The sequence below is a fragment of the Haloferax massiliensis genome, assembly GCF_001368915.1.
Classification (GTDB): Archaea; Halobacteriota; Halobacteria; order Halobacteriales; family Haloferacaceae; genus Haloferax; species Haloferax massiliensis.
The window spans coordinates 1-54,773 of record NZ_CSTE01000005.1 but is presented as its reverse complement, the minus strand read 5'-3'; the positions used below and the strand labels follow the sequence as shown (position 1 = coordinate 54,773).

Below are 54,773 nucleotides of genomic sequence, written 5' to 3'. Positions count from 1 at the left end.
ACCGCGGTGAGCGCGTTGGCCGTGGCGACGCCGAGGTCGTCGTGGAAGTGGACGCCGAGGCGAGTCGGGTCGGCGTCGAGGTCGTGGAGGAACGACGACACCTCGAACGGCGTCTTCGAGCCCACGGTGTCCGCGATAGTGAGGTACGTCGCGTCTATCGAGTCGAACAGGCCAGCGAGGAACGCGGGGTCGGTCCGGAAGCCGTCCATCGCGGTGAAGTGGACTTCCAGCCCGGTCTCGGCCGCGGAATCGACTGTCTCGCCGACGAGCGAGCGCAGTTCGTCCTCGCTCTTGCCGAGCAGTTCGGTCCGCTGTCGCTCGCTGGTCGGCGCGAACACGTCGATGACGTCGACGCCGGCGTCGACCGCGGCCTCGACGTCCTTCGGGACGGCGCGGGCGATACCCGTCAGTTTCGTCTCCACGTCGACGGCGTCGCAGACCGCTCCGGTCTGTGCGCCCGCAATCGGGAAGCCGACCTGCACGTAGTCGACGCCGAGGTCGTCGAGGGCGCGGACGGCCGCGACTTTCTGCTCCGTCGTGTAGGACGCGCCGGGTCGCTGTTCGCCCTCGCGGCAGGTCACGTCGAGGAGGACCGGCTCCGCGGCGGCCATTCAGACACCTCCCGCGCGCCGGAGCGCGTCGATGTCGGCGTCGTCGTAGCCGAGCGACGAGAGGATGGCCTCGGTGTGCTCGCCGAGCTTCGGCGGGTCGGTCGATTCGGGGCGGTCGAAGCCGCTTGCGACGACGGGGAACCGCGGGACGCTGACCGACCGCGACGTTCCCTCGGCAGTCTCGACCTCGGTGAAGAAGTCGGTCGCCCGCAGGTGTGGGTCGGCGGCGACCTCGTCCATCGAGTTCACCTTGGCGACGGGGACGCCGACCTCCCGCAGGCCGGCGACGAGGTCGGCCGCGGGGAGCGTCTCGCACTCGGCGCGGAGCAGGTCCATGAGTTCGTCGAGGTTCTCCCGGCGGTCCGGGAGCGTGTCGAACCGGTCGTCCTCGTGGAGGTCGAGCCCGAGCGCCTCACAGAGCGCCGCCCACTGGCGCTCGCCGGAGGGACCGATGAACACCCACTCGTCGTCGGCCGTCTCGAACACGTCGTAGGGTGCCCAGTTGGGGTGCGACGCGCCCATCGGCCCCGGCACATCGTCGTAGGCCTCGGTGTACGCGAGCCAGTAGCCCATCATCGAGACGGTGGACTCGAACAGCGGCGCGGTCACCTTCGACCCCTCGCCGGTCCGGTCGCGGCGGTAGAGCGCCCCGAGGACCGCTATCGCGCCGTAGAACGACGCGGCCATGTCGGCGATGCTCGTGCCCGACCGGACCGGGGGCATCCCCTCGTGGCCGGTGACGCTCATCAGCCCGGACAGCGCCTCGGCGATGGGGTCGAGCGCGGGGTACGACTCGTAGGGGCCGGGGTTGAACCCCTTGATGGAGCAGTAGACGAGCCCCGGATGCGTCTCTCGCAACTGCTCGTAGCCGATGCCGAGTCGCTCGGCGGTTCCCGGCGCGTAGTTCTCGACGACCACGTCGGTCTCGTCGAGCAGGTCGAAGAACGCGTCGAGCGCCGCGTCGGACTTGAGGTCGAGCGTAAGGCTCCGCTTGTCCCGGTTGACGTAGTTGAACGAGCTGTTTCCGACCGGCGACGACCCGCGGATGAGGTCGCCGCCCTTCGGGTGTTCGACCTTGATGACGTCCGCGCCGAGGTCGGCGAGGAGCATCGAGCAGAACGGCCCGGCGATGATGTGGCCGAGTTCGAGGACGCGCACGCCGTCGAGCGGAAGCCCGGACGTCGCCGACGCGGTCGCAGAGCCGGTCGCGTCCGCGGCAGTCTCGGCGCTGGCGCTCTTGGCGCGCTCGGCGCTGTCGCCGCTCATGGAGTGACGCCCCCCGTCCCCGCCGGCGACGACGAGCGCTCGCCGGCGCGCTCGGAGCCGAAGAGTATCGTCTCGCCGTCCTCGCCGAAGACGAACGCGTCGGCGAGGTCGAACGACACGTCGAGTCGGTCGCCCGCGACCGCGTCGTCGACGGCGTCGCTCACCACGTCGAAGGAGGTGCCGTCTTCGAGGCGGCCGTGGACCACGGACTCGGTCCCGAGCGTCTCGACGACCTCCACGTCGACCGAGAGCCGACACGCCCCCTCGGAGCCCACGTCGAGGTACTGCGGCCTGATTCCGAGTCTGACGCGACCAGCGGTCGGGGCGTCGACGCCGGCCGGAAGCGAAAGCTCGAATCCGGGGCCGACGAGCGCGGTCCCGCCGTCGTTCGCCTCGACCGCGCAGTCGACGACGTTGGTCGAGGGCATGCCGATGAACTGCGCGACGTACTCCGAGTTCGGGTAATCGAACAGCCGTTTCGGCGGGTCGACCTGCGCGAGTTCGCCGTCGCGCAGGAGGACCACTTGGTCGCTCATCGTCATCGCCTCGGTCTGGTCGTGGGTGACGTAGACGACGGTCGTGTCGAGTTCCTGGTGGAGCCGCTGAATCTCGACGCGGAGGTCGGATTTGAGCTTCGCGTCGAGGTCGGACATCGGCTCGTCCAGAAGCAGCACGTCGGGGTCCTGTACGAACGCGCCGCCGAGGGCGACGCGCTGTTGTTGGCCGCCGGAGAGTTCGGCGGGCATCTTCTCCAACTGCGCCTCGATTTGGAGGACTTCGGCGGCCTCGTCGATGCGCTCGTCGCGTTCCGCCTTCGGAACGCCGTGAATCTTCAGCCCGTAGCCGATGTTCTCGCGGACCGACATGTGCGGGTAGAGCGCGATGGACTGGAACACCATCGAGACGTTGCGCTCCTGCGGCGGGAGGTCGGTCACGTCCTCGTCGCCGAACGAGACGGTGCCCGAGGTGGGCGTCTCCAACCCGGCCAACATGCGCAGGGTCGTCGTCTTCCCGCAGCCGGAGGGGCCGACGAAGGTCGTAAACGAGCCTTCGGGGATGTCGAGGCTGAGGTCGTCGACAGCGACGTGCGTGTTTCCGAGGGTGCGAAACTCCTTTCTGACGGTGTCGAGGTGGATGCTGGTTGCCATTATTCGAGGCCTCCAACGCTGAAGCCCTGGAGGAGGTATCGTTGCAGGAACAGTGCGATGAGGAACGGCGGAATCGAGATGAGAAGCGAGACGGCCATCGTCTCGCCCCAGCCGATGCTGACGCGGTCCAAGAACAGCGACGCGCCGACGGTGATGGTGTACATCTCGTCGCGGCTCATCACGACGCGCGCCATGGTGAAGTCGTTCCACGCGACGGCGAACGCGAAGATGGCCGCGGAGATGTAGCCGGGCCGGGCGACCGGCAGGACCACGTCTCTGACGGTGCGCCAGCGACTCGCGCCGCGGACCCACGCGGACTCTTCGAGCGCGATGGGAACGGTCTGGAAGTACTGCCACATCAGCCAGATGCAGAACGGCGCGGAGATGGCCGTCAGCGCGAGGGTGAGCGCGAAGTGGCTGTTGAGCAGGCCGAGCGTCGAGAAGACGACGTACAGCGGGATGGCGAGGACGATGGGGCTGAACATGTACGAGAACAGCACCGCCCGCGCCGCCAGCGACTTCCCGGTGAACTCGAAGCGCGTCAGGCCGTAGCCCGCCGCGACCGCGATGGTCGTCGAGAGCACGGTCGAACCGAGGGTGACCACGAGGCTGTTGACGAAGTACCGGACCGTGTCGGTCGACCCGAGGAGCACGAGGAAGTTCCGGAGCGACGGCTCGGTGGGAAGCAGGTTCACCCGCCCGCCGGCGAACGTCGTCGCCGGCGACTGGATGGCGATGACCACCATCACGTACACCGGGATGACGGTGAACACCGAGATGAGAAGCGCCGTCAGGTAGACGGCGATTCGCTGGAGGCGCTTCTGGGTGTCGTGGGAGACGAGGCCCCGACCGGTGGAGGTCGCCATCTCACGCCACCTCCTGTTCGGGGGCGAACGCCCGGAAGTAGACCACCGCGACGCCGGCGAGGAGGAAGAACATGACGCCGGCGAGCGCCGTCGCCATGCCGAAGTTCACCTCGCTGAACGCGAGTTGGTAGACGCGAATCGGGAGCGTCGTCGTCTGCTGGAGCGGGCCGCCCCGGGTCGAGAGGTAGATGATGTCGAACTTGTTGAACATCCAGATGCCCCTGACGAGGAGGATGATGAGAATCGCGCCGCGGAGGTGCGGGAAGGTGATGTCGCGGAACGCCTGCCACGTCGTCGCGCCCTCGACCCGCGCCCGCTCGTAGAGGTCGGGGTCGATGGCCTGCAGGCGGGCGAGCAGGATGAAGAAGGCGAAACTGGCGAACTTCCAGACGCTCGTGACGACGACCGCCGGCATGGCGAACTCCAGCGTCGAGAAGAAGGCTATCGGCTTGTCGATGAGCCCGGCATCGACGAGGAACTGGTTCAGAATCCCGATGTTGGGGTCGAGGATGAACTTCCACATGAAGATGACAACGAGCGTCGGCAGGAGGTACGGGAAAATCATCAGCGTCCGCAGGGCGTCGCCGCCGCGGATGCGCTGGTTGATGACGAGCGCGAGCCCCAGCCCGATGACGAGGCTCAGCCCCGTCGTCGCCACCGCGTAGACGACGCTGTTCCAGAGGAAGCCCCAGAACGCGCCGTTGCCCAGCAGTTCGGCGTAGTTGCCGAGGCCGACGAACTCGGGGTTCCGCACGGGCGACGCGAACAGGCTCATCCCGAGCGCGTAGACGATGGGGATGACCCAGACCACGACGAAGAACGCGAGCATCGGCACGAAACACGCCGCCAACAGGAGCGTCGTGCCGTCCACGTCGCGCTCCCGGAGGGCCGACCCGGCGGCCGCCAACCGCGATTTGAGGGCCGTACTCATTGCAATCCGCGGAGCTGGTCGGCCAGCCAGTCGGCCGTCTCGTCGGGCGTGAGCCCGCCGACGAGGAGCTGGTCAGCCGCCTGTCCGAAGAGCTGTTCGCTGTAGGCGTCGGCCGCGACGATGTTCGGCGCGCCGTCGTCGCCCGTCGCGAGGACGCTCGTGAAGGCGTCCCAGTTGTCGCGGACGAGGTTCATCACGTCGGGGTGCTGTTGGATGACCTCGTTTTCGGTCACCTCGGGCGCGTCGAGTTGCTCCCGCGTCGGCGGGAACTGGAACAGCGGCGCGGAGAGCACGAAGTCGAAGAAGCGCGACGAACTCGTGAAGAAGTCGACGAACGCCTGCGCGCCCTCGGTGTTCTGGCCGTCGTTGCGGACGAGGTGGCCCTCCATGTACGACCACCACTTGTCCTGTGCCGCCCCGCTCGGCACGGGGAAGGGCATCGGACTGAGGTTCTCGACGAGGTCGGGGCGGTTGGCCTGAATCGTGAGGATGGGGAGGCCGCCGACGCTGGCGATGGCCGCGGCGTTCTCCTGTTGGAGCGCGCCGATGGCGTCGCCCCACGCCCACCCCGAGCCGTTCGGCGAGTGCTCGGCCATCGACTGGACCCACTCGAACGTCTCGACGGCCGCCTGGCGGTTGTCACCGTCGTCGAGTCTGACCTCGATACCGTCGGAGGGGCCGCCGTAAATCTCCACGTCGTTCTGCCAGAGATACTGCGTCATCTGGGTGTCGGCGTTGTTCGTCTGGCCCGACTGGATGACGTAGCCCTCCATCGACTCGTTTGCCGACACCTCGCCGGCGGCCTCGATCCACTCGCTCCACGACGCGGGCATCTCCGAGTACACGTCGTTTCGGTACCAGCCCATGAGCGGTTCGACCATCGCGGCCGCGAAGTACGACTCGCCGCCGACGTTGACCGGGTCGGGCAGGTCGTTATCTTGGACGGCCCCCGTGACCGGCGCGAGGACGCCGTCTCGCTGGAGCCGATACGCGTCCGTCGAGGTGTCGAAAAGCAGGTCCGGCGGGTTGCCCGCGGCGACCATCTTCTGCATCTCGGCGTCCGAGGAGGTCCCCTTCGCCGTGTAAATCATCTCGACCGTGTGGTCTGTCTCTTCTTCGAACTCGGCGATAATCTCGTCCATCACGTCCTTCGAGTCGCCGCGGTCCGAGAGGTATCGAATCGGCTCGTTGGAGCCGCCGCCACCGCCGCCGCCCAGACAGCCAGCCGTCGTCACCGCCGCCGCGCTCCCGACCGCCGCGAGGAACGTCCGGCGCGACGACCCGCGCGTTTTCCGCCCGTCGCCACCGCGTGAGTGATTCCCATTTATCATGGTAATTGCAAACAATACGTACACCGGAAGAGGGCACGGGAGTAGTGCCTACCCCTGTTGGCTCTTTATAATGGTTTTCGGAGGTATGATGACGTGTTTCAGGTGTACTAGGCGCTTAAAATCCGACTCGCGGCGCGCTGGGGGCCGAACCGGTGGGAGTCGGGGAGGAACCGGAAGGAGTCCAGAGGAACCGGGAGGAGTCCAGAGGAACCGGGAGGAGTCGGGGGTCAGGTGCTGTCGGGGTTCGCGGGCGTCGTCGCGTCGGCGAGCGCGTCGCTGAGGAGTTTCTTTTCGGCCCGGCGGAGGTGTTCCAACACGGTCGGTCTGCTCACCTCGAACGCCGCCGCGATTTCCTCGACCGTGACGCCCCGCGGCCAGTCGTAGTAGCCGCGTTCGAGCGCGTAGCCGACGACCTCGGCCTGCCGCTTCGAGAGCCGCGTGGAGGGGCCGACGAAGGGTTTCAGCCGCCGGAGTTCGACGGTCCCGAGCGACCGGAGTCCCGAGATGATTGCCTTGAGGTCGGCCCGCCGGAACACGACCACGTCGAAGACGCGCGAGCGCCCGTAGAACTGGCTCATCCGCTGGAGCATCCCGTGGTTCTCGCGGATGATCGGGAGCGCGCCGGACGACCGCTTGGTGATGAGCAGTTGGTCGTCGCCGACGAGTTCGAGGTCGCTGACGACCTCGCTGGCGGCGAGTCGCTCGGCCATCTCGTCGCGGTGCTCCCCGGCGTCGACGACGAAGCGGATGTCCGTCTCGCCGAGCACCTCGCAGTTCGTCACGACGACCGGTCCGTCGACGAGGTCGCTCACGTGCGACAGCACGTAGTCCTCGTTCAGTTCGAGGAGGATGGTCGCGCGGAGCACCGCTATCGAGACCTCCGGCTGTCGGGGATAGACGGGCGTCCGAGACGGTCCTGTTCGACCACGGTTACTGCGCCGATACGTCGCCCGCGGGTAATAGCTGTATCCCGAGTCGGACGACCCGCCGTCAGCGACCCGGTGGGGTTACTCCTCCGCCGGCGACACCGTGATGACGGGAACCGGAACGCTCCGGACCGTCTCCTCGGCGACGCTCCCGAGGAGGATGCGGTCGACGCCGCTCCGCCCGGTCGTCCCCATGACGACGGCGTGGATGTCGTTGTCCGCGACGTACTCCCGAATCGCCTCGCTCGGCGAGCCGTGTTCGATGGTCTCGGCGAGCTTCGTGACGCCGTGTTCGTTCGCCTCCTCGACGACCTGCGAAATCGCCTCGTTCGCGCCGCGTTCGCTCTCCTCGCCGGAGAGCATCGACCGCACGTCGAACCCGAGCGCGGAGTCGTCGACCACCGAGAGGACGTGGACCGTCGCGTCGAGTTCGGCGGCGAGCGCGAGGCCGTGGCTCGTCGCCCGCTTCGCGGAGCGACTGCCGTCGGTCGGGATGAGGATGCGCTCGTAGGGGAACGTCAGCTCCTCGTCGGGCTTCATGCGGGCGGTGAGGACCGGTCGGTCCGACAGGCGGACGACCTTCTCCGTGACGCTCCCGCGGAGCTGTCGGGAGATGCCCTCCCGTCCGTGGGTCGGCATCACGATGAGGTCGTAGTCGTACTCATCGGCGTACTCGACGATGGTGGGCGCGGGGTTGCCCTGCACCACGTCCGTCGAGTAGTCGACGCCGAGGTTCTGGAGCGTCTGCGACGCCTCCTCGACGACGCTCTCGCCCTCGCGTTCGAGCGCGTCGACCACGTCGTTCCCGACCACGGTGACGCTGTCGCGGGTCGTGTCGGCGACGAAGAGCAGTCGAATCTCCGCGTCGTCCCAGTGGGCGAGTTCGCTGGCGTGGTGGAGGACCGCGCTCGACGACGTGCTCTCGTCGACCGGCAGGAGGATGCGCTCGTACATGGCTTGTCATACACCCGGTCGCCGGTAAGTCCTTTCGCCGGACGGCGTCCGCGGACCCCCGTCTCCGGCGGCACGACCCCCGGCGCGCCACACAGTTATCAGACAGCAGTCACAACGGGACGACCATGGCACCGAGAAACGAGTCGTCCCGCGGCGGCGAAACGCGGCCGCGACGCCGCCGCCGGAACCGACGCCGACAGCGCGGCGACGACGGCGAGGGTGGCATTGACGCGTGGCTCGACGCGACGGTGTACTTCGGGCTCGGACAGCACCTGCTCCTCGCGCTGCCGATGCTCTGGGTCGCCTTCATGACCGTCTCGACGCCCGTGGCGGTCACGACCGCGGCCGTCGTCTCGCTGGCGGTCGCCTGCCTCGCCATCGGCGCGCTCCGCATGAACGCCGTCTCCGTCGGCGCGCCGTGGCACCGCATCGAGGACAGCGAACTCGGTCTCGGGCCCGACGCAGGCTACGGCTTTCTCCTCCGCCGAGCGGCCTACCTGAACGCGACGCTCGGCCTCGGGACGTTCCTCGGCGCGCGCGCCGACCTCGCCGGCGCGGGACTCGTCGGCTCTGTCGTCGTCGCCGGCGGCGTCGCGCTCTGTGCGATGCTCGCGCTCCCACGACTGCGCGCCGCGCCGGCCCGCACGTCGGCCGCGGCCGCCGGAGCTTACTACGCCGTTTCGCTCCTCGTCGTCGCCGCGTTCCCGGGCACGGTCGACCTGTTTTCCCTCGCGCCGTCGGTCGCGCTCTGCGTGCTCGCGGTCGCGGTTGCCGCCGCGTTCGACGTGATGAGCGGGCGAGACCGTCGCTGACGGCCTCTCAGCTCCGCGGCCGTCCCGCCGCCGTCCGCGGGCATCAAGTTTTCAACCCTCGCGCACCGACTCGTCGGGCATGACACCGATTCCGCGACCGGGACGCCCGCCCGAGGTGCCGCGGCGTGGCTGACGCCGCGCTCGCCGACGACCCCGTGACGGCGCTCCGCACGGCGGCCGACACCCTCCGCGACCGGCGCGAGGCGGTCGACGACGTCGGCCGCGAGGAGCTTCGAACGCTCGCGTCGGCCGTCCGCGACGTGACGGGGATTCTCGACCGACACGAGGAGCAGGCGACCGACGACCTCGAAGGCTACGTCGCGTTCCGCGAGGCGCTGTCGAACCGGCTGGAGGAGGTCCCCGCCGACGTGCGCCACAGCGACGCCTTCATCGACGCCAACGAGTCGCTCACGACCGGCATCACCTCGTCGCTGTCGGCGTCCGACTTCGAGCAGGCCAGACGCGAGTTGGCCCCCGCCCGCGAGGAGGCGGCGCTCCTCGACGAACTGGACGAGGCGAGAGAGGACTACCGGAGCGCCCGCCGGCGGCTGCGGGAGCGCGCGGACGAACTCGACGCGCGAATCGACCGCCTCGAACGCGTGCGGGAACTCGGCGAGGCCGACATCGACGCGCCGGTAGACGAACTCCGCGACCCCATCGAGCGATACGACGACGCCGTCACCGAGGCGTTCGAGCGGTTCCGCGCCGAGTCGTCGGCCGGCGACGTGCTCTCGTGGCTGGCGGCCGCCGAGTCGTACCCGCTGGTCGGGACGCCCAGTCCGCCCGAGCGACTGCGCGAGTACCTCGAAACCGCCGCCATCGGCGACGAGCCGATTCCCACGCTCGTCGAGTACGCCGGCTACTCGCGGTCGAAACTCGACCACTACGTCGACGACCCGAAGCGGTTCTCCGCGGCCGTCGGGACGAACAAACGGTTTCTGGAGACGCTCGACGCCGACCCGCTGACCGTGTCGTGGCCCCCGGAACCCGCCTCGGAACTCCGCTGGCGGACGAAGGAACTCGTCGCCGTCGTGAGTCGGTTCGCCGACGACGAGACGGTCGCCCGCGCCCGAGAGGTCCACGAACTGACGTACGGGGAGTCGTACGACCGCCTCCGCGACGCCGCGGTCGCCCGCGCCGAACTCACCGAAGACCAGCGTGAGCGGCTCCAGCGGGGCGTCGTCGAAGAGGAGTTGGCCGACGCCCGCGAGGAGCGCGAGCGGGTCGAAGACTGCCTCGACGCGAACCCGCCGCTGGACGACTGAGCGTCGCCCGGCGACCGCGGCGGCGAGACCGGGCAGCCGGACGGCGACAAAAAGCACTTACCCGACTCGGCGGAACTCCCGGTAATGCGTCTCCGGAAACTCGCCCTCCTTCTCGCGGTGGTCGGTCTCGTCTGCCTCCCCGCGCCGGTGTACCTGCCCGCGCTGGCGGACGCGACGTCGCCGCCGCCGCAAACCTCGCAGTCGTACCGAGCCGAGACCGTGTCGCTCGCGAACGAATCCGACGTCGAGACTATCGTGAGTCGCCACGGGCGGACGGTCTCGATTTCGGTGCACCAGGTCAGCCACCGGTACTCGGCCGGCGAGTACCGCGCGCCGAACGAGACCCGCGAGACGCTGGCGGCGGCGATGCGGAGCGGCACCGCCCGGACCGCGGCGGCGGGCGCGAGAGCCGACCTCCAAGCCATAGCGCGGAACAACACGTACGTCCACGACGCCTACGGCGAGCGCGACCAGTACTACCGGTTCAGCGTGGAAGAAAACGGCTCGCTCGTCACCGCGCGAAACGCCACGCTCCAGCGCGTCGCAAACGCCACCGTCGAGCGAGGGGCGTATCGCTACGAGAACCTCTCGCCGGGGGCGAGAGAGACGGTCGATAGAATCCTTCGGAACTCCTCAGATGAGGACTTCGGCTACCGACCGCGGGTGAACGACGCCTTCGTGGACCGCCTCCCGGCGCTCGTCGAGAAGGATGGAACGCTCCACAGCATCACCGTCTACGGCCACGTCGACGACTTCGGCTTCGGAATCGAGCTCGTCGTCGGCCTCGGGGTCGCCGGGGTCGGCGCGGTCCTGATTCTCGTCGGGGGCGCGCTGTACGCCGTCGCGTGGTGGCGCGAGTAGCGAGAGAAAAAACGCACCGAGCCGCGAGATTGCGGCTCAGTTCGGTTCAGCAGTTCAGTTGGCGTCGAGGATTTCGACGTCGAAGACGAGCGTCTCGCCCGCGAGTTCGTGGTTGAAGTCGATGCGGACCACGTCGTCGTCGGCGTGGACGATTTCGCCGAGGCCGCCCTGCTGGGTCTGGACGTACAGGCCCTCCTCGGGCTCGTCGCCGAGCACCTCGCGGAGCTGTTCGGTCTCGTGCTCGCGGACGAGGTCCTCGTCGTACTCGCCGTAGGCCTTCTCCGGCGGGATTTCGATGCTCTCCTCGTCGCCGACGGACATGCCGACGAGCGCCTCGTCGAGCCCCTCGATGACGGTTCCCGCGCCGACCTCGACCGCGAGCGGTTCGTAGTCGCGGTCGGGCTGGGCCTCCGCGAGACCCTCGGCCTCGGCCACGTCCTGACGCGACGTATCGAAAATCGTGCCGTCCGGGAGCTGTCCGACGTATTCGAGCGAAACGGAGTCGCCGGTTTCAATCGTCATACCGCGTACTCTCTGCCGGAGACGGATAAGTGGCCGTACTATCGCCGAGAGTGTGAGTGAACTGTCACATCGAGGCGCGCGCTCATGCTCTCGGCGCGCCACTAGGTCGCGTGGCGTTCGCCCGAACGAACGGTATCGACACCTACTACGAGCGGCGAGGCGAGGGGACGCCGGTGGTCTTCGTCCACGGGGCGGTTCTCGACCACGGTCAGTGGGACCGCCAGACTGAGGTGCTGTGCGACGGCTACACCACCGTCTCGTACGACGTTCGAGGACACGGCCGAACCGGCGGGTCCGACTTGGCGACGTACTCGATGGAGCTGTTCGCCGACGACCTCGCCGCGCTCGTCTCGGAGTTGGGTCTCGACAGACCCGTGGTCTGCGGGCTCTCGACCGGCGGCTGTATCGCGCAAGCGTACGCGATGCGGTACCCCGACGGGCTCTCGGGGCTCGTCCTCGCGGACACGTTCTCCCCGGTCGTCTTCGACCGCCTCGAACGGTTCCAGCGACTCGTCGTCCCCCGGTTGGCGATTCCGTTCGTTCGACTCGTCGGCTACGAGCGCGTCGAGAGAATCATGGTCTGGTTCCAAGAGCGGCTGTCGGGAACGACCGCGGGCGGCGACTACGGAAACGTCGAGCGTCTTCGGGAGGACGGCCCGCCGATGGCGACCGACGAGTTCGCGAAAGTGATTCGGGCGGTCAGTCGGTTCACCGACTCGTCGGTCGTCCTCGGCGACATCGACGTGCCGACGCTGGTCCTGTACGGCGAGAACGAACTCCCGTTCGTGCGCAGGCACGCCGCGACGTTCGGCGATGGGATTCCGACCGTCACGGTCCGCGCGGTTCCCGACGCGGGCCACGCGTCGAACCTCGACAACCCCGCGTTCTTCGAGGACGCCCTCCGGGAGTTCCTCGACGGCCTCAGAACAGTCGCCAGATGAGTGACCGGAGTCTGTAGCCAAGCGACCCGCGCTGGTAGCCGTTCCACCCGCTCATGCCGCCCGCGAGCGTCGCCGCGTCGTACCCCTCCTCGCGGAGGAGCCCCGTCGCCCGCTTTGCGACGATACCCATCTTACAGACGACGACCACGTCGCGGTCCCGCGGTATCTCGTCCAGTTGACTCCGAAGCGAGGCGTCGTCGCCCGACCGGAGGTCGTCGTAGACGGGGACGTTTCGGCTCCCGTCGATTGCGCCGCGTCGGTAGTTCGACTCCGGACGGACGTCGAGGACGAACGGGCCGTTCCCGTCGGCGAGGCGGGCGTCGAGCTCGTCGGGGCGAATCGAGGGCACGGATACCACCACGTCGCTGCCGCGGAAAGCGCTGGCGCTTCCGCGTCCCGCCCGCCGGGAGCGACGCCGTAGCTTGAACACGGCGGTCCGCGTAGCGCCCGTATGGAGTGGGACGAACGCTACCGGACCGGAACGTACCCGACCGACCCGGAGCCGTCGCCGGTGCTCCGGGCGTACCTCGACGAACTGCCCGACGGCCGCGCGCTCGACGTGGCGGCCGGCAACGGCCGCAACGCGCTGTTTCTCGCCGCGAACGGCTACCGGGTGGACGCGCTCGACCAGTCGAGCGAGGGGCTGAGCATCGTCGACGAGCGCGCGCAGTCCCGCGGGTTCGCCGACCGCGTGGAGACGATTCGGGCCGACGCGACGACCCACGACTTCCCCGAGTCGACGTACGACCTCGTCACAATCAGCTACTTCCGGACGCTGGACCGCCTCGCCGACATCAAGGCGGCGCTGAAGCCCGGCGGCGTCCTGTTCTACCAACACCACCTGCGGGCCGACCCGCCGGCGACGGTGGGGCCGAGCACCGACAGATACCGCTTCGACTCGAACGAACTGCTCCGCGCCTGTCTCGACCTCACGGTGCTCTACTACGACGAATCGACCGAATCGCGCGACGACCGACAGTCCGCGACGGCGACGATTATCGCGCGGAACACGCGGGGCGGGGCGCAGTCGTATCCGCGGAGAGAGGAATAGAAAAATAACAAAACCGACACACCAAATCGGGAGTGGCATAGGATTCCTGATGCGCGTTATAACGACCGAAGTAAAATAAATCATAGAGAGTTTCTGAAACACTCGTCTTTTTATTCCGAGTTGAATTGCGCTCACACCCGATATTAGACCGCTTTTTCAGGGCACCGACGGTAGAGTTAGAAACGTAATATGGATTTGAAAGGTAGTTTATCTAAATATCCGTTGCGAGACTGCCCGGCGACGCGCTGTCTTCTTTTGAGAAAGTGTTCGAATAATATTGTTTTTCAACGCTCCCCCCGGACCGGTCGGTCGGCGAGAGCAGATAGGGTCCGAACGATGTCCCGGACACGAAGTCGGACTACCGGCCCGCCCGGATTCGGTTCTCTAATCTGAGAAACACATATGTTCTTTCGGGTTCGAACCGATGGTATGTCAACGGACTGGTTCGCTGAATCGGGTTCGACGGGAGAGGTGACCATCGAAGAGCGCGACGGTGCGTGGTTTCTACAATCAGCCGAGTCCGAATCTGACGTGAAATGTATCTTTGAGGACGACAGCTCGCTCTCGGCTTCGTCGGGCCCCCAACGAGTCAGTATCATCGTCTCGAATTACATGAGAGGGCGCGGCAACGAGGTGAACTACCTTTTCGCCTCAATCGGAGACGACCCATCGAGCTCGAGTTCCAAGGCCACGGAACCGTCGGCGAATCGGGACGGAGTTGCGGCCTCGAACACAGATTCAGGCGACACCGGGACTCGGAATCCGACCCGAACGCTCTCGGAACTCACCGGGAGCGGGGCGTACGTGACGGTGGAGGCGACCGTCGACGAGGTCGCGTGGGTCAACAAGAACGACCCCGAGACGCCGGACATCCTCGGCTACCTCACCGACGAGAGCGCACCCGAAGGCGTCGTGTTCGTCGTCCCCGAGGGCGTGAGCCACCCGTACCTCGGCGAGGGCGCGCGGTTCGAGTTCGCCGGTGCGAAGGACCACCACTACCGCGCGAAAGACCAAGTACAGCTGCTGATAACGGACGCGACGCAGTTCACTCAGCTCGCGTCGTCGGATGAAGGCGTCCACGGGTCGGGACGCGGCGGCGGGCGGGCCCGGGGTCGGTCACCGGGCGACCGCGAGAAACTCGGAAGTCTTCGAGACATCGCAGAGAGCGCCATCGGCGACGAGACGTTCGTCGAGACGCAATCGGGCGACGACTCGCTCGTCGGGGCAGCGAAGCGTCGCGCTCGAAAGCAGCAGCGCGACCCCGCCATCGACCCGCGAACGCGCGCCCTCGACGAGGACGAAGGAGAAAGTTCGAACCGAGACGACGACTGACCGGCGACCCTAACGGGATTGGCCAATGACTGATTGGGTTGCGCGTCGAATCACCTCCCGTGGCGGTACGCCAACGCCGCCGCGCCATCATTCGGTTGGCTCCGTCCGTTCGATTTTTATCGCTCCGCGACGGTCATACACGAATGACCGTGTTAGATTGGCCCGACGAGCCGCGCATCATCGACACGCACGCCCACCAGCCGACCGCGGAGTTCCTCGAAGACGCCGGCGGCGAGATGATGCGGGACGCGGCGAACAGGTTCGGCGCGGAGATGGAGACGTGGAGCTACGAGGAGATGATAGCCGAGTACCGCGAGCACAACATCGGGCGGGCGGTGCTCCTCGGGTGGGACGCCGAGACGAACACCGGAAATCCGCCGGTTCCGAACGACTACGTGGCCGAAGTCAGAGACGCGCACCCCGATTTCTTCGTCGGGTTCGGGAGCGTGGACCCCCTGAAAGACGACTGCGTCGAGGAGGCGGTCCGATGCGTCGAAGACCTCGACCTCTCGGGGTTCAAGTTCCAGCAAATCGCACAGGGGTTCGACCCGAGCGACGACGAACACAGGGCGCTGTTCGACACCATCGAGGACCTCGGCGTGCCGGTCGTCTTCCACGGCGGGAACTCCACGCTCGGGGCGTGCTCGCCCGGCGGCCGCGGTCTGAAAATCAAGTACGGCAACCCGATGCTCATCGACGACGTGGCCGCGGAACACCCGGACCTCCAGATTCTCATCGCTCACCCGGCGTACCCGTGGGAAAGAGAGCAACTCGCCATCTGCCAGCAGAAGGGCAACGTCTACATGGACCTCTCGGGGTGGCTGCCGAAGTACATCGATGAGCAGGTGCTTCACTACGCCAAGACCGTCTTGCAGGACAAGGTGATGTTCGGCACCGACTACCCGATGATTCGACCGGGGCGGTGGTTCGAGTCGTTCGAGGAGCACTTCGACGCCTCCGAGGAGGTGAAGCGAAAGCTCCTCTGGGAGAACGCGGAGCGGTTCCTCGATGTATAGATATATCGGATGCTCTAGTTCAGTAACATTCAATATGTGTTCTGAATGCGTTTTCGTATGGGGATTGGGATAGTTAACGTTCAGATGCAGCATAGTTGGGGCGGGCGATGAAGTACGAGGATAGACAGCTTACTGCGAAGCAACAGGCAATTCTCTATAAAAAGAGAGACAACCCGGACTGGTCCAACACGCGCATAGCAACCGCCGTCGGTTGCTCTGATTCACACGTATCAGAGACGTTGCGAAATTACGACCCAGACAAGCTCAACGACGATGGAACAATTGCGGTAGCCGTCGAATCAGAAAAGAGGTCTGCGGGCGGCAGGTTGAAATGGGTAATCGCGAGCCTATGTGTCCAGTTTTGGGGCATATTGTATGCGTTTGGCGGCCCAAATAGCGGCGCAGTAAGTGGAGACCAAGCGTTACTCGTGTTTCTCTGCGCCTGGATAGTCACGCCTGTCTTAATCTTCGCTGATGCTCAGTTACAACATGCCGAGCAGGTGTCCGACCGGCCAAACAGAGTCGTGTGGCCAATAGCGTCATTTCTCGTACCAGTTGTTGCATCACTGTACTACGTTGTGAAGCGCGCCTAAGCTACTCGAACTCCGGCCGTCGCTTCTCCAAGAACGCGGAAACGCCCTCCTCGTGGGCGTCGGTGTCGTAGGCGAGCGTCTGGGCGTGCGCCTCGCGTTCGAGGCCGTCCGCCCACGACCGGCCGAGGTTCGCGTGTATCGCTTCCTTCGCCAGCGCGAGCGTCTCCGTGGGCTGCGCCGCGAGGGTCGCAACCAACTCGTCCACGACGGCGTCGAGGTCGGCGGCGTCGACTGCCTCGTTCACGAGGTCGAGTTCGGCGGCACGGTCGGCAGAGATGAGTTTCCCGGTGAACGCGAGTTCCTTCGCGGCGCGGAGGCCGACCAACCGGGGGAGCGTCACCGTCGCGCCCGCGTCGGGGACGAGTCCGACGTTGACGAACGACGCGCCGAAGCGGGCGTCGCGGGCGGCGTAGGCGAAGTCGCAGGCGGCGACGACGGAGGTCCCCGCGCCCACGGCGTCGCCGTTGACGCGGGCGACGACCGGCACCGGGGCGGTGAGAATCGCCTCGGCGGCGCGGCCGAGGGTGCCGCGGACGCGCTCGTAGGCCTCGCGGGCGGTCTCGTCGCGCTCGGCCATTGCCTGAATATCGCCGCCGGCGCTGAAGGCGTCGCCGTCGCCCGTTATCACCGCGGCGTCGAACGCCTCAGGAGAGAGTGCTTCGAGCGCCGCCGAGAGCTCTCGGGCCACGTCGGCGGTGAACGCGTTTTTCGCCTCGGGTCTGTCGAACGTCACGGTCCGGACGCCGTCGGCGTCGTCGACTCGCATACCCGCGCTACGGGGACGCGGGGTAAATAGCCTCGCCGGCGGACCGCCGGGCGAGTCGAGCGAGTCGCCCGCGGTTCCGGCTCACGCGAGCAGCGCCCCAAACACCGACTGTTGCGCCCGGCGGAGCCGTTCGAGGAACGCCGACTTGCTGATTCCGAGTTCGTCCGCCACGTCCTGAGCCGTGATACTCCGGGGGAGGTCGAAGTACCCCATCTCGACGGCCGCCCGGAGGGCGGCCTCCTGCGCGGGCGTGAGGTCCCACGCTCGACCGATGGGCGATTCCTCGTCCGCCCGGAGGAGGGAGACGCGCTGGAGTTGGATACCGACGGTGCCGCCGGCCGTCTCCATCACGCCACGGAGCACGTCGTAGCCGACGACCGCCCCGCGCATCGTCGCGCCGCCCTCGTCGTACCGCATCGACTCGACGAGGAAGCCGGCGTCGACGAGCTCGTGGACGACGCAGGGGTGTTTCGAGAGACAACGGAAGGTGTACGTGTCGTCGCCGCGGGTGACGTGGAGGTAGCGGATGGCGTCGTCATCGTCGAGGGCCTCGGGGAGTCGGTCGTCCGCGGGAGCCGAAAAATGTAGCAAGACATTGCCGTCGGCGCGGAGTTGCGGCGCGTTCGCGTCGACCGCGACGGGGACCGCGTCGGTCGCCCGCGCCAGCGGGCAGTCGTCGCCGTCGATGCGAAACTCGGCCACCAAGCACTCCGCTATCATCGGCGTGTGTGTACGCGACAGTGATATAAAAAGGCAGGCTATGGACGGGTCAATCCGTAAGTAGTTATAGATGATAGTTCCTGATAGACCAATGGACCTCGAAACCGTCAAAGAACGAGCGGGCCCGCGGCAGTTCGCTCCGAAAGACGACATGCCCGAGGAGTACCGCAAGGCCGCGACGCGGATGATTCAGTTCCACGCGAACAGCGAGGTGATGGGCGGGTACCTCGAAAAGCCGTTCATCCGGCAAGCGCCGAGCATCGACCGAAAGTTGGCGTTCTCGGCGAAGGTGCAGGACGAAATCGGCCACGCGCAACTGCTCTACCGAGCGGCCGAATCCCTCGGCGTCAAGACGCGCGACGAGATGCTGGACGAACTCGCCCGCGGCGACGGCAAGTTCCTCAACTGCTTCCACTACCCGATGGAGTCGTGGCACGAGGTGCCGATGATAGCCTTCTTCGTCGACGGTGCGGCCATGCACCGGCAGGCGACGCTCAAGAACACGTCGTGGACGCCGTACGCCCACGCGATGGACAAGGTGTGCTTCGAGGAGGGATTCCACGTCAAACACGGCGAGTCCATCCTCTCCGAGTTGATGAACGGGTCGAAGGCGACCCAAGAGAAGACGCAGGCCGCCTTCGAGACGTGGTGGCCGCGAATCATCCAGTTCTTCGGCCCGACCAACGACAAGTCCGTCCACAACGACTTCGCACAGGAGGTCGGCCTGAAGACGAAGTCCAACGACGAACTGCGCGACACGTTCCTCGACACCTACGTCCCGAAAGCGAAGAAGTACGGCCTCGTCGTCCCCGAGTACCCACGCATCGAGTACGACGAGGAACTCGACACCTACCACGTCAACGAGGACGACCTGAACTGGGACGAGTTCTGGACCATCGCCAAGAACGCCTCGGACGGGAGTCACGAGCAGATTAACTCCCGCGCGAAGGCGCAGGAGGCGGTCGGGTGGGTGCGCGAATCGATGCACGGCTGGGAGGGCGCGTCGGGGGCCGAAACCCCGCAGGCGGCGGACTAAGAACCATGATTTGGGAAGTGTTCAGACAGGACAAACCGGGAGCGTACCACAAACACTGCGGCAACGTCCACGCGCCGGACCGCGAGTTGGCACTCCAGTTCGCGGCCGTCCAGCACGGCCGACGGATGAAGACCCACAGCCTGTGGGTCGTTCCGCACGACGAAATCGGCGAAATCGACGCCGACGAGACGAGCTTCGGCGGGACGACCGACAAGGCCTACCGGTGGGCCACCTCGTACACGGACATCGAACCGGCCGCGCCGGAAGTCGCCGAAAGCGAGGCCGAGCAGGCCGACGTGGAGAAATCGCTTGAGGCGGACAGCTAACCATGCCCGACGCTCTCAATCCCGAAGATCTCGACGCCGAACAGCGCGCCGCGCTCGAAGAACTGCTGTTCCGCCTCGCGGACGACGAGTACGTCCACGGCGAGCGCCTCATCGAGTGGCAGATTTACGCGCCGACGTTGGAGTCCGACCTCGCCTTGGCGAACGTCGCACAGGACGAGTTCGGCCACGCTCGGCTGTGGTACGACCTGCTCGAAGAACTCGGCCACACCGAGGCGGAACTTATCTGGGAGCGCCCCGCCGACGAGTTCAGACACGCTACGCTGGTCGAACTCCCGTTCGCGGAGGGCGACTGGGCCGACGTGGTCCTGCGGAGCTACCTCTACGACGCCGCCGAGCGCCTGCGCCTTGACGCGCTCGTCGACACCAGCTACGCGCCGCTCGCCGACCGCGTCGGCAAGGTGCTGAGCGAGGAGCGCTACCACCTCGAAAACGCCCAGAGCTGGCTCGACCGCCTCGCCGAGGGCGACAGCCGCGACCGCGTGCAGGACGCGCTCGACCGGCTGTTCCCCCACGCGCTCTCGCTTTTCGCCGAGCCCGACCACGAGGACGCAATCGTCGACAACGGCTTCCGGACGATGTCCACCGCCGACCTCCGCATCGAGTGGCTGGAGACGGTCATCCCGTACCTCGAATCGCTCGGGCTCGACGTGCCCGAACCCGACGAAATCGAGCGCCCGAGCGCCCGCGGCCGCGACGGCACCCACACCGACCACTGGGACGAACTGGCCGCGGAGCTCCGGCGGACGTACGAGGAGCTCGAAGCCCCCGAACCGGCGCGAATCGGTAGGGAGCGTGTCTGACGTGAGCGCCGACGACACCCCCGACGCGACCGCCTGCGGCTACACGGAGTACGTCGACGGCGAGGTGCCCGAGGGCTTCCCGAAGACGGGCGTCGGAGCCGCGGGCGTCGAAGCCGACATCTGGGACGCCCTCTACGAAATCGAGGACCCAGAGATGCCGGTGAGCATCGTCGATCTCGGCCTCATCTACGACGTTCGCGTCGTCGAGCGAGAGGGCGAAGACGGCGAGGCGAAGACGCTCGGTATCGTCGAGATGACGCTGACGTACACCGGCTGTCCGGCGCGCGACTACCTCGAAAACGACGTGCAGTGCGCGACTCTGGCGGCCGGCGTCGACGAGGCGTCCGTGCGGCTCCGGTTCACGCCGGAGTGGACCGTCGACATGGTGACCGAGGCGGGCCGCGAGGCCCTCCGCGAGTTCGGGCTGGGGGTGTGAGCGATGCGACGTTTCGACCCCAGCACCGAGACGACGGGCGAGGCATCGGGCGCGGAGTGCCCGTACTGCGACGGCACGAACACCGTCCGCGAGCATCCGAAAGGGCCGGGACTGTGCCGGTCGATGCACTTCTGTAACGACTGTCAAGAGCCGTTCCAACGGTTCGAATAACGTCGGTAGAGAGACCGGAGAAGAGCGGTTTTTTGGAACGGCGTCCGCGGAGCGCCGAGGCGGTCACTCCGGGGACGGCGGGTCGAGGGCAGGAGCGTGCAGGGGAGGCGGGATAAGCACCGAACCGTTCAGCGAGTTGCGGGCCGAAGTCTCGGGCGAATCAGCCGAGGTTGAGGTTCACGTTCTTCGCCTGCGTGAACTCGCGGACGGCCTCCGCTCCCTGCTCGCGGCCGTGACCGCTCTGTTTCGTGCCGCCGAAGGGCGTCTGCGGGAACGTCACCGGGTACTCGTTGACGCTGACCATTCCGTAGTCGAGCGCGTCGGCGACGCGGTGGGCGCGAGAGAGCCCCTCGGTCCAGATGCCGGCGAGAAGCCCGTACGGCGAGTCGTTGGCGAGTTCGATTGCCTCCGTTCGGTCCGAGAACTCGGTGACGACGAGGACCGGGCCGAATATCTCCTCGCGGGCCACGGTCATGTCGTTCGTCACGTCGGTGAGAACCGTCGGCTCCACGAAGTAGCCGGTGTCTTTGTCCTCGGGGACGCCCCCGCCGCAGGCGACGGTCGCGCCCTCCTCGACGCCGAGGGAGATGTACTCCAACACGTCCTCGCAGTGGGACTCGCTGACGACCGGCCCCATCCGGCCGTCGTCGTCGATGCCGGAGCCGAGCGGGGTCGACTCGGCGCGCGCGACGATTCGCTCGACGAGGTCGTCGGCCACGTCCTCGTGGACGAGCAGGCGCGACCCGGCCCAGCACATCTGGCCGGCGTTCATGAAGATACCGTAGTGGACGCCCTTGGCGGCGGCGTCGAGGTCGGCGTCGGGGAAGACGACGTTGGGGCCCTTCCCGCCGAGTTCGAGCGTGACCCCGGACACGTTGGCCGCGGCGTCGGCCATGACGTCCGTGCCGATTTCGGTGCTGCCGGTGAAGGTGACGTGCGCCACGTCGGGGTGCGACGCGAGCGCCGACCCCGCCTCGGACCCGCGTCCGGGAACCACGTTCACCACGCCGTCGGGGAGGCCGGCTTCCTCGGCCGCGAGGCCGTAGTAGAGCGCCGAAAGCGGCGTCTGACTGGAGGGCTTTACCACCGCCGTGTTGCCGCAGGCGAGCGCCGGCGCGAGACTGCGCCCCGCGAGTTGGAACGGGTAGTTCCACGGGACGATGTGTCCGGTGACGCCGAGCGGTTCGCGGGTCGTGTAGTTGACGCGCTGGCCGGGGACGGGGTTGTACTCGCCGGTCACCTTGTCGGTCCATCCGGCGTAGTAGCGGAAGGTGTCAATAACCATCTGGACCTCCATACCGGCCTCGAACGGCGTCTTGCCGTTATCGTGGGACTCGACGAGCGCTATCTCGTCTTTCTGCGCCTCGATGAAGTCGGCCATCGCGCGCAGTTTCTCGCCGCGCTCGGCCGCGCTCGTGGTCTCCCACTCGCCGCCGCGAGCGCCCGCCGAGTTCGCCGCCCGCACCGCGGCGTCGATGTCCGCCTCGCCCGCGCGGGCGACTTCGGCGTACGGCGCTTCGGTCGCCGGGTCGCGCGTCTCGATGGTCTCGTCCGATGCCGCGGCTACCCAGTCTCCGTCGATGTAGAGACTGGTCGGGCCACTGTATTCCATTACGAAATACCCCTTTTCGCGCGAGATATTAACTATTTTTGATTACTGACTCTGCGACGGGCGGAGAACTCAACCGGTTTTGTAGACTCCCCTCGCGGTCGCCACGTGATTCCCGTCCGTCGCGTACACGTCCACATCCACGGTTCCCACGTCGCCGCCGAGTCGAACCACGTCAGCCTCGGCGCGGAGGTCACCGGTCCCCGCGTTGAGATAGTCGATTCGCATGTCGATAGTCGGGACGGGCTGGTCGACCTCGCTGACGAGCGCCGCACCGCCGACCGTGTCCGCGAGGGTGAACGTCACGCCGCCGTGGGCCATCACCCGGTCGGCGTTCCACGACAGTTCCTCGCGCATCTCGATGCGGCCCTCCGCGTGCCCGTCTGCGGCCTCGGTGACTTCGACGCCCAAGAGCCGCGCGAACGGCATGCTCTCGAAGAACTCCTCGATGTCCATGCCACCAGTTCGCACAGGTGCGTTAAGTTCGTTTCGTCGGTCAGACGAGTCGCGGACGGACCTCGTCGCCGAGTCGGCGGACGCACTCGACCATCCGGTCGGTGCCGATGCCGGGGTGGTAGGTGCGGAAGATGAAGTGGATGTCGTCGCCGAGCGCGTCGCGGTAGCGGTCGAGCTCCGCGACCACGTCGTCGGGCGTGCCGAAGATGGCCTGTGCTTTGAGCTCCGCCCGGCGCTCGTCGGACAGTTCGGCGACCTCGTCGCCGGAGAATATCTCGGCGTACCGGCGCTGGAGGTAGAGGTAGCCGTCTCTCATCGCGTCCCACGCCTCGGTCTTCGAGTCGCCGACGAAACCGTGTTGGAGGACGTATATCGTGAACTCACCGTCGAGTCCCTCGGCCTCCCGGACGCTCCAGACGTCCTCGACGCGCTTGCGCACGCCGTCGAGGGAGAGCGACGACGGCGCACACCACGCGTCCGCCGTCCGGGCCGCCCGGCGAACCGCGGGCTTGGCCGCGCCACCGAGCATGAGGGGTACGTCGTGTGCCGGTTTGGGCGTCACGTCGACACCGATCGCACCCTCGTGAAACGGCGACTCGTGCGTTATCGGACCGTCTGACCACGCGTCGCGGAGGAGGGAGACGGCGTCGGCGAGACGGTCGACGCGCTCGTCTCGCGGAACGCCGAAGGCGTCGAACTCGCGGGGGTTCGAACCGATTGCGAGGCCGAGCGTCGTTCGTCCGCCCGAGATGAGGTCGACCGTCGCCGCGTCCTCTGCGAGCCGAATCGGGTCGTACAGCGGCGCGAGCGCGATACACGTCCCGAGTTCGACCGACTCGGTCGACGCCGCGAGCGCCCCGAGCGCGGGCATCGTCCCCGAGAGGTAGCCGTCCGGCATGAAGTGGTGTTCGGACACCCAGGCGCTGTCGAGGCCCGCGTCGTCTATCTCCCGCCCGAGCGTCAGCATCTCGTCGTACAGGTCGGCCATCGGCCGGTCGTCGTCCGGCCGCCGCTGGCAGGTGAACAGCCCCGTCCCGAGTTTCATGACTCTGAGTTCGCACCTTAGCTATTAATAGTTAGGAACACGGGGTTCGTCGGAGATGAGTCCCGAGGACTCGGCAGCCTCGGATTCGACGACTGCGACCGCGACGGAGCCAGCGCCGCCGGCCGCGCGCGTCGACGGGGAGTCGTTTCTGACGACCTTCCTCGACGAGCACGGCCCCGGTCTCCACCACGTCACGCTGGAGGTGTCGGACATCGACGCGATGGTCGCCGCCCTCGACGCCGCGGGCGAGCGTGTCGTGGGGGACGCGGTGGAAGACGGCTGGACCGAGGCGTTCGTCTCGCCGCGAAACCCGACCGGCGCGCTCTTTCAGTTGATGGAGTACCACGACGACTACGGCGAGAAGGGGGCCGACGACGCGTTGTTCGTGCGCGGCGAGCGGTTAGATTCGTGAGTCTCCGGGTCGGGAAGCCGCCTTACTCCGCGGCCGACTTCGTCTTGATGAGGAACTTCATGTCGCCTTCGAGAACGACCGTGTCGTCCTGCTTCGTCATCTCGATTTCGAGGACGACCAAGCCGGCGTCGTCCCGGCTCCCGAGGTTCTTCCGCTCCGAGACGACCATCGTCTGCGAGAGCGTGTCACCGATGAACACCGGGTTCGGCAGGTCCATGTAGTTCATCCCGAGGAAGGCGATGGCGGTGCGCTCGACGATGCCCGACCGGTACACGAAGCCGGTCGACTGGACGAACGTCATCGGCCCGTGGGCGATTCGCTGGCCGAACTGGGTGTCTTCCGCGTACTCGCTGTTCGTGTGGAGTTCGGTCCAGTCGCCCGAGAGCGCGGAGTGCATCATGAAGTCCGCCTCGGTGACGGTGCGACCGACGCTCTGGAACTCTTTGCCCTCCTCGAAGTCCTCGAAGTAGTGCGGTTCGTAGCTGTATGCCATACCTCACCGTCACCGCCATCAGATAAAGTAGTTTACATACCTATCTTTCCTGACAGTCGATGCCTACTTGGGGAGCGCAGGACGACGTGTGGTCGCATGTCGGAGCAAGACGACTACGCGGAGATACGGGAACGCGCCTCGAACGACCCCTACTGCGGGCGCGTCGGCATCGACCTCGCCGAGGTCGGCGACGGATACGCGGAGACGACGCTGACCGTGGCCGAAGACCACCTGAACTTCCACGGGACGCCCCACGGGGGCGCGGTGTACAGCCTCGCGGACGCGGCCTTCGCGGCCGCCTCGAACAGCCACGGCGACGCCGCGTTCGCGCTGGAGACGAACATCTCGTACCTCGCGGCCGCCGAGGTGGGCGAAACGCTCCGCGCGGTCGCCGAGGAGACGCATCTCGGGGGACGGACCGCGGAGTACGAGGTCGTCGTCTCCGGCGGGGACGGCGAGCGAATCGCGACCTTTCGGGGGCGCGTCTACAAGCCCGGCGGTCGGTGACGACGCGCGTTACTGGCCGCGGTGGTCGTAGACGCGCTGGACCTTTCCGACCTCGGTGCGCGCGATGTCGCCGTACTCGACGAGGTTCAGTTCATCGGGCGTAAACGAGAGCACGTTCGAGAGCCGCTTTCGAATCCGCCCTTCGAGGTCCGACAGCGACCCGTCGAACTCCTCGACCAGTTCGACCGTGATTTCGACCCGGTCGAGGCTCCCCTCGCGGCGGAGGTCGATGCGGTAGTGCGGCGCGATTTGGTCGAATTCGAGGACGACCGACTCGACCTCGCTCGGGTAGAAGTTCACGCCGCGGACGATTATCAGGTCGTCCGACCGGCCCGTGATGTTGTCCATGCGGACGCAGGTTCGGCCGCACTCGCAGGTGCCGTAGTCCAGCGTAGTCAGGTCGCCCGTGCGATATCGGAGAACCGGCAGCGCGTCCTTCGCGAGAGTCGTCAACACGAGCTCTCCCTCCTCGCCTTCCTCGACGGGGTCGCCCGTGTTCGGGTCGACCACCTCGGGGTAGAAGTAGTCCTCCCAGATGTGCAGGCCGTCCTGCGCTTCGCACTCGACGGAGACGCCGGGGCCGACGATTTCCGAGAGGCCGTAGATGTCGATGCCGGTCACGCCGAGTCGCTCTTCGATTTCGTTTCGCATCGGTTCGGTGCAGGGCTCCGCGCCGAAGATAACCGTCCGAAGCGGCAGGTCGCGGACGTCGATGCCCATGTCGTCTGCGACCTCGGCGAGATAGAGCGCGTACGACGGGGTACACGCGATGACGTCGCTTCCGAGGTCGGAGAGCAGTTCCACCTGTCTTTGGGTGTTGCCGCCGCCGATGGGGATGACCGTCGCGCCGAGCGCTTCGACGCCCTGGTGGAGGCCGAGGCCGCCGGTGAACAGGCCGTAGCCGTAGGCGTTCTGCACCACGTCGCCCGGGCCGACGCCGGCCGCGACGAGACACCGCGCGACGGCCTTGCTCCACACATCGAGGTCCTCGCGGGTGTAGCCGACGATTTTGGGCTTGCCGGTCGTGCCCGACGACGCGTGGACGCGAATCACGTCGTCCATGTCGACCGCGAACATCCCCGTGGGGTAGTGGTCGCGGAAGTCCTCTTTCGTCGTGAACGGCAGTTTCGACAGGTCTTCGACGCTCTCGATGTCCGCGGGCGAGAGTCCGGCCTCGTCGAACGTCTCGCGGTAGAACTCGACGTTCTCGTACGCGTTCCGAACCGTCTCCCGCAGGCGACCGTCCTGCACCTCGCGGAGTTCCTCCCGCGAGGCGGTCTCCATGCTATCGAATACCATATACGTTTGAAGTCGATGATAGAATATGATAAAAATGGTGCGGTCGCCCGACCGCACTGTGGGGCGAACCTATTTCGCGAGGGATACGTAATCGACTATCATGCGAGACGTATACATCGTCGGAGCGGGCCAATCGAAGTACGGCGCGTTTCCGGACGAGAGCTATCGGTCGCTGTTCGCGACCGCGTTCGAGGAGGCGCTGGGGAGCGCCGGCGGCGTCGAGGCGGCCGATATCGACGAGGCCGTCGTCGGGTCGCTCGGCGTCGGCGGGCGGCAACTCGGCTTATCGGGGCCGGCCGTGACGGAGCACGTCGGCCTCCACGGCGTCCCCTGTTCCCGAATCGAAAACGCCTGCGCCGCGAGCGGCTACGCGGTCAGACAGGCGGTGCAGGCGGTCAAAAGCGGGATGGCGGACGTGGCCCTCGCGGGCGGCTACGAGGTCATGACCGACATGAGCGGCGACGTGGCGAAGTACTGGCTCGGCGTCAGCGGCGAGACGGAGTGGGAGCGGCTCACCGGGACGACGTTCGCGGGCGTCTACGCCCAGATGGCCTCGGCGTACCTCGACGCCTACGACGCCTCGCCGGACCACTTCTCGAAGGTCGCGGTGAAGAACCACGCGAACGGCGCGAAGAATCCGAAGGCGCATCTCGGCTTCGAGTGCTCGCTGGACGACGCGCGGAACGCGCCCGTCGTGGCCGACCCGCTGAACCTCTATCACTGCTGTCCGACCTCCGACGGCGCGGCCGCGGTTCTCGTCGCCAGCGAGGACGTTGCCAGCGCGTGCGACGACGCGGTCCGCGTCGCGGGCGTGGGTGCCGCCTCCGAGCGCGTCGGCCTGTTCCAGCGCGACAGCTACACCGCCGTCGAATCGTCCGAGCGGGCCGCCGCGGCCGCCTACGAGATGGCCGGTCTCGGCCCCGACGACGTGGACTTCGCGGAGGTCCACGACTGCTTCGCCATCGCCGAACTGCTGGCGTACGAGGACCTCGGCTTCTGCGAGCGTGGACACGCGCCCGAACTGGTCGACTCCGGGGCGACCGAACTCGGCGGCGACCTGCCCGTCAATCCCTCCGGCGGCCTGAAATCGAAGGGTCACCCCATCGGCGCGACGGGCGCGGGGCAGGTCGTGGAGGCGTTCAAACAACTCACCGGGCGGGCCGGTGACCGGCAAGTCGCGGGCGCGAGCGTCGGCCTCACCCACAACGTCGGCGGGTCCGGCGGTGCCGCCGTCGTCCACGTCCTCGAAGGAGGTGCGCTATGAGCGCCGACGGCTCGGCCCGAGCGACCCTCGGAATCGCCGGCGTCGGCGCGTACGTCCCCAGATTCTATCTCCCCGCGTCGGCCTACCGCGAGGCGTGGGACAAAGGCGGCGCACCGGGCGTCGACCGGGTCGCCGTCGCCGACGCCGACGAAGACACACTGACGATGGCGACCGAGGCGGGCGGGCGCGCACTCGCCGCGGCCGGGGTGGACGCCGGCGACATCGACCATCTCGCCCTTGCGACCACGACGCCGCCGAACGACGAGGAAGAAAGCGCGGTCCGGCTGGCCTCGCTCCTCGGCGTCGACCCGTCGGTTCCGACCCGGCAGTTCGGCGGGAGCACCCGCGCCGGCGCGGTGGCGCTATCGGCGACGGTCGAGGCGACCCGAGGCTCGGGCGCAGGTTCGGGTTCGGGAACGGGGACGGGGACGGGGACGGTTGGCCCGAGGCTCGTCATCGTCGCCGACAGCCCGCGAGGGGCGCCCGAAAGCGACGAGGCGGCCGGTGCCGGGGCGGGGGCGGCCGCGCTCGTCCTCGCCGAAGACGGACCGCTCGTCATCGACGCCGTGGGCGAGTTCGGTGACCCCGCACCCGGTACGCGGTTCCGAGGGTTCGGGAGCGCCGAGACGGAGTCCATCGGCGTCACGCAGTACGAACGCGACGCCTACACGCGGGCGGTCGGCGGGGCGGTCGAGGCCCTCGGTATCGACGTCGCCGAACTGGACCCCGACGCCGTGGCGCTCACCGCGCCGAACGGGAAACTCCCGTACCGCGCGGCCAACGCGCTCGACGTCGAACCGGCGCGAATCGCGGCCGGGACCGTCGTCTCGCGAACCGGTGACGCCGGCGTCGCGGGGCCGGTTCTCGGACTCGCGTCGGCGCTCGACTCCGCGGGCGACGCGGGAGCCGACAAGTCGGACAGTCGGTCCCCCGCGACCTCGGTACTCCTCGTCGGCTACGGCGGCGGCGCGGGAGCGACCGCGCTCGCGCTCAGCACGGAAACGACAGACACCAACGCCGCCGCCAGTTCCGTCGTCCCGGTCGAGGCCGCCCTCGACGGCGACGTGGAGCTCACCTACGCGGAGGCGCTCCGGCGGCGCGGGACTATCACCGGCGGGGAGCCGGCGGGGGGGGGCGCGTACGTCAGCGTGCCGACGTGGAAGCGGACGATTCCGCAGCGCCACCGCCTCGTCGCCGGCGAGTGCGCCGAGTGCGGGGCGCTCTCGTTCCCGCCGGAAGGGGCGTGTGTCGACTGCGGGTCGCTCGCGGGCTACGACGACGTGACGCTCCCCGGAACGGGGGTCGTCGAGGCCGCGACCGCCATCGGACAGGGGGGCGCGCCGCCGGAGTTCGTCGAGCAACAGCAGCGGGCCGGATCGTTCCCGGTCGCCGTCGTCGCCTTCGACGGGCCGGGCGGCGAGGGCGGCGAGACCGCCGGCCGAGTCGTGAGCGCACCCGCACAGGTCGTCCACTCGCCCGCCGGAACGCCCGCGATCGGCGACCGCGTCGAGGCCGTCCCGCGCCGCATCTACGAGCAGGAGGGCGTCGTCAGGTACGGCTTCAAGGTCGTCCCGACCGAGGCGCGGCGGGAGTAATCGGCCGGGGCCGCGGGAGCAGAACCGGGTCACCGACACCGAAACGAGGGCAAACGATTATGATGGTTCCCGAACCCCTTTCGGTGATGCAAGTGAGTGTACTCGGCGCGGGAACCATGGGTCACGGCATCGCGCAGGTGGCCGCGATGGCCGGTCACGAGGTGACGATGCGCGACATCGAAGCGGCGTACGTCGACGACGGACTGGACGCCATCGAGTCGAATCTCCGGGGCGGGGTCGACCGAGACAAGGTGACGCCCGACGAGATGGCGGCGACGCTCGACCGGCTTTCGGGGACGACCTCGCTGGAGGCGGCCGTCACCGACGCCGACCTCGTCGTCGAGGCGGTTCCCGAGGATATGGAACTCAAGCGCGAGACGGTCGCGGAGGTCGAGTCCCTCGTCGACGACGACGCCGTCATCGCGTCGAACACGTCGTCGCTCTCCGTGACCGAGATACTGAGCGCCCTCGAACGTCCCGAACGCGGCCTCGGGCTCCACTTCTTCAACCCGGTTCACATCATGGGGCTCGTCGAGGTCGTCGTCGCGGAACAGACGAGCGAATCGACGCTGGCGTTCGCCACCGAGTTCGTCGAGGGCATCGACAAGACGGCCGTCGAGGTCGGTGACTCGCCCGGCTTCGCCTCCTCGCGGCTCGGTGTCGCCCTCGGCGTCGAAGCCATGCGCATGGTGCAGGAGGGCGTCGCGTCGCCCGCGGACATCGACACCGCGATGGAGCTCGGGTACAACCACCCGATGGGGCCGCTCGAACTCGGCGACGTGGTCGGCCTCGACGTTCGCCTCGGCATCCTCGAATACCTGCGCGAGGAACTGGGCGAGCGCTTCCGCCCGCCGCAGATTCTCAAGCGAAAGGTCCGCGCCGGCAAGCTCGGCAAGAAGACCGGTGAGGGCTTCTACGTCTGGGAGGACGGCGAAATCGTCGGCGCGTCCGAGGACGTGATGGACCGATGAGTGGTGACGAGCCGAGTGTCGACGACCGAGAGACGGGTGGCCCCCGAGCTGACGGCGGACCGTCGACCGTCGAGTCGGTCGCCGCCGAGTGCGAGACGGTCGACGCCGTCGTCGGCGACCGCGTCGAGGGCGTCGTCACCGTGACGCTGAACCGCCCCGACGCGCGGAACGCGCTCAACGCGACGCTCCGGGCAGAACTCAAGCGCGTCCTCGACGCCATCGAGGACAGCGACGCCCGCGTCGTCGTCCTCACCGGGTCCGACGAGGCGAAGGCGTTCGTCGCCGGCGCGGACGTGAAAGAGCTCCGAGAGCGCGATATGCTCGAACAGCGCGAGGCGAGCAAGCGACCGCGAGTGTACGAGCGCGTCGACGACCTCCGACAGCCGGTCATCGCCCGCGTGAACGGCCACGCCCTCGGCGGCGGCTGCGAACTGATGCAGGCCTGCGACGTGCGCATCGCCCACGAGCGGACGAAACTCGGCCAACCCGAAATCAACCTCGGCATCATGCCCGGCGGGGGCGGCACCCAGCGACTCGCGCGTCTCGTCGGCGAGGGACACGCCATGCGACTCATCCTGACGGGCGAGCTCATCTCCGCCGAGGAGGCCGCGGACATCGGCCTCGTGGAGGAGGTCCACGGCGACGATACCTTCGACGACCGAGTGTACGAACTCGCAGAGCTGATGGCGACGAAGAGCCCCGTGGCCCTGGAGTTCGCCAAGAAGGCCGTCAAGGCCGCGTCGCGGACGGACCTCGAACAGGGCATCGAGTACGAGGCAGAACTGTTCGCCCAGCTGTTCGGCTCGCCAGACAAGGACGAGGGTATCGACGCGTTCTTCGAGGACCGCGAACCCGAATGGCACGAGCGCGAGCGATAGACTCCTCGACCGCGTCGTTCGAACTGCTCGAACGGCTTCGGAACCGCCGCGACCGTCAGACGAGAACTCACAGCGCAGGCACGAGAGCTAGTTTCACGACGCGAACACGTCTCTGAGAGCGACCCACCCGCGAGCGAGGCCGAATCGGGGGACGCAGCGGTGGTGGACCGAGCGTTCCGTCCTCTCGAACGCGAGTCAGTAATCGAGTTACGCCGCCGTGTCGGCAGTCGCTATCGAGACCGTCTCGCGCTCGAACGAACACCGAGTCTCGAATTACGGATGAACGGCGGTTTCGAGACGAGCGAGGCCCAGCGACGACGTGTCCGGTCCACAGGACAGCAGACGGATGGTTCGTCTCCCACGCCACAGTCCGTGACAGGTTTAATTTTGTAATTGCTCGCGTTCCCACCGCGACAGTCTACGATAGGATAATAAGTGTATAACCACAATATGTTCGAGCAGTTCGAACAGCAATTGTCGGATTGAATCGTCGTCTCAGCGCCTCGAAAGCGTGAATCTCGGACTTCGAACGAGAGAACGTCCGCTGAGTGAGTTCGAACGGTTCGAACGAACGTTCCGCATACTCGGTTCGCCGGCGGGACGAGACACCGGGTCAGGAGAAGTTGAGGTTGATCTCGACCTCGTTGGCCGCGCCGAGGAGGAGGTCCGCGAGGTCGCCGGTCAGTCGGTCACCTCGAAGCCGGTTCGAGGGCCCCGAGATGCTTATCGCCCCGACTGGGTGGCCCTCGTTGTCGGTGACGGCGACGCCGACAGCGTGGAGTTTCGGGACGATTTCCTCGCGATTGAGCGCGAATCCGCGCTCGCGAATCGTCGCCAGTTCCTCGAAGAGCGCGTCCGAGTCGGTTATCGTCTGCGGCGTCTTCGCCGGGAGGCCGTGTCGGTCGACGATGTCGCGGACGCGCTCGTCCGAGAACGCCGACAGGATGGCCTTGCCCGCGGCGAGTTGGTGGAGGTACGAGCGCGTCCCCTCCCGCGCTGGCGTCCGCACCGAGTGCGCGCCGGCCGCGCCGTAGAGGTGGAACCCGCGGCCCTGCTCTTCCGTGACGCACCACACTTTCTCGCCGGTCTGCTCGGCGAGTTCGTCCAGTTTCGGCTTGGCCACCTCGTACAGTTGGTGCTGGTCGCGCGCGTAGATGCCGAAGTCGAGGAGCCGAAGGCCGACCCGGTAGCCGTCGTCGTCGGGGACGACGAACCCCTCGCGTTCGAGCGTCTTCAGGTGCCGGTGGACTGTGCTCTTGGCCAATCCGAGCTCCGAGGCGATCCCCGTCGGCCCCATCGGTCCCCCCGATTTGAGCTGTTCGAGGATACCGAGCGACGTGGCGGCGGTCGTCACCGGTCGGCGCTGTTCGTCGTCTGTCATCACCCATCTTTGGTGTTCATTCGTGATAAATCTGTTCGAATGATTCGAACGTCAGTTCCATTCACTCGAACGCCCTTGACGGCCGCTCGAACCGCGAGTCGGCGATAGAGCAAAGTAGCGTCCGATTGGATAGCGAACGTGCATGATTAAATTGGTGAATATGCTCGTCCGGGACGACGACTACACGCACGAGGAGTTCGTCGAGCGGTGGCGTGGGAGCCACGCGGACCTCGCGAGGGAGCTTCCGGGGCTCGTGAAGTACGCGACGAGCGTCCCGACCGACCCCGAGCGGTCCGAGTACGACGGCATCGTCGAACTCTACTTCGAGGACATGGCCGCTCTGAAGGCGGCGTTCGACTCCGAGGTCGGCCAGCGCGTGAACGCCGACGCGTCTTCGTTCGCCGACGTGGAACGGGGACCGACGCTCTACGTCGAGGAGACGGTCCACCTCGACAGGTCCTGAATCCATGAACACGAGCGAACGGCTCGTCGAGAGCCTCGAACGGCTCGGCGTCGAGCGAATCTTCGGCTATCCCGGCGGCCGCGTCATCGAACTGTTCGACCTGCTTCCCGAGTCGGACATCGACCTCGTGCGCCCCCGCGACGAGCGCGAGGCGAGCGTCATGGCCGAGATGCACGGTCGGTTGACGGGCGAACCGGGCGTCCTCGCCGGACAGGGACCGTGGATAGGAAGCCTCGGCCTCATCGGGCAGATGGAGGCGCGCCTCGCCTCGTCGCCGATGGTCGTCATCACCGAGGCCTCCGAGCGCGGGAACTACTCGACGCTCGCGCCTTACCAGCAGTCCCGCGGCGACTACGGCGGCCTCGAACTCCCGAAGATTCTCGACGCCGTGACGAAGGAACACTGGTTCCCGCGGACCTCGACCGAGACGGTTCGGAGCCTCCAACTCGCGTTCAAACACGCCGTCGCGGGTCGCCCCGGCCCGACGGCGGTCATCCTCGACGGCGACGCCGTCACCAAACCGTACCCGGACGAGTCCGTACCGCCGGTCTGGGACGACGAGGCACAGACCAGAACGTGGACCGCCGCGCCGACGGCGCGCGACCTCGCCGCCGCCGCCGAGGCGCTCGACGCGGCCGAGCGACCGGTCATCGTCTCAGGCAACGGCGTCCACGCGTCCGGCGCGTACGACGAACTCGCGGCGGTCGCCGAGGCCTACGAAGCCGCGGTCGTCACCTCCTACCTCGGGAAATCGACGTTCCCCGAGACGCACCGTCTCGCCGGCGGCGTCATCGGCTCGTTCGGTCACGAGGGCGCGAACCGACTCGTCAGCGAGGCCGACGCGCTCCTCGTCGTCGGCTGTCGCATGAACCCGATGGACACGAACTGGCAGGCCCCCGACTTCATCCGCCCCGACGAGCAGACGATTATCCACGCCGATATCGACCCGCGGAACGCCGGCTGGGTCTACCCCGCCGACGTGGGACTCGTCGGCGACGCGTCCGAATCGCTGCGCGAACTCGCGGCCGCCGGGGGAGCCGACAACGACTGGGCCGAAGACCGGGCGCGCGAGGCCCGCGAGTCGTTCCACGCGCCCGAGTGCGAGTCGGACGCCGCGCCAATCCTACCCCAGCGGGCCGTCAAGGAAATCGAGAACGTCGTCGACGAGGACACCATCGTCACCGCCGACTCCGGTAACAACCGCTTTTGGTTACTCAACTACCTCCAGACGCCGGCGGTTCGGACCTACTTCGGCTCCGGCGGCGTCGGCGGCATGGGCTGGGCGACCCCCGCCGCGGTCTCGGCCGCGCTGGCGACCGACAAGCGCGTCGTCGGCGTCGCGGGCGACGGCGGCTTCGCCATGACGATGACGAGCGTCGAGACGGCGGTCGAACACGGCGTCGCGCCGACGTTCGTCGTCCTCAACGACACCAGCCTCGGGATGGTCCGACAGATGCAACGCGGCCCCGACGACATCGCGGGCGTCGAGTTCCACGACACGGACTTCGCGCGAGTCGCGGAGGCGTTCGGCGCGACGGGCGCCCGCGTCGAGACGCCGGACGAACTCGGTGACGCACTGGCCGACGCGAAGACGCACAGCCTCCCGACGGTCATCGACGCCCGCATCGACCGCAGTCAGGACATGGCCGCGACGCTCCAGTCGTCGTTCTACGCGTCGGTCGGGGGGCTCCACGAATAGCGCGCGGTGACGAGTCGGCCGTCGTCGGCCGCGCTCGGGAAACACTTTTCTCGCGCGCAGGTAGAACTACGAGGGCATGTCATCATCGACCGTGATGGTTACGGGCGGGACCGGTTTCATCGGCTCGTACGTCGCGTCGGACCTCGCCGCGGCCGACCACGACGTGGTCGCCTACGACCGCTCGACCGACCCGCACATCCTCGACAGACTCGGCGTCGCCGACGACGTGACGATACGCCGCGGCGACGTGACCGACCCGACTGACGTGTTCCGGGCGGTGCGAGAGACCGGCGCGACGCACATCGTCCACCTCGCGGCGCTCCTGACGACGACGGCGCGGGATAACCCGCGGGCCGCGCTCGACGTGAACGTCCAAGGGACGAACAACGTCTTCGAGGCGGCGCGCGCCCTCCCCGAGCAGGTCGAGCGCGTCGCGTGGGCGTCGTCGGCGGCGGTGTACGCCCCGCCCGCGAACTACGGCGGCGACTTCGTGACCGAGTCCGACCTCGTCTACCCCGATACGCTCTACGGGGCGACCAAGGAGTACAACGAGCATCAGGCCCGAGTGTACTACGAGGACTTCGGCGTCTCGCACGTCGCGCTCCGACCGACGGTCGCCTACGGCCCGTACCGCGAGACCGGTGGGTCCGCGTTCCTCGCGAACATCGTCGAAAAACCGGCGCTCGGCGAGCCCTTCAGCGTCGACTACGGCGACCAGGTCATCGACTGGCAACACGTCCGCGACATCGCGCAGGCGTTCCGCAAGGCGACGTTCGCGCCCGAAGACGACCTCACCCAACGCGTCTACAACGTCCGCGGGGAGTTGGCGACGATTCGCGAGGCCGCGGAGACGGTCCGGCGGCTCCTCCCCGACGCCGACCTCACGGTCTCCGACGAGGGCGAACTCCCGTGGACCCAGGAACTCGACATGACGAAGGCGCAAGCCGACCTCGGCTACGACCCGGAGTACGACCTCGAAGCCGGGTTCCGCGACTACCTCAACGTGCTTCGGAAGGAAAACGGGTTGGAGCCGGTCTGAGCCGAGACCCGACGGGCCAAGGTCCGACCGGCCGAAACGTCGCCGCGGAGCCGGTCACGGCCGCCGAACGTCGCCGGCACCCTCGGTCTCGGGACCGTCCAGCAGGTCGCGGATGTCGTCGGGCGACAGCAGGTCGACGAGGCTCTCGCCCGAGTCGTAGCGCTCGCGCTCGGCGGGCGTGAGATAGTCCGCGAGGTTGACGTGTTCGTACATCGGCGCGAGCTACGAAGGACGGGATAATAGCTGTGGTGACGATTGCCGCGGGAACTGCTGTCGCACTACTGCGTCTGGGAGTACTCTTCGACCCACTCCTGTAAGCTGATTCCCATCGCGGCCTGCGTGATGGCGTTCGAGGACGCCGAGTTCGCGCTCTTGACGAGTTCGGCTTCGAGCGTCCGGGTCGGAATCTCGCCGATGAAGTGGGGGATGGCCCGCTGGACCGCGAGCGGACAGCCGACCTCGTGGGCGAGGGCGTAGCCCGAAAGCGAGTGCGGAATCTCCCCGCTGGCGTACTCCGGGTTGGGGTCGTCGAGCACGTCGTCGTCGACGAAATCGACGTACTCGTAGCACTTGCCCACGTCGTGGAGGAGGCAGGCCGCGCGGACCACGTCGAACTCCGGGTCCGCGCCGTGGAAATCCCGCTGTTCCTCGGCGGCGCGGACGGCGATTCGCGTCACGCCGCGGACGTGCTCGACGTTCGTCACCTCGTGGATGTTCCACGCGTAGGGGATGTCTTCGATGTCGCGCCAACCGCCGCGGGCGAGACCGAGACACCAGGCCTCTCTGACCCGGTCGCGGAGGCCGTCGTCCTCGATGTCGTCGAGTTCGGGGAAGGCGGCCTCGACCTGCGCGCGGTAGTCGTGCGACATCGCTCAGCGGCCCCCACTCGCGTCTTTCTGAACCGTCTCGCGGCCGACGAACCGCGGGCGGTCCCCGATGGAGAGGAAGTTGTCAACGTCTTCGCGGGGCGCTTTCGCCTTCGGGTGGTCGGGGTCGTAGTCGCGCGAGGACTCGTGGCCGAGGCCCGCGCGGAGCGCGTCGAGGCTCTCGAAGTAGAGTTCTGCGACGCCGTCGAACTCGGCGCGTTCGGGGTCGGTCGGGACGACGCGGGCGTACCGGACCACGCCGGGAATCTCGCGGGCGAGAGGGACGTGGGTGTTCGCCCAGTGGTCGAGGAACTCGTCGTGGCTCATCCCGGCTTTGCGGACGAGAAACGCCGAGTGCTTGTAGAGGTCCGTCGTGTCGCCGCCGGTCTCGTCTTTCTCGACGACCTCTTCGCCGATGATTCGGGGGCGTCGCTCGACGTCGAGGAAGTTGTCCACGTCGGCTCTCGCCTCCCTTGCCTTCCCTTTGGCCGGGTCGTAGTCGCGAGACCCCTCGCTGCCGAGCGCGTCGTGGAGGGCGTCGAGGTCGTCGAAGTAGAGTTCCGCGAGACCGTCGAACTCGGAGGCCTCGGGGTCGACGGGGAGGACCGTCTGGTAGCGGACGACGCCCTCGATGTCGCGGGCGATGGGCGTGTGGTTGTCCTGCCAGTACGTGACGAACTCGTCGTGACTCATCCCCGCCTTGCGGACAAGCAGGGCTACGTGCTTGTACATGCGTACACCTGTCGATTCACGTATGAGACAATAAATCATGAGGTGTGTTCGCAACGCCCATCTACAACAAATTAATGTGATAGTCACGAGTGGTGGGCGTATGCCTTTCCACGAGCGGGGGTTCATGAGCGGGACCCGCGGGACGATGGCCGTCGACTGGGAACAGCGCATCGACGTAAAGCGGATGCGCGAGGAGCGGAAGGACCGCGCCCTCTCGCGGATGCGCGAGGCGGGCCTCGGGAGCATGCTCCTCATCGACGACCCGAACATCCGGTACGTGACCGGGTTGGCGATGACCGGCGGGTCGGGCGCGGACCACTACTCGCTGCTTCTGGAAGACGGCACGGTCGTCCACTGGGACACCGCCGACCACGCGAGCAACCAGCGGTACAACTGCCCGTGGCTGACCGACGTTCGCTACGCCTGTCCCGGACTGGGGAACGTCCCGCGGGCCTCCGGCCGCGACTCGGCCCGGTCGTTCCTCCTCGACAAGATGGCCCAGACCGTCGTCGACGCCCTCGATGAGTACGGCCTCGCGAACGAGGCGATGGGCATCGACACCGGCCACGCGGGACTGCTCGACGCCTTCGAATCGAAGGGCATCGACGCCCGGCCGGCCGAGTGCGCGGCGGTGATGGAGGACGCCCGAAAGACCAAGACCGAAGACGAAATCGAATGTCTGCGACAGGTCGCGGCCATCTGCGAGGCGGGCTTCCAGGCCATCGTCGAGAACGCGAAGCCGGGCGCGCGGGAGTCGGAGGTGTGGGGCGACGCCGTCCGCGAACTCTGGCGGCACGGCGCGATGGCGCAGGGCGGCTATCTCACGTCGGGGCCGAACACGTGGCCGAAGCACCAAGCGAACACGACGGACCGACTGATTCGCCCCGGCGACCTCGTCTACGCCGACTTCTACAACGTCGGCTACCTCGGCTACCGGTCGTGTTACTACCGGACCTTCTCGATGGGCGAACCGACCGACGAACAGCGCGACGCCTACGAGACGGCCCGCGACAACCTCTACGCCGTCCTCGACGAAATCGAGCCGGGGAAGACCACCGACGAAATCGCGGCGGCGTTCCCGGACATGGCGGGCGAACACGCCGACTGGTACGGCGCGGACGACCACTGGCAGTTGACGACCAACCACTGGGCCCACGGCCTCGGCCTCCAACTGTACGAAGTACCGCTCATCTGGCGCGGCCTCTCGCCGGACCACCCCATCGAAATCGAGGCGGGGATGACGATGGCCGTCGAGACACAGGAACCGGCGGGGAGACAGGGCGTCCGCGTCGAGGAGATGGTCGTCGTCCGCGACGACGGCGTCGAACTGCTCAGCCAGTGGCCCGTCGAGGAGATAACGGTTATCGATTACTGAACGTTGATATGTGTTTGTGGGATTTCTACAAATTTTACAAATTATGAAATTTGTCTCCTAGTTGCCCTCATCTTCTCGTACTATATTCAGATAGTACCCAAAGGCACTCCAAAATCAGCGTTTCGCCAATATCAAACACCAGACCAATCAGTTGTCTATAATGTCATCCGGCTCTGTTAACCACACCAGAATCTAACAGAATACGGGTGACACAGAGAGGGCGCGTTCAGCATCACCAAAGGACGTCAATCCAACCCGACGGACGCGTCCGCGTAGCATTGCAAACGACGGCCGGCGGAATCAGAATCGGCGTATGACAGAGATGGCGGCACTAACGGCGATGATACCACCAACAATTCCAACTGTGGCAAACAGGAAGAAGTGTTCGTTACCATCGGAAACGAAGTACCCAATATCAGCAAGTACAATCAGTGCGAGGGCATGAATCAACGTCTGGAGGTCCGTTTGGGTACGGATTGACTGGAGTTTTTCGGCCGTTTCGGAGGGCATACTGAAAAAGAGGGGCGAGCGTGTTTAGAAATTGTCCTTTTCACGTTTCATCTCGTACGCTGGATGCTGCGCGCTCTATTCAGCATGAACTCGACAAACACTCAGCGACTGCAGGCGTCAACAGTGCCAGAATAACTAATTCTCGCGTGTAAAGGCGGTCAGAGACCGCCACAACCACCTTCGGTTGCTACTCCGCCTTGCCGTCCTCGCGGTCCCGGCGGCGCGCGTCGGCATCGCGGTCGTCGTGGTCGCCGTAGCCGCCGCCGCCCGGCGTCCGAACCGTGACCGTCGTGCCGGCGGGCACGTCGCGGGTCGTCTTCGACGGAACCGTCTCGCCGTCGACGAGGTTCTGTCCGGTCGCTCCGTCCTCGCCGCCGGCGATGCCGCGAGGGGCGACCCGCCGGCGCTCGGTGAGAAGCGAGACGGTCGCGTCGGCCTCGACGGTGACCGACCGGACGATGCCGAGGCCGCCGCGGAACTCGCCGCGACCGCCGCTTCCCTCGCGGAGGCCGTACGCCTCGACGAAAAGCGGGTACTCGGCTTCCAGCGCCTCGACCGGCGTGTTGAGCGTGTTCGTCATCCCGACCTGCACGCCGTCCATGCCGTCGCCGCCGGCGCGGCCGCCGAAGCCGCCGCCGATGGTCTCGTAGTACGTGAAGCCGTCCGACCCGCCGGCGCGACTGCCGATGGTCAGGTTGTTCATCGTCCCCTGTCCCTGCGCGGGGACGCGCTCGGGGGCCGCGTCGGCGAGCGCCGAGAAGACCACGTCGGTCACGCGCTGACTCGTCTCGACGTTGCCGCCGACGACCGCCGCGGGCGCGTCGGGGTTGAGGAGCGAGCCATCGGGAACCTCGACCGAGATGGGGTCGTAACAGCCCTGATTCGGCGGGATTTCGGGGTCTGTGACGCAGCGAACGACGAAGTACACCGCGCTCTTGGCGACCGCGAGCGGCGCGTTGACGTTGCCGGCGACCTGGTCGGCCGTGCCGTCGAAGTCGAACGCGACGGCGTCGCCGTCGACCGTCGCGGTCACCTCGATGGGGATGTCCTCGTCGGTCACGCCGTCGCCTTCGAGCACGTCGCTGGCGCGGTACTCGCCGTCGGGCAGGTCGCGCAGTTCCGCGGTGACGCGGTTCCGGGAGTAGTCCATCACGGCGTCGAACGCCGCGAGGACGCGGGCTCGACCGTGTTCCGCGACGAGGTCGGCCAGTCGCTCCTCGGCGCGCTCGTTCGCCGCGAGTTGCGCGCGGATGTCGGCGCGGCGCTCGCCGGGGTTGCGGACGTTGGCGAGGAGGAGCGACAGCACGTCGTCGTTGGTCTCGCCGCCGGCGACGAGTCTGACCGGCGGGAGTCGAAGCCCCTCCTGATAGATTTCGCGCGCGCCGGCGGGCATGCTGCCGGGCGTCATCCCGCCCACGTCGGCGTGGTGCGCCCGCGAGACGGCGTAGCCGAGCACCTCGCCGTCGACCGCGAGCGGCGACACCATCGTCACGTCGGGGAGGTGCGTCCCGCCCTCGAAGGGGTCGTTGAGGACGAACACGTCGCCGGGTTCCGGGTCGTAGTCGAGGACCGTCTCCACGGCCTCGGGCATCGCGCCGAGGTGGACCGGGATGTGTTCGGCCTGCGCGACGAGGCGGCCGTCGGCGTCGAACAGCGCCGTCGAGCAGTCGCGGCGCTCCTTGATGTTCGGCGAGTACGACGAGGTGATGAGCACCTGCCCCATCTCCTCGGCGACGCTCTCGAACTGGTTGCGCATGATTTCGAGCGTCACGGGGTCGACCTCGCGGTCGCTCATTCGCCGTCACCCCCGCTGGTCAGGACGAGCGTCCCGTCGGCCCCGACCGTCCCGCCCCACGCCGGGGGCACGACGACGGTGCTCTCGTGCTGTTCGAGGATGGCCGGTCCCTCGACGGTCGCCCCCGCACCGAGGCCGTCGCGGTCGTAGACGGGCGTCTCGCGGAACACGCCGTCGAAGAACGCCTCGCGGGTGTCCTTGCGGGCGTCGCCGCCGCCGCGGTAGGTCACGTCGAGCGGGTCGCGCTCGACCACGGCGGTCGCCCGGACGTTGACGAGTTCGACCGGGTCGTCGAGGCGGTAGCCGTAGGCGCTCTCGTGTGCCTCGTGGAACCGCGCCTCGACCGCCTCGGCGTCGAACGCCTCGCCGACGGGGACGGTCAGTTCGAAGCTCTGGCCGACGTACCGGAGGTCGGCGGCGCGCCGGACCGTCGCCTCGTCGGGGTCGGCCACGTCGTCGAGCGTGTCGGCTTCGAGGTCGGCGTAGGCGGCGTCGACCGCCTCCCCGTCGAGGTCGGAAAGCGGGCGGCGGAGCGTCCGCACCGAGTCGTGTTTCTGGTCGGCCGCGAGCAGGCCGTACGCCGAGAGGACGCCGCAGGCCCGCGGGACCACCACGGTCTCGATGTCGAGGCTGTCGGCGAGGGCGGCGGCGTGCATCGGGCCGGCACCGCCGAAGGCGACGAGGCCGAACTGCCGCGGGTCGTGGCCGCGCTCGACGGTCACGGCGCGAATCGCCCGCGTCATGTTGGCGTTGGCGACGCGGTAGATGCCGCGGGCGGCCGCGAGCGCGTCGTCCAGTCCGGCCCCGTCGGCGAGTCCGGCGAGCGCGTCGCGGGCGGCGTCCACGTCGAGGGAGAGTTCGCCGCCGAGAGCGGAACTGCCGCCGATGTAGCCGAGGACGACGTTCGCGTCAGTCACGGTCGGGTCGGTGCCGCCGCGGCCGTAGCAGGCCGGGCCGGGGTTCGCGCCCGACGAGCGCGGCCCGACCCGGAGTGCGTCGCCCGAGTCGACCCACGCGATAGAGCCGCCGCCCGCGCCGACGGTGTTCACGTCAACCATCGGCGTCTTGATGGGTCGGCCGTTGATTTCGGCGTCGGTGGTCCGCTCGACCTCGCCGTCGCGGACGAGGCTCACGTCGCTGGAGGTGCCGCCCATGTCGAAGGTGACGAGGCCGGCGAGGTCGTCGCCGGACCCGGTCGCAGTCTCCGCCGCGCCGACGACGCCCGCGGCCGGCCCGGACATCGTGGTCGTCACGGCGTGTTCGCGCACCGTCGAGGCCGGGGCGATGCCGCCGTTGGCCTGCATGATTTCGGGAACCGGGACGCCGAGGTCGGCCGCGCGGGATTCGAGGCGACCGAGGTAGCTGTCGATTGCGGGCGTCACGTAGGCGTCGACCGCGGTGGTCGAGGTGCGCTCGAACTCGCGGAACTCGGCGAGCACCTCGTGGGACGCCGACACCGGCGCGTCGAGTTCCTCGCGGAGCACGTCGGCGACGACGCGCTCGTTTTCGGGGTGCTGGTAGGCGTGCAGGAGCGAGACGGCGACGCTCTCTGCGCCGGCGTCGCGGATGTCGTCGGCGAGCGCGCGGACCTCCGACTCGTCGACTTCGGTCTGAATGCCATCGACCGTCGCGCGCTCCGTCACCTCGAACCGGCGGCGGCGCGGGACGAGCGGGTCGGGCTTGTCGGCGGTCACGTCGTAGAGGTCGGGGCGGGCCTGCCGGCCGATTTCGAGCACGTCGCGGAAACCCTCGGTGGTGACGAGCGCGGTCGTCGCGCCGTCGTCTTCGAGGAGCGCGTTGACCGAGACGGTCATCGCGTGGGTGAACGCGTCCACCTCGGCGGGGTCGATGCCGGCGTCGTCGCAGGCCTTCTCGATGCCGCGGACGACGCCGACGCTCTGGTCGTCCGTGCTCGGGACCTTCGCGGTGACGAGCCGTCCCTCGGGAGTCAACAGCGCCACGTCGGTGAAGGTGCCGCCGACGTCGACGCCGATTCGCGTCTCTGCGTCCATCAGAACACCCCCATATCGGCGGCGACCGTATAGAGCGTTCGGAGACCGAGCCAGACGACGACGAGCGTCACCAGCCCGCCGACGACGTTCTGGAGCGTGGAGTTGGCGTACGACCCGAGGATGTCGCGGTCGTTCATCACGTAGATGAGGAAGACGGCGACGATGGGAAGCAGGACGCCGTTTGCGACCTGCGCGAAGACGATGGCCTGCACGGGGCTGTAGCCGACCGCGGAGAAGACGATGCCGACGAGCAGAATCGAGCCCCAGACGGCGCGGAACTTCGTGGACTTGAGGTCGGTGTCCCAGCCGAGCGCCCCCGCAGTCGCGTACGCGCCGGCCAGCGGAGCGGTCGTCGCGCTGGTGAAGCCCGCGGCGAACAGCCCGATGCCGAAGAACACCTTCGCCTGCGTGCCGACGAGGGGTTCGAGCTGTTCGGCCATCGTGCTCACGTTCTGGATGTTCGTCCCGACGGGGAACGCCGCCGCGGCGGTGACGAGAATCGAGATGGTGATGAAGCCGCCGAGGACGATAGACAGGACCGTGTCGGCCCGCGACTCGTTCAACTCCTCGGGGCCGGCCCACCGCTCTTGGACGCTCCCGGCGTGGAGAAAGAGGTTGTAGCCGACGACGGTCGTCCCGATGAGGCCGGTGATGAGGAACGCCGACCCCTGCGGAACGCTCGGGACGAACCCGCGGGCGAGCGCGCCGAGGTCGGGGCCGATGAGGATGGCGTCGATGAGGAAGGAGACGGCCATGACGGAGACGAGGCCGACGAGCGCTTTCTCGATGAGTTTGTACTTGCCGGACCACAGGAGGACGCCGGCGACGAGGCCCATCGCGGGCCCCCAGAGGTTGGCGCTGATTCCGGTCAGGCCCTCCAACCCGGCCGCGCCGCCGAGGATGTTCCCGGTCTCGTAGGCGGCCGTGCCGATGCCGATGGCGCTCACGACGAGGGCGATGCTCAGCCCCGACAGCGCGGGGCTGTCGAACTGCTCGCGGAGCGCCTCGCCGAGCCCCTCGCGGGAGACGAGGCCGAGTCGGGCGCTCATCTCCTGTAAGACGATAGTGGCGACTATCGAGAAGGCGATGGTCCAGACGAGCGCGTAGCCGAATCGAGCGCCCGTCACGCTCGCGGTCGTGACCGTGCCGGGGCCGATGAACGCGGCGGCGACCATCGCGCCCGGGCCGATAGATTTCAGACGTTCGATGAAGTTCATGGTTCTCCCTGTGAGGTGGATTGACGTATCAAACTCTGGTTGATAAATCCCGGTTGAGAACGGCGTGTACGGCGGGGAGAGTGCGTGTGAACGAGTATGAACGAGTATGAAGTCAGCGGCGGGTCCGGACCGGCGACTGGTTCGGGGGACCGGCGTCCGGTTCGGGTCCGCGCCGGACGCGACCCTCACCGGACCTCGGTGAGAAGCACCTTCGAGACGCCCGCTTCGACCTCGATGTCGAACGGCGACTGCTCGGTGCTGAGCGCGATGAACCGCGACATGAACCACTTGACCGACTCGGTGGGGAAGACGACGTGGAAGGTGTCTCCCTCGGAGGCGCGGACCGTGAGAAAGCCGCAGAACGACAGCCAGTCGAGGAGTTCGCCCAGCGACTCGAACCGGTCGCGGTACTCGTGGGCGTGGAACGCCGCGACCCGGTCGACGGCGTCGAGGAACTCCGGGTCCGGGTCGCCGTCGGCGTCCTCGACGTAGTCGAGAAACGTGTGCAGGAAGTCCACGTCGAGGAGGACGTGCTCGCCGCTCGACAGCATCTGGTGGTAGGCTTCGAGGTTCGGGCCGGCGTCGGTTGTCGCCGCCTCGAAGTTGGCCGCGTAGAAGACGAGCGCCTCGCGGACGAGTTCGCTCTGCGCCTTGTCGGTCCGACCGGCGAGGCCGTCGAGCGCCGACTGGGCGTCCTCGTCCAGCGACACGGTGATGCGATTCGTGACCATGAGTGTCTAACTCTCGGAGGGGTTCTTAAGCGATGTGCAGACGCCCGCCGTGAGCCGAAAACGGCTGACGAACCGAACGTAGCCGTCCGAAAAGTGTGAAAATTTTAGAAATTGTAAGCGGCGACGCGGGCGTCAGTCGTCGCTTCGCCGTCGCCGGGCGGACAAACCCGCGACCGTCGCCGACTCGGTGAAGAGCTCGTCGCGCGCGAGTTCGTCCCGGCGGACCCGCTCGCCGGAGAGGTCCCGGAGGATGCCGGCCGAACCGCGGAACTCCTCGCTCTCGTAGGGCAGATGGCCCACGTGGTCGCGGCACGGCACCGCCTCGCCATCGGCGGTCCGTATCCCGATTTCGAACTGGTTCGACCGGCAGTCACTCGGGCGGCCGTCAGAACTCGCCGGTGACGACGTCGGCGACGCGGCCGCGGTTGAACAGCCGTTCGCCCGCCGGAATCTCGGGGTACGACTCTCCGTCGCCGTAGCCGGGCCACGCGCCGAAGCGGTCGGGAAAGAGCTGCTTGGCGGTCATCTCCAACTGGAACAGGTTCATAATCGGCCCCTGCATCCCGTTTCCGGACGGGAAGTACCGGCCGTCGCGGAACGCGGGGACCTCGTCCGCGAGCGGGTCGGAAAGCACCTCCTCGCGGTTCGAGCGGAACGAGTCGCCGAGCGCGGTCCCCCAGTACCGGAGGACGACGTCGGGCGCGGTCTCGACCATCGCCTCGTAGTCGTACGACCCGCCCGACCCGGTCTCGGCGTCGGTGGCCGCGAAGGCGTTCGGCATCCCGAACGGTCGAAGGTGCGCCCAGAGGTAACCGTCCTGCGTGAAGTCGTACGGCCAGAACGTCCCGCCGGTGTAGGCGACGACGGCGAGCGACGGCCGCTCGGACGCCGGTGGGAGGTCGGCCTGTATTCGGGCGACGAGGTCGTCCCGGATCGACTTAAACGCCCGGTAGCGCGCCTCCTCCCGGAACACCGCCGCGATGTAACCGAGGTACTCCCACAGCGTGTAGTACTCGTAGCGGTCGCGGTAGGGTTCCGGCGGTTCGGCGTTCGTCCGACTGTAGTAGTTGCCGAACCACGGACCCACGTCGGACGCGATTGACGCGACCTCGTCTTCGGTCCAGTCGAAGGAGGAACTCCGGAGGAGCGCCGGGTCGAGGAAGTGAACGTCGCTATCCAGTTCGTAGAACAGTTCCCTGTCGAGGGCGTTCGGGTTCGACGCCGGCGTGACGCGGCCGAGGTCCTCCCACTCGAAGTCCACGCCGTCGAGCGCGTCGTAGTAGTAATCGACCGTGTTGCCGAACAGTTCCTTATCGTAGCCGATACCGGTGATGGCATCGCCGTGGCCGAAGGCGACCGTCGCGTCGGCCGACACCGGGTAGTAGGTCAGGGCGCGTTCCGGTACGGCGTCGAACTCGACCTCACCGACGGGGGCCATCGACACCGAGTACGAACCGCCGTCCGCCTCGTCGTCGGTCGTCGTCTCCGTCTCGGTGGAAGTCGTCGTCGTGGTCGCGGTCCGGTCCCCCGACGCGTCTGTGTCCGCAGACCCAGTGGTTAGCGACTCCGTCGAACCGCCCGCACAACCGGCGAGTAATCCGCCGGCGGCGACCGCGCCACCGTACTTGAGATACCGCCGCCGCGTCGGTTCGGGTCCGTGACTGTCGTCGCCTGTCATGATTTTAGGCTGGCCTAAAAGCACAAAGTTCCTTCGGACCTCCGGCCGTCGGAACTCCCCGCGACGACCCGAAAGCGACACGTCCGTCGAACGCGAACGGCCGGAGCATGACGCAGGACGGGCGCGCCGAGGAGTTGGAGCCGGCGAAGCGGCGAATCATGGAGGCGACGTACAGGGCGCTACAGAAACGCGGCTACGGCAACCTGACGACGCAGGACATCGCCGACGAGTTCGAGAACAGCAAGGCGCTCCTGTACTATCACTACGACGGGAAAGACGAGCTACTGGTCGACTTCCTCGACTACGTCCTGGCGGAGTTCCTCGACGGCCTCCCGCGGGGGGACCGCACACCGAGGGAGGAACTCGAAACGCTGGTCGACGCGCTCCTGCCCGAGACGCTCTCCGAGGAGGCCTATCGGCTCCAACTGTCGATGTTCGAACTCCGGATGAACGCCCGGCACGACGAGGCCTATCGAGCGGAGTACCGCCACATCGACGACGAACTGACGGCGCACCTACGGGACATCCTCGTCCGCGGAATCGAGGCCGGCGAGTTCGAGGCCATCGACCCCGACGCCGAGGCCGAACTGTTCCTCTCGATTCTGACCGGGACGCGCGCCCGCCGGGTGACGGTGTTCGAGCCCGACGAGTCAATCGAGTCGCTCCGGGCGGCAATCGACTCGCACATCGACCGTATCTCGGCGTGACCGAGCGGGCGCTCCGCCCGGTCACCTGAACCCTTATTCGCCCGGCGTCCGTCGGTTCCGACCATGACACCGCGACCGTCGACCTTCTCCATCGTCGCCCGCGACCCCGAACAGGACGCCGTCGGCGTGGCCGTCCAATCGAAGTTCGTGAGCGTCGGCTCCGTCGTCCCGTTCGTCAGCGCGGACGCCGGCGCAATCGCCACCCAGAGCTTCGCGAACGTCGCCTACGGTCCCGACGGATTGGACCTCCTGCGTGAGGGGCGCTCGGCCGAGGAAGTCGTCGCCGAACTGACCGACGCCGACGACGAGGCCCCGAGCAGACAGGTCGGCGTCGTGGGGGCCGACGGGAGCGTCGCGGCCTTCACCGGCGACGAGTGCTTCGACGTGGCCGGCGACATCCAAGGAGAGCACTACACCGTCCAGGGGAACATCCTCGAAAACGAGGCGACGCTCGACGCGATGGCCGAGGCGTTCGAGACGACCGACGGCGGGCTCCCGGAACGCCTGCTCGCGGCGCTCCACGCCGGCAACGACGCCGGCGGCGACAAGCGCGGCGAGCAGTCCGCGGCGATGTACATCGCCAAGCCCGAGGGGGGCTACGACGGCGGCAACGACCGCTGGGTCGACGTGCGCGTCGACGACCACGACCGCCCGATAGACGAGCTCGAACGCGTGTTCAAGCTGTACGACATCACGCTCTTGGAGCGCGAATCGCCCGCAGAAACTCGGTCGCTGTCCGGCGAGACGGCCGAGGCGGTGCTCGAAACGCTCTCCGAACTCGGCTTCTACGACGGGACGCCGAGCGACGAGTTCGACGACGAGGCCGCGGAGGCGCTCGAATCGTTCAGAGGCATGAACAACTTCGAGAACCACTCGCTTTCCGTCCTCGAAGACGCCATCGCCCGCGGCTGGGACGACGTTGATGGCGGGGAGACGGCGGGCGAGAGCGAGACGGCGGGAGCGGGCGACCCGACGGGCGAACCCGACGGAGAAGCGCGGCTCATCGAGGCGATTTGGCAGGGCCTCAGCAGGCTCGACAGGAAGTAGTCAATTCCGAGACCCGGGTGGAAACTGACGCCTACCGGCCCGTCGCGATACGGAGTGAGTAGGCGATACAGCCCAATCCAGCGAGTTGCGTCAGTCTGACGAGCAGCCGGAAGACCCCCTGAAAGTGGATGGGAACGAGGCGGAACGCGACGAGACCCTGTCCCGCGACCGCGAGCGTGTAGGTGACGCCGAACAGGAGAATCATGCCGACCGAGAGCCACCGCATCGACCGCTCGTCGTTCCGTCGGAGGCCGCGGTAGGCCTGATAGCCGATGTAGAGGCCGACGAGTGCGGAGAGCGTCGCCGCGCCGCCGGCGAGGAGTCCGATGGGAGTGCCGAAGCCGGGGAGCGCCATCAGAACTTCCCCCACATGCGCGTCAGTTGGTCGGCCACGTCGTCGCTCCGGCGGTCGAGTTCCCACGAGAGGTCGCCGCCGCGGACCGTCACCTCGAACCGGTCCAGTTGGGAGACGTACGCCGTTTCGTGGTGACCGTCGGCCCGGGGTCGCGTCCGCTCGGCGACGAGATCCGCGTCGACGAGCCGGTCGAGACGGCGGTAGATAGACGAGGTCGAAAGCCCGCACCGCTCGCTGAGTTCCTTCGCCGACCGCGGCGACTCGCTTGTCGCCACCAGAATCGACCGTACGTGCTCGTCGTCGAGGAGCGCGACGACGGTCGCCAGGTCGACGTCTGCCATCTCGTCTCTACGGGTCATCCGACTCGTCCATAGGTGCTGTGTCTCATCGCTGGTGTGGAAATCGAAGCCAGTCGTACCGCCGCTCGGAGAAAACGGTGGGCGCGGCGGGAGGTGAGGCCGGTGAGGGGGAACGGAAGGCTGGCACGGGGGAGAACAGCGGTGTCGAAAGCGGCCGACCCGGGCGCACGAGACAGCGTCACGCATCGGTCTCACCGCCGAGTTCGCGGCCGAAGAGGACGGTGAAGTGCGTGCCGCCTATCGAGTACACGACGCTTGCTCGGTCGGCACCGGGAGAGTCGCTGAGGTCGATAGTTGCCTCCGCGCCGGGCGCGACCGTCTCGGCTCCCGGCCAGAGCGGCTTTTTCTCGACGCGCCCGGGAGCTTCGGGAAGAGAGAGGTCGTAGAAGAGTCGGTCAGCGGGGACGGTCTCGCCTGCCTCGTGGCGTACCGTAACGCAGTCGGTCGCCTCGTCGTAGGCCAACCCCCACGTCACCTGCGGAAGCCGGTACCGCGGGTCGATTTCGCCGTCGGGCCGGAGCGGCACGCGCGTCTCGACCGTGGCGAGCCGGCCGTCGATGTACACGTCGAAGGTCTCGGCGGCGTCGGCGAAGCGATAGTGCTCTCGCCTGAACTCCGATTCGATCGCCTCTTTCGTGGGAACGCGGTCGGTCGTGTACTGGTAGTGGACGACCTGATAGACGTTCTCGCGGTCGAACCGAAAGCCGTCGGCGAGCATCGCTGGTCGTCCCGTAGGGCCGTGAATCGTCGTGTTGACGCCGACGTGAGATGGCCCGCCGGCCGCCGCGGTCAACTGCTCGAAGTCGGAGTCGATCTCGTGGTACCGGGGTCGCTCGCCTGCGCCAGTATCGACGAGGGCTTCCAGATTCGGTTCGTCGTGGAGGTTCGCGCTCGTGAACACGATGGTATCGTCGCCGACGGCGACCCGGCGGGGACCGTCGTCGCGGTCGAACACGTCGTAGCCGCGGTACGCACCGGACCGGTCGTATCCGCTTTCGGTGAGCGTCTGACCGACGGACGAGCGCTCGAAAGATGCCTCGATTACGCTCCCGAAGACCGAGTCCACGAGATGGTCGTATCGGTCGAAACCGATGCCGAAGTAGTCCAGCGCCGCCTTGTCGTGCGCCTGCCGGGTGACGAAGAGCGGCGGAGCTTCGGGCCGCATCCTCGGCTTCCGAGACGAACTGAAATAGTATCTGTCGGGCGGGCGCTCGACGCTCGACGGTGCGGGGAGCCAGCGCCGATACGCCGGGGCAGGCGTCGAGGGGATCTCAAGGCGACCGTAGCGCTGGGCACCGCCGAGCGGGGGAAGGTCCGAGAGGCAACCGGCAGTCAGCGCGGAGAGCGACGCGGCCGCCGCGGCGGTTCCCGTGGCGAGGAACTGTCGTCGCGTCGAGCCTGTGGAGGGCCGAGAGTCGTCAGGGGACATGCGGCAACGTAGCGGTCACCCGACAGGAGCATATAACCGAGCTATCGAGTGCGGGCGGCCGCAACTCGGCGACAGCTATAAGTAGAAGTCCGAGCGGTCGTCCCGGCAAACGCCATCGGCTCAGCGAAAAGCAGTAACACCACGAAAATCAGTCTCGTCTCGCAGTTCTCGTCGAAGCGCGCCGGGTGCGGTGGCGTTGGTGGGTCACCGCGGCGCACCGACAGGGCCGCGCGGGGGGAAAGATGTCCCGCTCAGCCGAGGAGGTACTTGAGCGCGGGGCGCTGTCGGACGAACTCCATCTTCTCGATGATGGCGTCGAGGCCGAGGATGCGGCCCGCCGCGAGCGTCCCGACGATGACGAACATCATGAGGCCGAACAGGTCGCCGTTGACCACGCCGTGGGCCCAGTCGGCGTTCCCGAGGTAGAAGAACACCATCAGGACGCCGCCGAAGAAGGCGGCGAGCCGGACGAGTGCACCCACGAGGAGTCCGAGACCGATGAGGGCCTCACCCCACGGAACCATGAAGTTCGTGAAGTCGAGGAGCCACGGGGTCGCGGCGGCCCACGCGAAGAAGCCCTGGAGGGGCGACGCGGCGGGGGCGTTCGCGAGGTAGCCCGCGGCGCTGAACGGCTCGCCGACGATCTTCGTCACGCCGGCGTGGAGGAACCAGTAGCCGGTGATGAGGCGAGTCAGCACGAGGACGTAGCCCGTCGCGCCCTGCGAGTAGTCGAAGTCCATTCTGTTCCCCAGCATCTCGATTTGTGAGTTAGCGGCCATTGTCTTTCACCTAACAAATGAACGAACGACCGTTGAGGGTATATAAATGGAGCGTGATTTCCGAATCTAAGGAATCGAGAACGACCGAAAAAGAGAGTCTGAGCCCTCAGCGCCGGGCGATGAGGTCGCGAGATATCTCGTCGCGCTCGTAGACAGTTCCGTCGTGCGCGTCGGCGAAGGCCTCGGCGTCGCCGTCGTCGGAAAACGGGACGAAATCGCGGCCCATCGACCCGTTGACCTCGGTGCCGACGACGTAGACGAGGTCGTCCATCGGCGCGAACGCGTCGGGGTCGAGGTGCGCGGAGATGAACGTCTTCCCGCCGTCGTCGAACAGGTCGTAGTCGACGGAACTGTAGTCGGTGAGGTAGCCGCCGGCGCGATTCCACCCGTCGTCCTCGCGGTCCAGCGCGTAGGAAAGCGTCTCCCAAGCGCTACCGAACCGCGCCGGATTGTCGTGGCCCTCGGGGCTGTGGTCGGCGTAGAACAGTTGCCCGGCGGGGCCGGGGTGTTGGTCGATGACCATCCCGCAGGCGTCGCACTGTTCGCCGCCGGTCAACGCGATTGCCTCGGGAGCGTCGCCGCCGCCGTCGGTTCCGCTGCCGCCCAGACACCCCGCCGTAGCGGCGACGCCCGCGGCACCGACAGCGGACAACACGGTCCGACGAGCGACGGTTCGGTCGCAGTCGTGGCACATACGCCAAGCTAGTCGGGGGGTGCTCAAATGGTGATTGGTGCGGAAAGCGAACCAAGCGCGGCATCGTGAAGCCGAGTCGTCACTTTCCGGCCGAGTCGAGAGCGCCGTGGCTCGGCACGGCCGGTATCGAGGACGCGCCCTCGGCGACAGATATCGTGTGTGTCACTCGTCGGTCTCCGCCGACCCGGTCGCCGCCCGCACGGGTTGGGTCACGAACTCGAACCGCGCGCCGCCCTCGGCCGACTCGCCGAGCGAGACGGACCAGCCGTGGGCGTCGGCGATGTCGTCGACGATTGCGAGGCCGTAGCCGGTTCCCCGCGGCGTCGTGGTGTAGCCGTGGTCGAACACCCGCTCGCGGATGTTCTCGGGGATTCCGGCGCCGTTGTCCGCGACGTAGAAGCCGGTGCGGTCGTCGAGCGAGCCGACGCGGACGGTGAGCGGTTCGTCGGGGGGCGTGCCGTGTTCTACGGCGTCGTCGGGAGAGTCCCGACTGCCCGTCGAGCCGTGCTCGACCGAGTTCCGAAACAGGTTCTCGAAGAGCCTGAGCAGGCGGCCGTCGTCGCCGTCGACGACGAACAGTTCCTCGCGGACGAGCGTCGCGTCCCCGGTGTCGACGAAGCGCCACGCGTGGTCGACGACGCGCGCGAGGTCGACGGGCGTGGCGTCGAGCACGGGCGTCCGCTGGCGGGCGAGGTCGAGGAGGTCATCGACCAGCTTGGACATCCGGTCGACGGCGTTGGCGGCGCGTTCGAGGTGTTCCCGTTCGCCCGACTCCATCCCGAGGTCGAGGTAGCCGGTGGCGACAGCGAGCGGGTTACGGAGGTCGTGGGCGACGATGGAGACGAAGTCGTCGAGCCGCTCGTTGGCCGCCGCGAGGTCCGCCTCGCGGTTGCGAAGCTCCTGTTCGCGGACGGTTCCCGAGAGCGCGGAGGTGACCGTCGACCCGAGGAGTTCGAGCAGGTCCTCGTCGGCGTCGAGGAACGCGTCGGCGGTCGAGACGACGAGGAGGCCGTGGCTCCCGAGCGGGACGCGCAGGACCGACGCCGCGTCGGATTCGGGGGGAAGAAGCCGGTCGTCGAACGCCACCGCGTCGACCCGGGTGACGGTCTCGGACTCGAAGCCGCCCGGAGACGTCTCGGTTCGCGCCTCCGAGTCGAACTGGCCCGCGGTCGAGGCGGCCGGCGACAGGGAACCGTGGTCGTCGGCGAGCCAGACGGCGGCCTCGGCGTCGGTCACGAGTTCGGGGACGGCGTCGGCCGCGAGCGCCGCGACCTCCTCGACGCTCTCGGTGAGGATGAAGTCCTGCGTGACCGCTTGCAGGGACCGGAGACCGTCTTCGAGCCGCGCGCGGTTGGTGACGTCGATGGCGACGCCGAGGAGTTCCGACACCTCGCCGTCGTCGTCGAAGACGGGGCGGTACCAGGCGTCGTAAATCGAGCCGCGGTACTCGATTCTGGTGTCGACCGCCTCGCCCGACAGGCCGCGGGCGATGGCGTCGGTGGCCGCGGGCGTGTCGTCGTACAGGTCGAACGCGGAGCGACCGACCACCTCGCCGGGTTCGCGGCCGAGCGACTCCAGTCCGGCCCCTTCGGACATGGTGAACACGCCCTCGGCGTCGAACGCCGAGAGGATGACCGGCAGGTTCTGCAACACCGTTTCGAGGCGCTGGTTGGTCGATTCGAGCGCCTGAAGGTAGCGCTTCCGCGTCGTCACGTCGCGGAAGTAGACCGACAGCCCCGACGGCGAGGGGTACGCCCGAATCTCGAACCAGCCGTCGTACGGCTCGGAGAAGGTCTCGAACGTCACCGGCTCCTGGGTCCGCATCGCCTCGTGGTACTTCTCGTACAGTTCGGTGTCGGCGGCGGGCGAGGGGAGCAGGTCCCAGATGCACTCGCCGAGGTCGGGCTCTCGGACCTCGCCGAAGACGTCTCTCGCGCGGTCGTTGAGGTAGACGAACCGCCAGTCGGCGTCGAGGGCGAAGAAGGCGTCCGTCATGCGTTCGAGCAGTTCGCCGCGCTGGGTGGTGGCGACCTCTCGGTCGGTCACGTCCCGCGGGATGCCGACGACGCCGGTCACTCGCTCGCCGTCGCCGGCCGGAGACAACGAGAGTTCGAACAGCCGCGGGTCGCCGTCGGCGTCGACGAACCGAACGTCGAGGCGCTCGGTGACGCCCTCCGAGAGCACACGCGAGACGGCGTCGCGGTAGCGCTCGTACTCGTCGGCGGGGAACAGCCCGGCGTCGACGAGCGACTCGAACTGCTCGCCGCGGAGCGCCTCGGAGGCGTGCCCCGTTATCTCCTCGATTCGGGGGTTCACGTACTCGACGCGGCGGTCCTCGTCGAGGACGAACGCGCCGTCTTCCATCGCCTCGACGATGACGCGGTAGCTTTTGGTCTCGGGGCGGCGGCCGGCTTCGTCCCGGTCGGAGAGCGACCGGACCGACTCGACGAGCGCCGCGTGGGAGTCGTCGGCGTCGTCGCGGACCAGATAGTCGTCGACGCCGACCGAGACCGCACGGGCGGCGAACGCCTCGTTTCCGGCGGCGGCGTAGACGACCACCGGGAACCCGGCGGGGGAGTCGTCCGGCGAGGCGAGCGCATCGAGTTCGAGACCGTCGGGGAGGTCCGCGGCGGCGACGAGACAGGAGACGGACCGGTCGGCGAGCGCCGCGCGC

The 54,773-nt window shown here is 67.5% G+C and carries 59 protein-coding genes (1 of these 59 running past the window's edge); 25 read left to right on the top strand and 34 right to left on the bottom strand.

All coding sequences use genetic code 11. The features are described 5' to 3' along the window. From BN996_RS16500 to BN996_RS16465, 8 genes are all read right to left on the bottom strand, one after another. A protein-coding gene (locus BN996_RS16500) for a LeuA family protein (RefSeq protein ID WP_089780896.1) crosses the window boundary here: on the bottom strand, window positions 1-611 show its 5' portion. Its footprint begins 478 nt before the window's first position; the window shows 611 of its 1,089 coding nt (coding positions 1-611); the start codon lies at window positions 609-611; its stop codon lies beyond the left edge, outside the window. Beyond that, on the bottom strand, window positions 612-1,877 hold the full coding sequence (locus tag BN996_RS16495; protein WP_089780894.1) for a CaiB/BaiF CoA transferase family protein: 1,266 nt from the start codon (window positions 1,875-1,877) through the stop codon (window positions 612-614). It abuts the gene before it with no gap. Further along, window positions 1,874-3,025, bottom strand: a complete 1,152-nt coding sequence (locus BN996_RS16490) for an ABC transporter ATP-binding protein (RefSeq protein WP_089780892.1) — start codon at window positions 3,023-3,025, stop codon at window positions 1,874-1,876. The genes BN996_RS16495 and BN996_RS16490 overlap by 4 nt, the downstream gene beginning before the upstream one ends. After that, window positions 3,025-3,891 carry a carbohydrate ABC transporter permease gene (locus tag BN996_RS16485; protein ID WP_089780890.1) on the bottom strand — a complete coding sequence of 289 codons (867 nt, stop codon included), beginning with the start codon at window positions 3,889-3,891 and terminating at the stop codon, window positions 3,025-3,027. Before BN996_RS16485 ends, BN996_RS16490 begins: the two co-directional genes overlap by 1 nt. 1 nt (window position 3,892) lies before the next feature. Then, entirely contained in the window at window positions 3,893-4,822 is a 930-nt protein-coding gene (locus BN996_RS16480; RefSeq protein WP_089780888.1) for a carbohydrate ABC transporter permease, read from the bottom strand. Further along, window positions 4,819-6,057: an ABC transporter substrate-binding protein gene (locus tag BN996_RS16475; protein WP_089781267.1), complete on the bottom strand. Its 1,239-nt coding sequence runs from the start codon at window positions 6,055-6,057 to the stop codon at window positions 4,819-4,821. The genes BN996_RS16480 and BN996_RS16475 overlap by 4 nt, the downstream gene beginning before the upstream one ends. Window positions 6,058-6,380: 323 nt before the next feature. Next, a complete protein-coding gene (locus BN996_RS16470; protein WP_007276311.1) occupies window positions 6,381-7,019 on the bottom strand; it encodes a helix-turn-helix domain-containing protein in 639 nt (212 codons plus the stop codon). Window positions 7,020-7,160: 141 nt separating this feature from the next. Next, window positions 7,161-8,033 carry a universal stress protein gene (locus BN996_RS16465; RefSeq protein ID WP_089780886.1) on the bottom strand — a complete coding sequence of 291 codons (873 nt, stop codon included), beginning with the start codon at window positions 8,031-8,033 and terminating at the stop codon, window positions 7,161-7,163. 125 nt (window positions 8,034-8,158) lie between these two features. Between BN996_RS16465 and BN996_RS16460 the strand changes: the two genes are divergently transcribed. The 3 genes from BN996_RS16460 to BN996_RS16450 all read left to right on the top strand — a co-directional run bounded on the left by BN996_RS16460 (window position 8,159) and on the right by BN996_RS16450 (window position 10,971). Further along, the gene (locus BN996_RS16460; RefSeq protein ID WP_089780884.1) at window positions 8,159-8,845 is read left to right on the top strand and encodes a DUF8215 family protein; all 687 of its coding nucleotides are present in this window, start codon (window positions 8,159-8,161) and stop codon (window positions 8,843-8,845) included. 125 nt (window positions 8,846-8,970) lie between these two features. Further along, the gene (locus tag BN996_RS16455; RefSeq protein ID WP_089780883.1) at window positions 8,971-10,110 is read left to right on the top strand and encodes a DUF7118 family protein; all 1,140 of its coding nucleotides are present in this window, start codon (window positions 8,971-8,973) and stop codon (window positions 10,108-10,110) included. A gap of 84 nt (window positions 10,111-10,194) precedes the next feature. Beyond that, window positions 10,195-10,971, top strand: coding sequence for a hypothetical protein (locus BN996_RS16450; RefSeq protein ID WP_089780880.1), 777 nt, complete (start codon window positions 10,195-10,197; stop codon window positions 10,969-10,971). Between the two features lie 54 nt (window positions 10,972-11,025). Here BN996_RS16450 and BN996_RS16445 read toward each other — a convergent pair whose 3' ends face one another. Further along, entirely contained in the window at window positions 11,026-11,493 is a 468-nt protein-coding gene (locus BN996_RS16445; protein WP_089780878.1) for an FKBP-type peptidyl-prolyl cis-trans isomerase, read from the bottom strand. Between the two features lie 110 nt (window positions 11,494-11,603). Here BN996_RS16445 and BN996_RS16440 point away from each other — a divergent pair, with 110 nt between their 5' ends. Continuing rightward, the gene (locus BN996_RS16440) at window positions 11,604-12,434 is read left to right on the top strand and encodes an alpha/beta fold hydrolase (RefSeq protein ID WP_089780876.1); all 831 of its coding nucleotides are present in this window, start codon (window positions 11,604-11,606) and stop codon (window positions 12,432-12,434) included. On the opposite strand, the gene BN996_RS16435 is transcribed toward BN996_RS16440, so the two are convergent. Beyond that, window positions 12,415-12,783: a rhodanese-like domain-containing protein gene (locus tag BN996_RS16435; RefSeq protein WP_089780873.1), complete on the bottom strand. Its 369-nt coding sequence runs from the start codon at window positions 12,781-12,783 to the stop codon at window positions 12,415-12,417. The two genes, BN996_RS16440 and BN996_RS16435, sit on opposite strands and share 20 nt — an antisense overlap. Before the next feature lie 102 nt (window positions 12,784-12,885). Between BN996_RS16435 and BN996_RS16430 the strand changes: the two genes are divergently transcribed. The 4 genes from BN996_RS16430 (at window position 12,886) to BN996_RS16415 (ending at window position 16,426) form a co-directional block, all read left to right on the top strand. Next, on the top strand, window positions 12,886-13,485 hold the full coding sequence (locus BN996_RS16430) for a class I SAM-dependent methyltransferase (RefSeq protein ID WP_089780872.1): 600 nt from the start codon (window positions 12,886-12,888) through the stop codon (window positions 13,483-13,485). Between the two features lie 804 nt (window positions 13,486-14,289). After that, on the top strand, window positions 14,290-14,817 hold the full coding sequence (locus BN996_RS20575) for a hypothetical protein (protein ID WP_226908782.1): 528 nt from the start codon (window positions 14,290-14,292) through the stop codon (window positions 14,815-14,817). A gap of 143 nt (window positions 14,818-14,960) precedes the next feature. After that, the gene (locus tag BN996_RS16420) at window positions 14,961-15,833 is read left to right on the top strand and encodes an amidohydrolase family protein (RefSeq protein WP_089780868.1); all 873 of its coding nucleotides are present in this window, start codon (window positions 14,961-14,963) and stop codon (window positions 15,831-15,833) included. 107 nt (window positions 15,834-15,940) lie between these two features. Then, complete coding sequence (locus BN996_RS16415; protein WP_089780867.1) at window positions 15,941-16,426, top strand: hypothetical protein; 486 nt, start codon at window positions 15,941-15,943, stop codon at window positions 16,424-16,426. A 1-nt stretch (window position 16,427) separates the two neighbouring features. On the opposite strand, the gene BN996_RS16410 is transcribed toward BN996_RS16415, so the two are convergent. Then, on the bottom strand, window positions 16,428-17,192 hold the full coding sequence (locus BN996_RS16410; protein ID WP_089780865.1) for an enoyl-CoA hydratase/isomerase family protein: 765 nt from the start codon (window positions 17,190-17,192) through the stop codon (window positions 16,428-16,430). 81 nt (window positions 17,193-17,273) lie between these two features. Continuing rightward, window positions 17,274-17,912: a helix-turn-helix domain-containing protein gene (locus tag BN996_RS16405; protein ID WP_089780863.1), complete on the bottom strand. Its 639-nt coding sequence runs from the start codon at window positions 17,910-17,912 to the stop codon at window positions 17,274-17,276. Window positions 17,913-18,003: 91 nt separating this feature from the next. Between BN996_RS16405 and paaA the strand changes: the two genes are divergently transcribed. From paaA to paaE, 5 genes are read left to right on the top strand one after another with little or no spacing between them, the layout of a single operon-like run. Beyond that, on the top strand, window positions 18,004-18,948 hold the full coding sequence (gene paaA, locus BN996_RS16400; protein ID WP_089780861.1) for a 1,2-phenylacetyl-CoA epoxidase subunit PaaA: 945 nt from the start codon (window positions 18,004-18,006) through the stop codon (window positions 18,946-18,948). Between the two features lie 5 nt (window positions 18,949-18,953). Continuing rightward, complete coding sequence (paaB, locus tag BN996_RS16395) at window positions 18,954-19,274, top strand: 1,2-phenylacetyl-CoA epoxidase subunit PaaB (protein ID WP_089780859.1); 321 nt, start codon at window positions 18,954-18,956, stop codon at window positions 19,272-19,274. Window positions 19,275-19,276: 2 nt separating this feature from the next. After that, window positions 19,277-20,095, top strand: coding sequence for a 1,2-phenylacetyl-CoA epoxidase subunit PaaC (paaC, locus tag BN996_RS16390; RefSeq protein ID WP_089780857.1), 819 nt, complete (start codon window positions 19,277-19,279; stop codon window positions 20,093-20,095). After that, window positions 20,088-20,531 carry a 1,2-phenylacetyl-CoA epoxidase subunit PaaD gene (gene paaD / locus BN996_RS16385; RefSeq protein WP_089780855.1) on the top strand — a complete coding sequence of 148 codons (444 nt, stop codon included), beginning with the start codon at window positions 20,088-20,090 and terminating at the stop codon, window positions 20,529-20,531. Before paaC ends, paaD begins: the two co-directional genes overlap by 8 nt. Window positions 20,532-20,534: 3 nt before the next feature. Beyond that, a complete protein-coding gene (gene paaE / locus BN996_RS20255) occupies window positions 20,535-20,702 on the top strand; it encodes a 1,2-phenylacetyl-CoA epoxidase subunit PaaE (protein WP_167344159.1) in 168 nt (55 codons plus the stop codon). 160 nt (window positions 20,703-20,862) lie between these two features. On the opposite strand, the gene BN996_RS16380 is transcribed toward paaE, so the two are convergent. From BN996_RS16380 to BN996_RS16370, 3 genes are all read right to left on the bottom strand, one after another. Then, the gene (locus BN996_RS16380) at window positions 20,863-22,314 is read right to left on the bottom strand and encodes an aldehyde dehydrogenase family protein (protein WP_089780853.1); all 1,452 of its coding nucleotides are present in this window, start codon (window positions 22,312-22,314) and stop codon (window positions 20,863-20,865) included. 69 nt (window positions 22,315-22,383) lie between these two features. Further along, window positions 22,384-22,767 (bottom strand): PaaI family thioesterase, encoded by a 384-nt coding sequence (locus BN996_RS16375; protein WP_004978316.1) that lies wholly within the window; start codon window positions 22,765-22,767, stop codon window positions 22,384-22,386. A gap of 40 nt (window positions 22,768-22,807) precedes the next feature. Beyond that, window positions 22,808-23,812, bottom strand: coding sequence for an LLM class flavin-dependent oxidoreductase (locus BN996_RS16370; RefSeq protein ID WP_089780851.1), 1,005 nt, complete (start codon window positions 23,810-23,812; stop codon window positions 22,808-22,810). Between the two features lie 55 nt (window positions 23,813-23,867). Here BN996_RS16370 and BN996_RS16365 point away from each other — a divergent pair, with 55 nt between their 5' ends. After that, window positions 23,868-24,224, top strand: coding sequence for a VOC family protein (locus tag BN996_RS16365; protein WP_089780849.1), 357 nt, complete (start codon window positions 23,868-23,870; stop codon window positions 24,222-24,224). A gap of 22 nt (window positions 24,225-24,246) precedes the next feature. On the opposite strand, the gene BN996_RS16360 is transcribed toward BN996_RS16365, so the two are convergent. Further along, window positions 24,247-24,717, bottom strand: coding sequence for a MaoC/PaaZ C-terminal domain-containing protein (locus BN996_RS16360; protein WP_089780846.1), 471 nt, complete (start codon window positions 24,715-24,717; stop codon window positions 24,247-24,249). 96 nt (window positions 24,718-24,813) lie between these two features. Between BN996_RS16360 and BN996_RS16355 the strand changes: the two genes are divergently transcribed. After that, entirely contained in the window at window positions 24,814-25,224 is a 411-nt protein-coding gene (locus tag BN996_RS16355; RefSeq protein ID WP_089780844.1) for a PaaI family thioesterase, read from the top strand. 9 nt (window positions 25,225-25,233) lie between these two features. Here BN996_RS16355 and paaK read toward each other — a convergent pair whose 3' ends face one another. After that, window positions 25,234-26,523, bottom strand: coding sequence for a phenylacetate--CoA ligase PaaK (gene paaK, locus BN996_RS16350; RefSeq protein ID WP_089780842.1), 1,290 nt, complete (start codon window positions 26,521-26,523; stop codon window positions 25,234-25,236). A gap of 100 nt (window positions 26,524-26,623) precedes the next feature. On the opposite strand from paaK, the gene BN996_RS16345 reads away from it, so the two are divergent. From BN996_RS16345 to BN996_RS16330, 4 genes are all read left to right on the top strand, one after another. Beyond that, a complete protein-coding gene (locus BN996_RS16345) occupies window positions 26,624-27,787 on the top strand; it encodes a thiolase domain-containing protein (RefSeq protein ID WP_089780840.1) in 1,164 nt (387 codons plus the stop codon). Further along, on the top strand, window positions 27,784-29,382 hold the full coding sequence (locus BN996_RS16340; protein ID WP_089780838.1) for a zinc ribbon domain-containing protein: 1,599 nt from the start codon (window positions 27,784-27,786) through the stop codon (window positions 29,380-29,382). Before BN996_RS16345 ends, BN996_RS16340 begins: the two co-directional genes overlap by 4 nt. 86 nt (window positions 29,383-29,468) lie before the next feature. Then, the gene (locus BN996_RS16335) at window positions 29,469-30,353 is read left to right on the top strand and encodes a 3-hydroxyacyl-CoA dehydrogenase family protein (protein ID WP_089780835.1); all 885 of its coding nucleotides are present in this window, start codon (window positions 29,469-29,471) and stop codon (window positions 30,351-30,353) included. Next, window positions 30,350-31,231 (top strand): enoyl-CoA hydratase/isomerase family protein, encoded by an 882-nt coding sequence (locus tag BN996_RS16330; RefSeq protein ID WP_089780833.1) that lies wholly within the window; start codon window positions 30,350-30,352, stop codon window positions 31,229-31,231. Before BN996_RS16335 ends, BN996_RS16330 begins: the two co-directional genes overlap by 4 nt. Before the next feature lie 613 nt (window positions 31,232-31,844). On the opposite strand, the gene BN996_RS16325 is transcribed toward BN996_RS16330, so the two are convergent. Next, complete coding sequence (locus tag BN996_RS16325) at window positions 31,845-32,612, bottom strand: IclR family transcriptional regulator (RefSeq protein ID WP_089780831.1); 768 nt, start codon at window positions 32,610-32,612, stop codon at window positions 31,845-31,847. A 160-nt stretch (window positions 32,613-32,772) separates the two neighbouring features. Here BN996_RS16325 and BN996_RS16320 point away from each other — a divergent pair, with 160 nt between their 5' ends. The 3 genes from BN996_RS16320 to BN996_RS16310 all read left to right on the top strand — a co-directional run bounded on the left by BN996_RS16320 (window position 32,773) and on the right by BN996_RS16310 (window position 35,813). Continuing rightward, window positions 32,773-33,075, top strand: coding sequence for an EthD family reductase (locus BN996_RS16320; RefSeq protein WP_226908793.1), 303 nt, complete (start codon window positions 32,773-32,775; stop codon window positions 33,073-33,075). 4 nt (window positions 33,076-33,079) lie between these two features. Further along, entirely contained in the window at window positions 33,080-34,774 is a 1,695-nt protein-coding gene (locus BN996_RS16315) for a thiamine pyrophosphate-binding protein (protein ID WP_089780827.1), read from the top strand. 94 nt (window positions 34,775-34,868) lie between these two features. Further along, window positions 34,869-35,813: an NAD-dependent epimerase/dehydratase family protein gene (locus tag BN996_RS16310; RefSeq protein ID WP_193310973.1), complete on the top strand. Its 945-nt coding sequence runs from the start codon at window positions 34,869-34,871 to the stop codon at window positions 35,811-35,813. A 54-nt stretch (window positions 35,814-35,867) separates the two neighbouring features. Here the strand turns inward: BN996_RS16310 and BN996_RS20250 are convergent, their stop codons facing one another. The 3 genes from BN996_RS20250 to BN996_RS16300 form a co-directional block, all read right to left on the bottom strand. Beyond that, a complete protein-coding gene (locus tag BN996_RS20250; RefSeq protein WP_167344157.1) occupies window positions 35,868-36,026 on the bottom strand; it encodes a DUF8027 family protein in 159 nt (52 codons plus the stop codon). Between the two features lie 65 nt (window positions 36,027-36,091). Beyond that, window positions 36,092-36,682, bottom strand: a complete 591-nt coding sequence (locus tag BN996_RS16305) for an HD domain-containing protein (RefSeq protein WP_089780823.1) — start codon at window positions 36,680-36,682, stop codon at window positions 36,092-36,094. A gap of 3 nt (window positions 36,683-36,685) precedes the next feature. Continuing rightward, a complete protein-coding gene (locus BN996_RS16300; RefSeq protein ID WP_089780821.1) occupies window positions 36,686-37,411 on the bottom strand; it encodes an EthD domain-containing protein in 726 nt (241 codons plus the stop codon). Between the two features lie 100 nt (window positions 37,412-37,511). On the opposite strand from BN996_RS16300, the gene BN996_RS16295 reads away from it, so the two are divergent. Beyond that, window positions 37,512-38,786 carry a M24 family metallopeptidase gene (locus BN996_RS16295; protein WP_089780819.1) on the top strand — a complete coding sequence of 425 codons (1,275 nt, stop codon included), beginning with the start codon at window positions 37,512-37,514 and terminating at the stop codon, window positions 38,784-38,786. Between the two features lie 300 nt (window positions 38,787-39,086). Here the strand turns inward: BN996_RS16295 and BN996_RS16290 are convergent, their stop codons facing one another. The 7 genes from BN996_RS16290 to BN996_RS16260 form a co-directional block, all read right to left on the bottom strand. Next, window positions 39,087-39,296, bottom strand: a complete 210-nt coding sequence (locus BN996_RS16290) for a hypothetical protein (protein WP_050460302.1) — start codon at window positions 39,294-39,296, stop codon at window positions 39,087-39,089. 187 nt (window positions 39,297-39,483) lie between these two features. After that, window positions 39,484-41,091 carry a hydantoinase B/oxoprolinase family protein gene (locus BN996_RS16285; RefSeq protein ID WP_089780817.1) on the bottom strand — a complete coding sequence of 536 codons (1,608 nt, stop codon included), beginning with the start codon at window positions 41,089-41,091 and terminating at the stop codon, window positions 39,484-39,486. Then, on the bottom strand, window positions 41,088-43,103 hold the full coding sequence (locus tag BN996_RS16280; protein ID WP_089780815.1) for a hydantoinase/oxoprolinase family protein: 2,016 nt from the start codon (window positions 43,101-43,103) through the stop codon (window positions 41,088-41,090). The genes BN996_RS16285 and BN996_RS16280 overlap by 4 nt, the downstream gene beginning before the upstream one ends. After that, on the bottom strand, window positions 43,103-44,320 hold the full coding sequence (locus BN996_RS16275; protein WP_089780813.1) for an Nramp family divalent metal transporter: 1,218 nt from the start codon (window positions 44,318-44,320) through the stop codon (window positions 43,103-43,105). Before BN996_RS16275 ends, BN996_RS16280 begins: the two co-directional genes overlap by 1 nt. A gap of 185 nt (window positions 44,321-44,505) precedes the next feature. Next, entirely contained in the window at window positions 44,506-45,051 is a 546-nt protein-coding gene (locus BN996_RS16270; RefSeq protein ID WP_089780811.1) for a ribbon-helix-helix protein, CopG family, read from the bottom strand. A 132-nt stretch (window positions 45,052-45,183) separates the two neighbouring features. Next, entirely contained in the window at window positions 45,184-45,351 is a 168-nt protein-coding gene (locus BN996_RS20245) for a hypothetical protein (RefSeq protein ID WP_167344158.1), read from the bottom strand. A gap of 85 nt (window positions 45,352-45,436) precedes the next feature. Further along, entirely contained in the window at window positions 45,437-46,729 is a 1,293-nt protein-coding gene (locus BN996_RS16260; RefSeq protein WP_089780806.1) for an ABC transporter substrate-binding protein, read from the bottom strand. A 107-nt stretch (window positions 46,730-46,836) separates the two neighbouring features. On the opposite strand from BN996_RS16260, the gene BN996_RS16255 reads away from it, so the two are divergent. After that, window positions 46,837-47,436 (top strand): TetR/AcrR family transcriptional regulator, encoded by a 600-nt coding sequence (locus BN996_RS16255; RefSeq protein WP_089780804.1) that lies wholly within the window; start codon window positions 46,837-46,839, stop codon window positions 47,434-47,436. 63 nt (window positions 47,437-47,499) lie between these two features. Then, window positions 47,500-48,483 carry a DUF1028 domain-containing protein gene (locus BN996_RS16250; protein WP_089780802.1) on the top strand — a complete coding sequence of 328 codons (984 nt, stop codon included), beginning with the start codon at window positions 47,500-47,502 and terminating at the stop codon, window positions 48,481-48,483. Window positions 48,484-48,514: 31 nt separating this feature from the next. Here BN996_RS16250 and BN996_RS16245 read toward each other — a convergent pair whose 3' ends face one another. The 6 genes from BN996_RS16245 to BN996_RS16220 all read right to left on the bottom strand — a co-directional run. Continuing rightward, window positions 48,515-48,838 carry a DUF7521 family protein gene (locus BN996_RS16245; RefSeq protein WP_050460310.1) on the bottom strand — a complete coding sequence of 108 codons (324 nt, stop codon included), beginning with the start codon at window positions 48,836-48,838 and terminating at the stop codon, window positions 48,515-48,517. Then, complete coding sequence (locus BN996_RS16240) at window positions 48,838-49,179, bottom strand: winged helix-turn-helix domain-containing protein (protein ID WP_089780800.1); 342 nt, start codon at window positions 49,177-49,179, stop codon at window positions 48,838-48,840. Before BN996_RS16240 ends, BN996_RS16245 begins: the two co-directional genes overlap by 1 nt. A gap of 196 nt (window positions 49,180-49,375) precedes the next feature. Beyond that, complete coding sequence (locus BN996_RS16235) at window positions 49,376-50,362, bottom strand: hypothetical protein (RefSeq protein WP_226908781.1); 987 nt, start codon at window positions 50,360-50,362, stop codon at window positions 49,376-49,378. A gap of 515 nt (window positions 50,363-50,877) precedes the next feature. Next, on the bottom strand, window positions 50,878-51,366 hold the full coding sequence (locus tag BN996_RS16230) for a DoxX family protein (protein ID WP_089780796.1): 489 nt from the start codon (window positions 51,364-51,366) through the stop codon (window positions 50,878-50,880). A gap of 145 nt (window positions 51,367-51,511) precedes the next feature. Next, complete coding sequence (locus BN996_RS16225; RefSeq protein ID WP_089780794.1) at window positions 51,512-52,099, bottom strand: nitrous oxide reductase accessory protein NosL; 588 nt, start codon at window positions 52,097-52,099, stop codon at window positions 51,512-51,514. A 162-nt stretch (window positions 52,100-52,261) separates the two neighbouring features. Continuing rightward, window positions 52,262-54,773, bottom strand: a 2,512-nt coding sequence (locus tag BN996_RS16220) for a PAS domain-containing sensor histidine kinase (RefSeq protein WP_089780792.1), incomplete at its 5' end; no start/stop codon positions are given.

Excerpts from the sequence above, each read along its gene's own strand:
- BN996_RS16495 (WP_089780894.1), bottom strand. The coding sequence starts at position 1,877 with ATGAGCGGCGACAGCGCCGAGCGCGCCAAGAGCGCCAGCGCCGAGACT.
- BN996_RS16490 (WP_089780892.1), bottom strand. The coding sequence starts at position 3,025 with ATGGCAACCAGCATCCACCTCGACACCGTCAGAAAGGAGTTTCGCACC.
- BN996_RS16485 (WP_089780890.1), bottom strand. The coding sequence starts at position 3,891 with ATGGCGACCTCCACCGGTCGGGGCCTCGTCTCCCACGACACCCAGAAG.
- BN996_RS16480 (WP_089780888.1), bottom strand. The coding sequence starts at position 4,822 with ATGAGTACGGCCCTCAAATCGCGGTTGGCGGCCGCCGGGTCGGCCCTC.
- BN996_RS16465 (WP_089780886.1), bottom strand. The coding sequence starts at position 8,033 with ATGTACGAGCGCATCCTCCTGCCGGTCGACGAGAGCACGTCGTCGAGC.
- BN996_RS16460 (WP_089780884.1), top strand. The coding sequence starts at position 8,159 with ATGGCACCGAGAAACGAGTCGTCCCGCGGCGGCGAAACGCGGCCGCGA.
- BN996_RS16450 (WP_089780880.1), top strand. The coding sequence starts at position 10,195 with ATGCGTCTCCGGAAACTCGCCCTCCTTCTCGCGGTGGTCGGTCTCGTC.
- BN996_RS16445 (WP_089780878.1), bottom strand. The coding sequence starts at position 11,493 with ATGACGATTGAAACCGGCGACTCCGTTTCGCTCGAATACGTCGGACAG.
- BN996_RS16430 (WP_089780872.1), top strand. The coding sequence starts at position 12,886 with ATGGAGTGGGACGAACGCTACCGGACCGGAACGTACCCGACCGACCCG.
- BN996_RS16420 (WP_089780868.1), top strand. The coding sequence starts at position 14,961 with ATGACCGTGTTAGATTGGCCCGACGAGCCGCGCATCATCGACACGCAC.
- BN996_RS16415 (WP_089780867.1), top strand. The coding sequence starts at position 15,941 with ATGAAGTACGAGGATAGACAGCTTACTGCGAAGCAACAGGCAATTCTC.
- BN996_RS16410 (WP_089780865.1), bottom strand. The coding sequence starts at position 17,192 with ATGCGAGTCGACGACGCCGACGGCGTCCGGACCGTGACGTTCGACAGA.
- BN996_RS16405 (WP_089780863.1), bottom strand. The coding sequence starts at position 17,912 with ATGATAGCGGAGTGCTTGGTGGCCGAGTTTCGCATCGACGGCGACGAC.
- paaA (WP_089780861.1), top strand. The coding sequence starts at position 18,004 with ATGGACCTCGAAACCGTCAAAGAACGAGCGGGCCCGCGGCAGTTCGCT.
- paaB (WP_089780859.1), top strand. The coding sequence starts at position 18,954 with ATGATTTGGGAAGTGTTCAGACAGGACAAACCGGGAGCGTACCACAAA.
- paaC (WP_089780857.1), top strand. The coding sequence starts at position 19,277 with ATGCCCGACGCTCTCAATCCCGAAGATCTCGACGCCGAACAGCGCGCC.
- paaE (WP_167344159.1), top strand. The coding sequence starts at position 20,535 with ATGCGACGTTTCGACCCCAGCACCGAGACGACGGGCGAGGCATCGGGC.
- BN996_RS16380 (WP_089780853.1), bottom strand. The coding sequence starts at position 22,314 with ATGGAATACAGTGGCCCGACCAGTCTCTACATCGACGGAGACTGGGTA.
- BN996_RS16375 (WP_004978316.1), bottom strand. The coding sequence starts at position 22,767 with ATGGACATCGAGGAGTTCTTCGAGAGCATGCCGTTCGCGCGGCTCTTG.
- BN996_RS16370 (WP_089780851.1), bottom strand. The coding sequence starts at position 23,812 with ATGAAACTCGGGACGGGGCTGTTCACCTGCCAGCGGCGGCCGGACGAC.
- BN996_RS16365 (WP_089780849.1), top strand. The coding sequence starts at position 23,868 with ATGAGTCCCGAGGACTCGGCAGCCTCGGATTCGACGACTGCGACCGCG.
- BN996_RS16360 (WP_089780846.1), bottom strand. The coding sequence starts at position 24,717 with ATGGCATACAGCTACGAACCGCACTACTTCGAGGACTTCGAGGAGGGC.
- BN996_RS16355 (WP_089780844.1), top strand. The coding sequence starts at position 24,814 with ATGTCGGAGCAAGACGACTACGCGGAGATACGGGAACGCGCCTCGAAC.
- paaK (WP_089780842.1), bottom strand. The coding sequence starts at position 26,523 with ATGGTATTCGATAGCATGGAGACCGCCTCGCGGGAGGAACTCCGCGAG.
- BN996_RS16345 (WP_089780840.1), top strand. The coding sequence starts at position 26,624 with ATGCGAGACGTATACATCGTCGGAGCGGGCCAATCGAAGTACGGCGCG.
- BN996_RS16340 (WP_089780838.1), top strand. The coding sequence starts at position 27,784 with ATGAGCGCCGACGGCTCGGCCCGAGCGACCCTCGGAATCGCCGGCGTC.
- BN996_RS16335 (WP_089780835.1), top strand. The coding sequence starts at position 29,469 with ATGCAAGTGAGTGTACTCGGCGCGGGAACCATGGGTCACGGCATCGCG.
- BN996_RS16330 (WP_089780833.1), top strand. The coding sequence starts at position 30,350 with ATGAGTGGTGACGAGCCGAGTGTCGACGACCGAGAGACGGGTGGCCCC.
- BN996_RS16325 (WP_089780831.1), bottom strand. The coding sequence starts at position 32,612 with ATGACAGACGACGAACAGCGCCGACCGGTGACGACCGCCGCCACGTCG.
- BN996_RS16320 (WP_226908793.1), top strand. The coding sequence starts at position 32,773 with ATGCTCGTCCGGGACGACGACTACACGCACGAGGAGTTCGTCGAGCGG.
- BN996_RS16315 (WP_089780827.1), top strand. The coding sequence starts at position 33,080 with ATGAACACGAGCGAACGGCTCGTCGAGAGCCTCGAACGGCTCGGCGTC.
- BN996_RS16310 (WP_193310973.1), top strand. The coding sequence starts at position 34,869 with ATGGTTACGGGCGGGACCGGTTTCATCGGCTCGTACGTCGCGTCGGAC.
- BN996_RS20250 (WP_167344157.1), bottom strand. The coding sequence starts at position 36,026 with ATGTACGAACACGTCAACCTCGCGGACTATCTCACGCCCGCCGAGCGC.
- BN996_RS16305 (WP_089780823.1), bottom strand. The coding sequence starts at position 36,682 with ATGTCGCACGACTACCGCGCGCAGGTCGAGGCCGCCTTCCCCGAACTC.
- BN996_RS16300 (WP_089780821.1), bottom strand. The coding sequence starts at position 37,411 with ATGTACAAGCACGTAGCCCTGCTTGTCCGCAAGGCGGGGATGAGTCAC.
- BN996_RS16295 (WP_089780819.1), top strand. The coding sequence starts at position 37,512 with ATGCCTTTCCACGAGCGGGGGTTCATGAGCGGGACCCGCGGGACGATG.
- BN996_RS16290 (WP_050460302.1), bottom strand. The coding sequence starts at position 39,296 with ATGCCCTCCGAAACGGCCGAAAAACTCCAGTCAATCCGTACCCAAACG.
- BN996_RS16285 (WP_089780817.1), bottom strand. The coding sequence starts at position 41,091 with ATGAGCGACCGCGAGGTCGACCCCGTGACGCTCGAAATCATGCGCAAC.
- BN996_RS16280 (WP_089780815.1), bottom strand. The coding sequence starts at position 43,103 with ATGGACGCAGAGACGCGAATCGGCGTCGACGTCGGCGGCACCTTCACC.
- BN996_RS16275 (WP_089780813.1), bottom strand. The coding sequence starts at position 44,320 with ATGAACTTCATCGAACGTCTGAAATCTATCGGCCCGGGCGCGATGGTC.
- BN996_RS16270 (WP_089780811.1), bottom strand. The coding sequence starts at position 45,051 with ATGGTCACGAATCGCATCACCGTGTCGCTGGACGAGGACGCCCAGTCG.
- BN996_RS16260 (WP_089780806.1), bottom strand. The coding sequence starts at position 46,729 with ATGACAGGCGACGACAGTCACGGACCCGAACCGACGCGGCGGCGGTAT.
- BN996_RS16255 (WP_089780804.1), top strand. The coding sequence starts at position 46,837 with ATGACGCAGGACGGGCGCGCCGAGGAGTTGGAGCCGGCGAAGCGGCGA.
- BN996_RS16250 (WP_089780802.1), top strand. The coding sequence starts at position 47,500 with ATGACACCGCGACCGTCGACCTTCTCCATCGTCGCCCGCGACCCCGAA.
- BN996_RS16245 (WP_050460310.1), bottom strand. The coding sequence starts at position 48,838 with ATGGCGCTCCCCGGCTTCGGCACTCCCATCGGACTCCTCGCCGGCGGC.
- BN996_RS16240 (WP_089780800.1), bottom strand. The coding sequence starts at position 49,179 with ATGGCAGACGTCGACCTGGCGACCGTCGTCGCGCTCCTCGACGACGAG.
- BN996_RS16235 (WP_226908781.1), bottom strand. The coding sequence starts at position 50,362 with ATGCGGCCCGAAGCTCCGCCGCTCTTCGTCACCCGGCAGGCGCACGAC.
- BN996_RS16230 (WP_089780796.1), bottom strand. The coding sequence starts at position 51,366 with ATGGACTTCGACTACTCGCAGGGCGCGACGGGCTACGTCCTCGTGCTG.
- BN996_RS16225 (WP_089780794.1), bottom strand. The coding sequence starts at position 52,099 with ATGTGCCACGACTGCGACCGAACCGTCGCTCGTCGGACCGTGTTGTCC.